Annotated in this window: 57 protein-coding genes (1 of these 57 running past the window's edge); 6 read left to right on the top strand and 51 right to left on the bottom strand. The window is 50.0% G+C overall.

Annotated elements, in window-relative coordinates; translation table 11 throughout:
* Positions 1–307 carry the beginning of a prolyl oligopeptidase family serine peptidase gene (locus JJU14_RS05020; RefSeq protein WP_228611494.1) on the bottom strand. The gene continues 2,174 nt to the left of window position 1, outside the view, so the window shows 307 of its 2,481 coding nt (coding positions 1–307); it begins with the start codon at positions 305–307; the stop codon falls past the left edge of the window.
* A 163-nt stretch (positions 308–470) separates the two neighbouring features.
* Complete coding sequence (locus tag JJU14_RS05015; protein WP_228611493.1) at positions 471–1,076, bottom strand: NAD(P)H-dependent oxidoreductase; 606 nt, start codon at positions 1,074–1,076, stop codon at positions 471–473.
* A gap of 236 nt (positions 1,077–1,312) precedes the next feature.
* Here JJU14_RS05015 and JJU14_RS05010 point away from each other — a divergent pair, with 236 nt between their 5' ends.
* A complete protein-coding gene (locus JJU14_RS05010) occupies positions 1,313–1,909 on the top strand; it encodes a sigma-70 family RNA polymerase sigma factor (protein WP_091341769.1) in 597 nt (198 codons plus the stop codon).
* The gene (locus JJU14_RS05005) at positions 1,893–2,576 is read left to right on the top strand and encodes a ChrR family anti-sigma-E factor (RefSeq protein ID WP_228611492.1); all 684 of its coding nucleotides are present in this window, start codon (positions 1,893–1,895) and stop codon (positions 2,574–2,576) included. The genes JJU14_RS05010 and JJU14_RS05005 overlap by 17 nt, the downstream gene beginning before the upstream one ends.
* Positions 2,577–2,620: 44 nt before the next feature.
* Here JJU14_RS05005 and JJU14_RS05000 read toward each other — a convergent pair whose 3' ends face one another.
* From JJU14_RS05000 to ccmA, 11 genes are all read right to left on the bottom strand, one after another.
* On the bottom strand, positions 2,621–4,870 hold the full coding sequence (locus JJU14_RS05000) for an aminotransferase class V-fold PLP-dependent enzyme (RefSeq protein ID WP_228611491.1): 2,250 nt from the start codon (positions 4,868–4,870) through the stop codon (positions 2,621–2,623).
* Positions 4,871–5,001: 131 nt separating this feature from the next.
* Entirely contained in the window at positions 5,002–5,751 is a 750-nt protein-coding gene (locus JJU14_RS04995) for a VacJ family lipoprotein (RefSeq protein WP_366914882.1), read from the bottom strand.
* A gap of 32 nt (positions 5,752–5,783) precedes the next feature.
* Entirely contained in the window at positions 5,784–6,989 is a 1,206-nt protein-coding gene (ccmI, locus tag JJU14_RS04990) for a c-type cytochrome biogenesis protein CcmI (protein ID WP_228611490.1), read from the bottom strand.
* The gene (locus JJU14_RS04985; protein WP_228611489.1) at positions 6,989–7,444 is read right to left on the bottom strand and encodes a cytochrome c-type biogenesis protein; all 456 of its coding nucleotides are present in this window, start codon (positions 7,442–7,444) and stop codon (positions 6,989–6,991) included. The genes ccmI and JJU14_RS04985 overlap by 1 nt, the downstream gene beginning before the upstream one ends.
* Positions 7,441–8,040, bottom strand: coding sequence for a redoxin family protein (locus JJU14_RS04980; protein ID WP_228611488.1), 600 nt, complete (start codon positions 8,038–8,040; stop codon positions 7,441–7,443). Before JJU14_RS04980 ends, JJU14_RS04985 begins: the two co-directional genes overlap by 4 nt.
* Positions 8,033–10,033 (bottom strand): heme lyase CcmF/NrfE family subunit, encoded by a 2,001-nt coding sequence (locus JJU14_RS04975; RefSeq protein ID WP_228611487.1) that lies wholly within the window; start codon positions 10,031–10,033, stop codon positions 8,033–8,035. Before JJU14_RS04975 ends, JJU14_RS04980 begins: the two co-directional genes overlap by 8 nt.
* On the bottom strand, positions 10,033–10,524 hold the full coding sequence (gene ccmE, locus JJU14_RS04970; protein ID WP_091341783.1) for a cytochrome c maturation protein CcmE: 492 nt from the start codon (positions 10,522–10,524) through the stop codon (positions 10,033–10,035). The genes JJU14_RS04975 and ccmE overlap by 1 nt, the downstream gene beginning before the upstream one ends.
* A complete protein-coding gene (gene ccmD, locus JJU14_RS04965) occupies positions 10,521–10,724 on the bottom strand; it encodes a heme exporter protein CcmD (RefSeq protein WP_228611486.1) in 204 nt (67 codons plus the stop codon). The genes ccmE and ccmD overlap by 4 nt, the downstream gene beginning before the upstream one ends.
* A complete protein-coding gene (locus JJU14_RS04960; protein ID WP_091341787.1) occupies positions 10,724–11,461 on the bottom strand; it encodes a heme ABC transporter permease in 738 nt (245 codons plus the stop codon). Before JJU14_RS04960 ends, ccmD begins: the two co-directional genes overlap by 1 nt.
* 1 nt (position 11,462) lies before the next feature.
* Positions 11,463–12,122: a heme exporter protein CcmB gene (ccmB, locus tag JJU14_RS04955; protein ID WP_228611485.1), complete on the bottom strand. Its 660-nt coding sequence runs from the start codon at positions 12,120–12,122 to the stop codon at positions 11,463–11,465.
* Positions 12,116–12,742 carry a cytochrome c biogenesis heme-transporting ATPase CcmA gene (gene ccmA / locus JJU14_RS04950; protein WP_228611484.1) on the bottom strand — a complete coding sequence of 209 codons (627 nt, stop codon included), beginning with the start codon at positions 12,740–12,742 and terminating at the stop codon, positions 12,116–12,118. The genes ccmB and ccmA overlap by 7 nt, the downstream gene beginning before the upstream one ends.
* Positions 12,743–12,842: 100 nt before the next feature.
* Here ccmA and JJU14_RS04945 point away from each other — a divergent pair, with 100 nt between their 5' ends.
* Positions 12,843–14,666: a flagellar hook-length control protein FliK gene (locus tag JJU14_RS04945; RefSeq protein ID WP_228611483.1), complete on the top strand. Its 1,824-nt coding sequence runs from the start codon at positions 12,843–12,845 to the stop codon at positions 14,664–14,666.
* Between the two features lie 7 nt (positions 14,667–14,673).
* Entirely contained in the window at positions 14,674–14,976 is a 303-nt protein-coding gene (locus tag JJU14_RS04940; RefSeq protein WP_228611482.1) for an EscU/YscU/HrcU family type III secretion system export apparatus switch protein, read from the top strand.
* Here JJU14_RS04940 and JJU14_RS04935 read toward each other — a convergent pair.
* The 38 genes from JJU14_RS04935 to JJU14_RS04750 all read right to left on the bottom strand — a co-directional run bounded on the left by JJU14_RS04935 (position 14,973) and on the right by JJU14_RS04750 (position 56,315).
* Positions 14,973–15,398: a DUF2802 domain-containing protein gene (locus JJU14_RS04935; RefSeq protein WP_228611481.1), complete on the bottom strand. Its 426-nt coding sequence runs from the start codon at positions 15,396–15,398 to the stop codon at positions 14,973–14,975. The genes JJU14_RS04940 and JJU14_RS04935 overlap by 4 nt on opposite strands.
* A 12-nt stretch (positions 15,399–15,410) precedes the next feature.
* A complete protein-coding gene (locus JJU14_RS04930) occupies positions 15,411–15,905 on the bottom strand; it encodes a chemotaxis protein CheW (RefSeq protein WP_228611480.1) in 495 nt (164 codons plus the stop codon).
* A gap of 41 nt (positions 15,906–15,946) precedes the next feature.
* The gene (locus JJU14_RS04925) at positions 15,947–16,693 is read right to left on the bottom strand and encodes a chemotaxis protein CheW (RefSeq protein WP_228611479.1); all 747 of its coding nucleotides are present in this window, start codon (positions 16,691–16,693) and stop codon (positions 15,947–15,949) included.
* Complete coding sequence (locus JJU14_RS04920; protein ID WP_228611478.1) at positions 16,686–17,474, bottom strand: AAA family ATPase; 789 nt, start codon at positions 17,472–17,474, stop codon at positions 16,686–16,688. Before JJU14_RS04920 ends, JJU14_RS04925 begins: the two co-directional genes overlap by 8 nt.
* Before the next feature lies 1 nt (position 17,475).
* Positions 17,476–18,462, bottom strand: a complete 987-nt coding sequence (locus tag JJU14_RS04915; RefSeq protein WP_228611477.1) for a flagellar motor protein MotB — start codon at positions 18,460–18,462, stop codon at positions 17,476–17,478.
* 8 nt (positions 18,463–18,470) lie between these two features.
* Positions 18,471–19,214: a flagellar motor protein gene (locus tag JJU14_RS04910; RefSeq protein ID WP_228611476.1), complete on the bottom strand. Its 744-nt coding sequence runs from the start codon at positions 19,212–19,214 to the stop codon at positions 18,471–18,473.
* Complete coding sequence (locus JJU14_RS04905; RefSeq protein WP_228611475.1) at positions 19,207–20,322, bottom strand: chemotaxis response regulator protein-glutamate methylesterase; 1,116 nt, start codon at positions 20,320–20,322, stop codon at positions 19,207–19,209. Before JJU14_RS04905 ends, JJU14_RS04910 begins: the two co-directional genes overlap by 8 nt.
* A 12-nt stretch (positions 20,323–20,334) precedes the next feature.
* On the bottom strand, positions 20,335–22,521 hold the full coding sequence (locus JJU14_RS04900; RefSeq protein ID WP_228611474.1) for a chemotaxis protein CheA: 2,187 nt from the start codon (positions 22,519–22,521) through the stop codon (positions 20,335–20,337).
* A gap of 13 nt (positions 22,522–22,534) precedes the next feature.
* Positions 22,535–23,296, bottom strand: coding sequence for a protein phosphatase CheZ (locus JJU14_RS04895; protein WP_091341810.1), 762 nt, complete (start codon positions 23,294–23,296; stop codon positions 22,535–22,537).
* A 26-nt stretch (positions 23,297–23,322) separates the two neighbouring features.
* Complete coding sequence (cheY, locus tag JJU14_RS04890; RefSeq protein ID WP_091341812.1) at positions 23,323–23,706, bottom strand: chemotaxis response regulator CheY; 384 nt, start codon at positions 23,704–23,706, stop codon at positions 23,323–23,325.
* Positions 23,707–23,756: 50 nt separating this feature from the next.
* Complete coding sequence (locus JJU14_RS04885) at positions 23,757–24,476, bottom strand: RNA polymerase sigma factor FliA (protein WP_228611473.1); 720 nt, start codon at positions 24,474–24,476, stop codon at positions 23,757–23,759.
* Positions 24,473–25,357: a MinD/ParA family protein gene (locus JJU14_RS04880; RefSeq protein WP_300976162.1), complete on the bottom strand. Its 885-nt coding sequence runs from the start codon at positions 25,355–25,357 to the stop codon at positions 24,473–24,475. The genes JJU14_RS04885 and JJU14_RS04880 overlap by 4 nt, the downstream gene beginning before the upstream one ends.
* Complete coding sequence (flhF, locus tag JJU14_RS04875; protein WP_228611471.1) at positions 25,350–26,756, bottom strand: flagellar biosynthesis protein FlhF; 1,407 nt, start codon at positions 26,754–26,756, stop codon at positions 25,350–25,352. The genes JJU14_RS04880 and flhF overlap by 8 nt, the downstream gene beginning before the upstream one ends.
* 10 nt (positions 26,757–26,766) lie before the next feature.
* Positions 26,767–28,869, bottom strand: a complete 2,103-nt coding sequence (gene flhA, locus JJU14_RS04870; protein ID WP_228611470.1) for a flagellar biosynthesis protein FlhA — start codon at positions 28,867–28,869, stop codon at positions 26,767–26,769.
* Positions 28,870–28,969: 100 nt separating this feature from the next.
* Positions 28,970–30,106: a flagellar biosynthesis protein FlhB gene (gene flhB, locus JJU14_RS04865; protein WP_228611469.1), complete on the bottom strand. Its 1,137-nt coding sequence runs from the start codon at positions 30,104–30,106 to the stop codon at positions 28,970–28,972.
* Positions 30,107–30,115: 9 nt separating this feature from the next.
* On the bottom strand, positions 30,116–30,889 hold the full coding sequence (gene fliR / locus JJU14_RS04860) for a flagellar biosynthetic protein FliR (RefSeq protein WP_228611468.1): 774 nt from the start codon (positions 30,887–30,889) through the stop codon (positions 30,116–30,118).
* 12 nt (positions 30,890–30,901) lie between these two features.
* On the bottom strand, positions 30,902–31,171 hold the full coding sequence (gene fliQ, locus JJU14_RS04855) for a flagellar biosynthesis protein FliQ (RefSeq protein WP_091341823.1): 270 nt from the start codon (positions 31,169–31,171) through the stop codon (positions 30,902–30,904).
* Between the two features lies 1 nt (position 31,172).
* Positions 31,173–31,919: a flagellar type III secretion system pore protein FliP gene (fliP, locus tag JJU14_RS04850; protein ID WP_228611467.1), complete on the bottom strand. Its 747-nt coding sequence runs from the start codon at positions 31,917–31,919 to the stop codon at positions 31,173–31,175.
* Between the two features lie 9 nt (positions 31,920–31,928).
* On the bottom strand, positions 31,929–32,498 hold the full coding sequence (gene fliO, locus JJU14_RS04845; protein WP_228611466.1) for a flagellar biosynthetic protein FliO: 570 nt from the start codon (positions 32,496–32,498) through the stop codon (positions 31,929–31,931).
* Positions 32,498–32,884, bottom strand: coding sequence for a flagellar motor switch protein FliN (fliN, locus tag JJU14_RS04840; protein WP_228611465.1), 387 nt, complete (start codon positions 32,882–32,884; stop codon positions 32,498–32,500). The genes fliO and fliN overlap by 1 nt, the downstream gene beginning before the upstream one ends.
* A 4-nt stretch (positions 32,885–32,888) precedes the next feature.
* Entirely contained in the window at positions 32,889–33,977 is a 1,089-nt protein-coding gene (gene fliM, locus JJU14_RS04835; RefSeq protein WP_091341830.1) for a flagellar motor switch protein FliM, read from the bottom strand.
* A 12-nt stretch (positions 33,978–33,989) separates the two neighbouring features.
* Entirely contained in the window at positions 33,990–34,508 is a 519-nt protein-coding gene (fliL, locus tag JJU14_RS04830; protein ID WP_228611464.1) for a flagellar basal body-associated protein FliL, read from the bottom strand.
* 83 nt (positions 34,509–34,591) lie between these two features.
* On the bottom strand, positions 34,592–36,433 hold the full coding sequence (locus JJU14_RS04825) for a flagellar hook-length control protein FliK (RefSeq protein ID WP_228611463.1): 1,842 nt from the start codon (positions 36,431–36,433) through the stop codon (positions 34,592–34,594).
* 92 nt (positions 36,434–36,525) lie between these two features.
* Positions 36,526–36,972: a flagellar export protein FliJ gene (fliJ, locus tag JJU14_RS04820; protein WP_228611462.1), complete on the bottom strand. Its 447-nt coding sequence runs from the start codon at positions 36,970–36,972 to the stop codon at positions 36,526–36,528.
* Between the two features lie 6 nt (positions 36,973–36,978).
* Positions 36,979–38,325 (bottom strand): flagellar protein export ATPase FliI, encoded by a 1,347-nt coding sequence (gene fliI / locus JJU14_RS04815; protein WP_228611461.1) that lies wholly within the window; start codon positions 38,323–38,325, stop codon positions 36,979–36,981.
* Complete coding sequence (fliH, locus tag JJU14_RS04810; RefSeq protein WP_228611460.1) at positions 38,322–39,158, bottom strand: flagellar assembly protein FliH; 837 nt, start codon at positions 39,156–39,158, stop codon at positions 38,322–38,324. The genes fliI and fliH overlap by 4 nt, the downstream gene beginning before the upstream one ends.
* A gap of 21 nt (positions 39,159–39,179) precedes the next feature.
* Positions 39,180–40,211: a flagellar motor switch protein FliG gene (fliG, locus tag JJU14_RS04805; protein ID WP_091341840.1), complete on the bottom strand. Its 1,032-nt coding sequence runs from the start codon at positions 40,209–40,211 to the stop codon at positions 39,180–39,182.
* The gene (fliF, locus tag JJU14_RS04800; RefSeq protein ID WP_228611459.1) at positions 40,204–41,904 is read right to left on the bottom strand and encodes a flagellar basal-body MS-ring/collar protein FliF; all 1,701 of its coding nucleotides are present in this window, start codon (positions 41,902–41,904) and stop codon (positions 40,204–40,206) included. The genes fliG and fliF overlap by 8 nt, the downstream gene beginning before the upstream one ends.
* Positions 41,905–41,921: 17 nt before the next feature.
* A complete protein-coding gene (fliE, locus tag JJU14_RS04795) occupies positions 41,922–42,278 on the bottom strand; it encodes a flagellar hook-basal body complex protein FliE (protein WP_228611458.1) in 357 nt (118 codons plus the stop codon).
* A gap of 111 nt (positions 42,279–42,389) precedes the next feature.
* A complete protein-coding gene (locus JJU14_RS04790) occupies positions 42,390–43,640 on the bottom strand; it encodes a DUF418 domain-containing protein (RefSeq protein ID WP_228611457.1) in 1,251 nt (416 codons plus the stop codon).
* Between the two features lie 571 nt (positions 43,641–44,211).
* Positions 44,212–45,192 carry an Abi family protein gene (locus tag JJU14_RS04785; protein WP_228611456.1) on the bottom strand — a complete coding sequence of 327 codons (981 nt, stop codon included), beginning with the start codon at positions 45,190–45,192 and terminating at the stop codon, positions 44,212–44,214.
* 39 nt (positions 45,193–45,231) lie between these two features.
* Entirely contained in the window at positions 45,232–48,363 is a 3,132-nt protein-coding gene (locus JJU14_RS04780) for a type I restriction endonuclease subunit R (protein WP_228611455.1), read from the bottom strand.
* 292 nt (positions 48,364–48,655) lie between these two features.
* Positions 48,656–49,153, bottom strand: a complete 498-nt coding sequence (locus tag JJU14_RS04775; RefSeq protein WP_228611454.1) for a hypothetical protein — start codon at positions 49,151–49,153, stop codon at positions 48,656–48,658.
* The gene (locus JJU14_RS04770; RefSeq protein ID WP_228611453.1) at positions 49,150–49,851 is read right to left on the bottom strand and encodes a DUF3800 domain-containing protein; all 702 of its coding nucleotides are present in this window, start codon (positions 49,849–49,851) and stop codon (positions 49,150–49,152) included. Before JJU14_RS04770 ends, JJU14_RS04775 begins: the two co-directional genes overlap by 4 nt.
* Positions 49,848–51,191, bottom strand: a complete 1,344-nt coding sequence (locus JJU14_RS04765) for an McrC family protein (RefSeq protein ID WP_228611452.1) — start codon at positions 51,189–51,191, stop codon at positions 49,848–49,850. The genes JJU14_RS04770 and JJU14_RS04765 overlap by 4 nt, the downstream gene beginning before the upstream one ends.
* Positions 51,191–53,467: an AAA family ATPase gene (locus JJU14_RS04760; protein ID WP_228611451.1), complete on the bottom strand. Its 2,277-nt coding sequence runs from the start codon at positions 53,465–53,467 to the stop codon at positions 51,191–51,193. The genes JJU14_RS04765 and JJU14_RS04760 overlap by 1 nt, the downstream gene beginning before the upstream one ends.
* A 24-nt stretch (positions 53,468–53,491) precedes the next feature.
* The gene (locus JJU14_RS04755; RefSeq protein ID WP_228611450.1) at positions 53,492–54,754 is read right to left on the bottom strand and encodes a restriction endonuclease subunit S; all 1,263 of its coding nucleotides are present in this window, start codon (positions 54,752–54,754) and stop codon (positions 53,492–53,494) included.
* Positions 54,744–56,315 carry a class I SAM-dependent DNA methyltransferase gene (locus JJU14_RS04750; protein ID WP_228611449.1) on the bottom strand — a complete coding sequence of 524 codons (1,572 nt, stop codon included), beginning with the start codon at positions 56,313–56,315 and terminating at the stop codon, positions 54,744–54,746. The genes JJU14_RS04755 and JJU14_RS04750 overlap by 11 nt, the downstream gene beginning before the upstream one ends.
* Positions 56,316–56,570: 255 nt before the next feature.
* Here JJU14_RS04750 and JJU14_RS04745 point away from each other — a divergent pair, with 255 nt between their 5' ends.
* Entirely contained in the window at positions 56,571–57,101 is a 531-nt protein-coding gene (locus JJU14_RS04745) for a hypothetical protein (RefSeq protein WP_228611448.1), read from the top strand.
* Positions 57,098–57,343 (top strand): hypothetical protein, encoded by a 246-nt coding sequence (locus tag JJU14_RS04740; RefSeq protein ID WP_228611447.1) that lies wholly within the window; start codon positions 57,098–57,100, stop codon positions 57,341–57,343. The genes JJU14_RS04745 and JJU14_RS04740 overlap by 4 nt, the downstream gene beginning before the upstream one ends.
* The last annotated feature ends 328 nt before the right edge of the window (positions 57,344–57,671 follow it).

Below are 57,671 nucleotides of genomic sequence, written 5' to 3'. Positions count from 1 at the left end.
GATTAGTTTCCGTCACTGAGCGCTTGTACCAGTCACGGATTTCACTGCCTTCACGCTTGCGCTGGTAGTAAATAAACTGACTGTCTGCAGACCAAAACTCATTTTCCGGCTGGCGACCCAACCAATCCGGATCGGCCATAATCTGCTCCATGGTTAGCCGGATGCTGGCATCAGTCGCATAAACTTGCTCCAGCTGAATGGTTTCAATTGGGTGAGTGAGCCGTTCGTTTTTGGCATGCACGGGAGAGGTGGCCATACAGGCACCTGCCAGAGCAGCCGCCAGTATCGAGGTTGTCAGTAGTTTCATAGTGGCACTTTTATGATTATGGGTATGGTTGTTGGAATACCACCATTTATACAAAGGCTAAGGTCAGGATGCAAGCAATGCGGGTTCAAGCGGGGTAGAAACAAGATTAGCGCCCAAGGGTAAGCTCTTTACCAGATGGGCGCTCATTCAATAGCAATGTTTATCAGGCAGCCAATTTACGACTCAGTTCACCGATACGCTGCTCGGCTTTATCCAGCGCAGCTTTAGCAGCCTCCTCGCCCATATTCAGACCTTCCGCGTAAATAAAGTACTGCTCACTCAGACCAATAAAGTTGAAGAACTGCTGTAAAAACGGTGTTTGGCTATCTGCATTTGTGCCCTGATAGATACCGCCACGGGTTGCGAAAACAACGACCGGTTTTTCGGACAGCAAACCAACAGGGCCTTGCTCAGTGTACTTAAAGGTAACACCAGCACGAGCAACCCGGTCAAACAAAGCTTTTAACTGGCTTGGCACACCAAAATTGTACATAGGTACGCCTAACACAATCGCATCGGCTTGTTTAATACGGGCAATCAGATCATCCGAATGACGAGCCAGGGCAGCCTGCTCCAAAGAACGATCGGCTTCCGGCGTCATCCAGGCAGCAATTTCATTCATTTCTAAATGAGGCAGCGGCTGACTGGCCAAATCAATCCGATCCAATTGGACGTCGGCAGGCAACTTAGCAAGAAATTGTTCAATAAGCTGGCTCGATTTACCCGCTTTACCGCTGATAGAGCTCTCAATCACTAAAACTGTTTTCATAATAGGTCTCCTACTGGTTGATGGGCCCATGATACATCAACAAAAAAGGATGAAAACCAGAAAATATCACAGTTATCTTTCGATAAAATGAAATGAATCAGTTTGGTCATTCCGCTCGTATAAGATGATGTTCTATCCACTGGCAACCTTTGCACAACTAGGAAAGACGAATGATGTTGAATTTAGCATCCACTCAGAGGCATGATGGGACCACAACTGTACAACGTGAGCCCGGAATGTCGACGAACGATGAAAATGCCCCAGAGATCCGTACCGGTCAATGGGAGGATGCACTGAGTTTTGTCGCAGTACATCAAGACAAAGCTGCTTACTCTGAACTGTTTAGCTATTTTGCTCCCCGTCTTAAAGCTTTTGGCATGAAGATGTTTGGCAATGAACAGCAAGCTTTAGAGATGGTGCAAGACACCATGCTGAATGTGTGGCGAAAAGCCCGGCTGTTTGATCCAAGCCGAGGTTGCGCCTCGACCTGGATTTTTACTATTGCACGTAATGTCCGCTTCGATATGTTACGCAAAAAGCAAAGCCGTAAAGACGATATCAGCGCCGACGACCTCTGGTACGACGGTAATTACCCTGAGCAGGAAGACTCAGGCAGTCATCAATGGGATACCGTTTTGATGACTGAAAAGTTGGCACCACACTTTGATCGCCTGCCCGAAGCTCAGCGTTTAGTGATGGTAAAAGTTTATTTAGAAGAAAAGTCGCATCAGGAAGTTTCGGATGAGCTGGCCATTCCGTTAGGTACGGTAAAATCACGAATTCGTCTGGCACTGGATCGTTTGAGAGAGGCACTCGATGACACACGCAGTTAAATATCATCCGGGCATTCCGTTACTGGAACAATACGTGGAAGGCACATTGGAAGCCGATGTTGCTCTGGCGGTATCCGCCCACATTGATTTGTGCCCACATTGCCAACAGCTTTGTCTGGATCTTTCAGCTGAACAAGGTTTGATGCTGGAAAAGTCAGCCCCAGCTGCTGAACTTAATGTAAGTGATATGGATGAGATGTTGGCCGAGATCCTGGCGCATACTCAACTGGATACTGGTCAGGTAAGCTCCCAGCCTGAAGGGCCGGTTCAGGTGCATCTAAAAGGCAAAACCTTTACGGTACCTCGTGCTTTAGCGCGGTTGGTGGAGCAGCAAACCAAATGGACCCAACTCGGCAGCATTGCAAATGCTAAGCTGCCAGCGGGTGACAAACGCCATGTGTCCTTGCTGTATATCGATAAAGATACCGCAATTCCGCAGCACACCCACAAGGGGCTGGAAATCACCCTGGTATTGAGTGGCCGTATTGTCGATGAACAGGGCAGTTATGGTGTTGGCGATATTTTGATCAATACGCCCGACGATACCCATACGCCGCGCACCTTGCCGGATGAAGACTGTTTGTGTCTGTCGGTATTAAGTGCGCCACTCCAATTTAACAAAGGCATTACCCGTTTACTTAATCCACTTCAGCACTTGTTTTACTAAATCAACACCCAACCTTTTAGGGCCAGCAACCACTGGCCCATTTTTCAACTAATAAGCGCCATACCACCTTTTAAATTGTACAACTGACCAAAACCCAATCGTGCTAATACCTGGCAGGCAACCAGGCTTCGATTGCCGGTGCGACACACCATCAGTAAAGGGGTATCCAGCTGCCAATCAGCATGGCTGAGCAAATGGCATAGCTTCGATAAAGGCACCTCCCGAACCATACAACCTGCTGGCAAGTAAGGAGCCAAAGCACCTGCGCTCTGCTCGTGCGGTTCGCGCACATCCACTACCTGCAGATTGGGTTGCAAGCGCATAAATTCCGTCAGTTGCTCAGGTGCAATGGTCGCCTTGGCATCGGTTGGCATGACTTCGACCAAACCACAAAAGTGTTGCTCCAGCGCTTGCAGTTGACAAGCCTGGGCATTGGTGACTTGCTGCCAGTCATCACTCGGTAGCTCATCTTGCAACAAAGATCGTAACAACGGCTGCTCATCGCAGGCAATTGACAGGGTGGTGAAAAAGCGCTGAGCGTAATCGTGACTGGATAGCAATAATGTATCCGGCTGAATATGCTGTTGCAGACGCTGCACACTGCGTTGCAAGGCTTTCGCATCGCCACCAGCCAAATCAGTTCGTCCTACCCCGCCAGGTAACAGCAAGTCGCCGACAAAAGCGGCTCTGAGCACATCCTGTTGATACAGCAGGTAACTGCTGGCACCGGGGCAATGGCCCGGTGTGTCCAGGCGTTGTAGGCAATACTGACCACATAACAGCTCATCCGTTTCTGTAGGCCACCCCAAAGCATCGGTGGGCTGGCGACAATCCAGTTGCAATAAGGTACACAGCTCAGTTCGGACCGAAGCATGGTCAGGATGCTGATGCGTATCCAACACCGCTTTTAGCTGTAACTGCTGGCCCTGTATCATCGCCTGCAAACGCCCCAGCAATGGGAGCGCGGCATCAATCACTACCGCTGCACGGGTTTCAGGGCAGACCAGCAGATAACTGCACAAACCTTCATGTTTTAATTGTGTCAGTCCCTTGGTATGCCACTCGAGCGTAGGAGTGGCGTCCGTCAGCACCAGACAATGCTTTTGCACAACAGCTGCCAACTCACGAATGCGCTGACAAGCCTGCAGGCACTCTACCGGGGTCATCGCCGGGCCAAAAGATAGCCTGATTGAACCTTGCGAGCGCCAGGCTTCCAGACCCATGGCATCCAATACGAAACTGCTGGGTACCTTCGAGCTGCAGGCAGAGCCTGAACTGACACGAATGCCGGCAGCATCAAACAAGTCCATAATGTCTTTGCTGTAAAAGCCGGGCACTGAGAAGTTAATCGTGGTAGGTACGCAATAAGGCGCATCGCTGTTAAGCACCAACTCTGGAAACACCTGGCGTAAAGCCGCCAGTAAATCGGCCCGGTATTGCCAAAGCTGTTCCACTGGCTGAAACACCGAGCCCTCTGTCTTTAACAGCTCACTGAAAATAGCATGCAAGGCTGCGACACCAGGCAGGTTTTCAGTACCAGAACGTAAACCGCTTTCCTGACCACCACCAACCACCAGCGGTTGGTAACTGGTACCAGCACGCAGATACAAAAAGCCAATACCTTTAGGAGCATAGAGCTTATGGCCGCTAAAAGGAGCATAGTCGATGCTGGTATCTTGTAAACTCAGCGTCATTTTCCCGAGCGCCTGCACACAATCGACCAACCAGGGAATATCAGCTCGCACGGCACGAATGCATTGCTCTAACGCTGTTAAATCCTGCTGCACTCCGGTTTCATTATTCGCCGCCATGGTGCAGATCACCGCGGCTTTGGGCAACTGCTGGCGAATAAAATCTAAATCCAGCAAACCGTTTTGATCCACCGGTATAGCACACAAGGTCGCATTGAGCCCAAGCAACTGATTCCAGTGCTGCAAACTTTGCGGAATGGCCTTGTGCTCGGTTGCGCCATACAGTAGTAAGGTATCCGGACCAGCGCGGCCCTCTGATTTGGCTTTGCTCAGCGCTGATAACACCGACGCCTGAATGCCTTCGGTTGCCCCAGAGGTGAAAATAATGTCGCCAGCACCGGCACCCACCAACTTACGTGCCAGTTGGCGGGTTGCTTCCAGCTCGACCTTGGCTTTGATGCCGGTGGCATGGGTGCTGCTTGGGTTACCAAAACATTGCATCATGTGATGTTGCACTGCCTCAGCCGCACAGGGCAGCACCGGCGTAGTGGCATTGTTATCCAGGTAAATCTCAGCACGGTTGGCAGACAAAAGTGGTTTCATAGCGGCTCAACATATAACAAAAAAGAATATGATATTCCTTTTAATGATACGTGGCTTTTACGCACTCGACAAGGCTTGCTGCAGTGATGACGAACAATAAAAAAGCGAGCTGTTTGGCTCGCTTTGTTAACTCAGAAGAACTCGTCCAGATAAGAGTCGTCGTACTCCTCTTGCTCTGGCGGATTGCCGTCGTAAATTTCGAACAAGCGATTTTGCAAATAGGCCTCACGAATGAAGGCATAGGGATCGAACGAGTCCTCCAACAAATGCTCCATCGACATGGCTTTTTCGCGTTGGGTCAGGCCGCTCAGTACATAACGGGTAATGGTCAAAGGCGTATTAAACAAACCAAGGGGTGAGTAGAGTGCATCCACCAAATCGCCACCGGTATCCCGGATGGTTGAAGGGCCCCGCGCTGGCACCATTAAGAAGGATCCTTCTCCTACGCCCCAGACAGCCAGTGTCTGACCAAAGTCTTCCCGTCGTTCGTTCAAACCAATTTTAGTCGCAACATCAAACAAGCCAAAAACGCCGATGGTACTATTGACTAAAAAGCGACCGGCACTAATCGCCATGCTGGCTGGTTTGGCTTGCAAGGTGGCATTGACGAAACTATCCGGTTCCCGCAAGTTGCTTAGAAAATTGTCCACCCCGCGTCGGGCCGGTGTTGGTACCACGGCCATGTAACCAACCGTGGCCGGACGCAACAAGTTGGGATCCAGGATCTCATAGTTCAGCTCCCACATGGCACGGTTAAAACTTTCTAAAGAGTCGCGTGGATCCCGCTCAGCGGCTTGCTCTTTGGGTGCACTCGCACAGGCCATCAAGCCAAAAGCCAGACAACACGCGGTAGCCAGCTTAAAAAAATGCTTTGTGTTCAAGATCCTTCCTCTGTATTTAATCCAATAAACCATTATTTAGCTTGCAGCCGCAGCGATACCTGAACTTTGCCATCACTAAACAATTGCGGCGCCGATACCACTTCAAAACTGCCTTGCCGATCATCCACAGAACCACTGGGTGAAAAGAGGGCTACCACTTCCACATCATCAATACTGGCTAAGGTCCAGCCTGGCTGCATTGCCATCTCTTCGGTCAGCATCAGCTGTAATTCACCGGCAGGTACCGGAATACGCTGCGCGGCTACAGGTAAGGCCGGACCATCCGGCTGGCGGACAAACACAAACACACTGGCATCCGGATACTGCTGACGCAAAGACGGATCTACATCCAAGGTTAACAGCACCTGACGCTCTTGACGTGCACTGACTTCATGTCCCAGCTCCTGCAGCTTTTGCAGTACTGCAGCATAACGCGGATCAGACGCAGGCAAACGATCCAGCAATAGCATCCAGGCTGCTGTGGCCTCCTCCAAATCGCCTTTCTCATAAGCGATGAAAGCGAGTAATGACAAGGCATCCAAATTGTCAGGATCATTCGTCAGTACCCGTGCCATAGCCCGCCCCGCTTTCGCCAGCTTGTCATCACCACCAACTACCAGCAAAGCCTGACTGTAACTGATCAGCAAAGAAGGACGCTCCGGGGTCATCAACAGCGCTTTTTCGAAGGCATCAATCGCATCGATCATCAGCCCCTGCGACATCCAGATGCGTCCAAGCAAAAACCAGGCGGCGGCATCATCCCCTTCCCTGGTCAGCTTAGTACGAATAGCTAAAGCAAAGTTGGTCAGCTCTTCATCATTCAAGGGTTCACCACGACCAAGCAAAGAACGCTCACCGTACTCGGGCAACTTTTGCTGCGCCAATTGCCAATTGGAAAGATCTCCGTAATGGCCATTCCAGCTGTAAATGCCAGCCACCATCACTATCAGGGCCACGGTTAAACCACCGTACCAACGCCAGCTGCTTTTGGAAGCTTTTAATTGCACCGCTTTGGCTTCCTGTTCCAAAAACTGCTGTTTCAGTTCATTGGCAGCACTGTCAAAATCCTGCTCTGCCAACTCACCGGCATCGCGCGCTGTCGCCAGCAAATCCATCCGCTCAGCAAATAATTGCGCTGGAGTTTGCTGCTCACCGGCTCTGGCACTGCGTGGCCAGGCCATAAATACCACACTCAGGGCCAGCATCAACACTGCCCCTAGTAGCAACTGCCACATCATTATTTTTTACTCCGATAAGCGTCGATAATGGCGTCGAGTTCCTGCTCCAACGCCGGATTGCTTGCCTTAGCTGTTTGCACTGTCTGACGACGTCGCAGCATGTACCACAGCATCAGCACCAGCAGCAGTATAGGCAACACCCACAATAACAGGGTAAGAGGGTTTAACGGTGGGCTGTAATGCACAAAGTTACCGTAGCGATCAACCATAAACTCTATGACTTCCTGTTTGCTGTGGCCCTGCTGCACCAGCTCATAGGTTTTGTTACGCATATCAATCGATACCACCGCATTGGAGTCGGCAATATTCTGGTTTTGGCACTGTGGACAACGCAGTTGCTGAACCAGCTCCTGATACAGCTGGCGCTTAGCATCATCCTCAAATGGCAGGATTTCCTGACCAGCCCACAGGGTTAGACTGCAAAGCAGCAGCAAGAGCGCAGATAAACGGCTCATGGCTGAGCTCCCTGATACGCCAGGCCAACCTGCTGCAACTGCTCAAAGGCGGGTTCAAATTTCTGCCGCCATACCCGCGGATTGATGTCACCAACATGGTGCATGCGAATTTTGCCGTTGGCATCCACCAGGAAGGTCTCAGGCGAGCCAGACACGCCTAAATCCAGCGACAAGCGGCGGTTTTCATCCAGAATATTGAACTGATAAGGATTGCCAAAGTACGCCAACTCGCGCTGAACATCGCGCTGCAATTGCCCCAGGCTGAAGTGATCACCAAAAGCCGGATCAACCGGCAACGGGTAATACAGACCAACCACTTTAACCCCCTGCTCTTTGAGCTCGGTCATAAAGCCCAATTGTGCCTTGCAAGTGGGGCACCAAACGCCCCACACGCTCAGCAAAAAAGGCTCGCCGGTGAGTAACTCACGATTCCAGCGCTGTTCTGGCTGCATCAAATCCGGCAAGTCAAATGCAGGCAATGGGCGGTTAAGCAGTGCCGAGTCTCTGGTCCAGGGATCCGAAAACAAGCCAGTAAATAGAAACACCGATACGCCCAAAAATATTGCCAGAGGCGCAAAAAACAGCCATTTACGCATGAGCCAGCTCCTTTGTAGCATCGCTCTGATCATCGCCTGAAGGCGCAGCAGCACGACGCAGTACTTTGCGCCGATAGCGCACATCCAGCAAAGACCAGGTTGCCCCTATCGCCATTAATAAACCACCCAGCCAGATCCAGCGAACAAAGGGTTTGACCTGCACCTTAAACGACCAGGCGTCCCCAGGCAGGGCTTCACCCAGAGAGACATAAAGATCACGGCTTAAACGAGCATGAATAGCTGCCTCGGTCATCACCGTGCGCTGAATGGTGTAAAAACGCTTTTCAGCATGTAAATTGGTAATGAAACGACCATCCCGCTCCACTTTCAGATCCGCGGCTTCCCCCCCAAAGTTAGGGCCATCCAGCTTGTACAGATCGAGCAAAGTAAATTCATAGCCGGATAATGTCACCGTATCTCCTACTTGCATCCGTACATCCCGCTCCACGCTGTACGTTGTGGTCATGGCAATGCCAATCACCATCACCGCGAAACCAATATGCGCTGTGGTCATGCCGTAATGACTGGCACTTAGCTTGCGAATACCAGCCAAGCCCTGACCAAATTGGCGAATACGTTGACCGACCTCACCCAAGGCCGACATTCCGACCCAGGCACCCAACAACAAACCAATCAGGGCAACATTGGCCTGTACCGATTGCGTTGCAGCCATCAGACCAACCGCCACGATCAAAGCCGCCACAGCGATCATCGCCAGCGGAGGGATCAGCGGTTGCCATTTTTGCTGTTTCCAGCGCACCCAAGGACCAAGACCCAGCAATAAACTAAATGGGATCGTCAGATAAAAGAACATCGCATCAAAGAAAGGTTCCCCGATGGAAATGGAACCAAGACCTAACTCCTGATGGAACAAGGGCAGTAAAGTACCCAGAAACACTACCAGGGTGGCTGTCAGCATAAAGACATTGTTGCCCCACAGCATGACTTCACGCGAAAACAATTGATAGCGGGCCTGACTACGTACCGAACGCATGCGAAGCCCGTACAGCAGTAAGGACCCACCAATCACAATCAGCAAAAACACCAGCAGGAACATACCGCGACTGGGATCGGTCGCAAACGAGTGCACTGACACCAGTACACCGGAACGCACCAAAAAGGCTCCCATCAAACTGAGCGAAAAGGTTGCCAGCGCCAGTAGTACGGTCCAGGATTTAAAGGTGCCACGTTTTTCCGTCACCGCCAGGGTATGGATCAGCGCTGTGCCTACCAACCAGGGCATAAAAGAGGCATTCTCTACCGGATCCCAGAACCACCAGCCGCCCCAACCAAGCTCTTTGTAAGCCCACCAGCTGCCAAGCATGATACCCAGCGTTAAGAACATCCAGGCCGCTAAAGTCCATGGGCGCGCCCAACGTGCCCAGGTACTATCAAACTTACCACTGAGTAGAGCAGCAATGGCAAAGGCAAAGGACACCGCAAAACCGACATAGCCCATGTACAACAACGGTGGGTGAATGATCATGCCAAAATCCTGCAACAGCGGATTCAGATCATTGCCCTCGACCGGGAAGTACGGCAGACTGCGCTCAAAAGCATTCGACATGAACAGGGAAAAAGCAATAAAGCCAACACCAATCCAGCCCATAATGCCGAGAATACGGCCCTGCATTAACAGCGGTAGTTGCTTGGAAAACAAGGCAACGGCAGCCGTCCACAGCGTTAAAATCCAAACCCAGAGTACCATCGAGCCTTCGTGCGAGCCCCAGGTTGCCGTCAGCTTGTAGTACCATGGCAAGACAGAGCTTGAGTTGGAAGCCACATTGATCACGGTAAAGTCATCGGTGTAAAAAGCGTAAGCCAAAGCCACAAAAGCAAGGCCGGCAAACAAAGCAGCCGCCAGTGCCAGCGGCTTGCCGAGCATCAGTGCACGTTCATTGCCCGTATAGCTTCCATACAGAGGGACAATGCCCAGTAACAACGACAGCGCAAAGGAAAAGGTTAACGCCAGTTGACCAAGTTCAGGGATCATCAATAACCCCCTGCCGACTCTGTCGCAGTTTGCTGCGATGGCGGCACATGCTGGATGCCTTTTAAGGCTTTAGCTACTTCAGGTGGCATGTATTCTTCATCGTGCTTAGCCAGCACCTCTGTGGCGCGAATTAACCGGTCCTCGACCAGGTGCCCCTGCGCCACTATGCCCTGCCCTTCACGAAATAAATCCGGCAAAATACCATTGTATTCGACGGTCACTGTTGGACCTGTATCGACCAAATCAAAGCGCACGAGCAAAGATTCAGGATCACGCACCACAGAGCCTTCCACGACCACACCGCCAATCCGTAAGCGCTGGCCGATTTCAGGCCGAATTTTATCCGCCCCTATGCCTTCCACCAGCTGAGTTGGGGTATAGAATAAGTTGATGTTTTGCTGCAGCGCATAAAGCATGGCACCAATCGAACCGGCTACCAAAGCCAGAATCGCTAGAATGGACCATAATCGTTTCTGTCGTCGTGCATTCATTGATGCTCTGCCTCCTGATACTGCTTAATGCGTTGTGCCCGCGCCAACTTCTGACGAAAGTTCTGATGAAAGGCTTTCACTTCCCAAAAGCAGTACACCACCAGACCAATCAGCAGGCCATAAGTCAGGCCATAAGCCAACCAAATGTAAAAGCCATAACCACCCATGGCCAGAAAATCACTGAAACTATCAAACTGCATTAATGTCCTCCCAGTGTTGCCCGTACCCAGGGCCTGTGCTGCTCATGTTCTAAAATAGCGGTTCGCAAGCGCAGACACACCAACGCCAGCATCAGCAGGTAGAAACCCAGTAAACTAATCAACAAGGGCCATAACATGCTGGGATGAACCGAGGGCGTATCAAACTTGGTGATACTGGCACCCTGATGCAGGGTATTCCACCACTCCACTGAAAAATGAATAATTGGGATATTGACGATGCCAATCACGGCCAGCAAGGACGCTACCTTACCTCCGGTTTGACGATCCGAGAAAGCACCATAGAGGGCGATCACCCCCAGATACAGAAACAACAAAATTAACTGCGACGTAAGCCGTGCATCCCACTCCCACCAGGTGCCCCACATGGGTTTGCCCCAAGCCATACCAGTAAGCAGTGAAATCGCGGTAAAAACGGCACCAATCGGCGCGATAGCCAGCACGGACCACTGCGCAACCTTCACCTGCCATACCAAGGCGATAAAGGCAGCAATGGCCATCATGGTATAGGTGCTCATCGATAGCAAAGCGGAAGGAACATGAATGTAGATAATGCGAACCGTATCAAATTGCTGGTAATCCTGCGGTGCAAACACTAAGCCCCATAGGTTGCCAAACAACAAAATACCAATGGCTGACAGCATCAACCAGGGGAACAAACGCCCGCAAAAATGGTAAAGAGTCTCAGGTTTTGCAAGTGGATGCAGCCATTTAAACATACTAACTCACATTTATCCGTAACGCACTGGCGACAGCCAGCGGCACCAAAGCCAACGCCAATAACAACATGGCGACCAGAATAGCAAGTTGTCCACTGTAAGGCAGCCCCATGCTGGCTGCCTCGATCGCCGCACTGGCAAAAATAAGCAGTGGGATATACAGCGGTAATATCAACAACGCCAATAAGATACCGCCTTTATCGGCAGACATCGTCAGAGCAGCACCCAGTACACTCAAAATACTCAGCAAAGGCGTGCCCAGTAGCAGGGTTAACATCATGGCGACAAAAGCCTTGGACTCGACACCAAGCAACATTGCCACCACCGGCGATATTAGCACCAAAGGCAAGCCGGTACTTAACCAGTTCGCGGCGGCTTTGGCCAGTACAAAAGCCATCAGACCCTGCCTGGACGCGACCAGCTGTTCAATCACACCGTTGCGGTAATCATCCCGGAACAAGCGTTCAGCCGCCAGCAAGACGCTCAGCAGCGCTGCAATCCAGACAATGCCAGGTGCCATTATACGTAACTGATTCGGTTCTGGTCCAACCCCTAATGGAAACAAGGTCAGCACAATAATAAAAAACAACAATGGATTCAGCCAATCAGCTTTTTGGCGTCCCAGCAGCACCAGCTCACGGCGTAAGAAAGTCACTACCATCGGTACGCCAGCTCCAGGGTTTTGAGGGTTGGGAAATCCTGGCTCAGTGCTTGATGGGTGGTCACGATAATAGCCCCTTCTGCGGCCAGATGCTGATGAAAGCGTTGCTGTAAGCGCTGAATTGCTTGTTGGTCCAAAGCAGTAAAGGGCTCGTCAAGGATCCAAAGTTGAGCCTGGGTTAACCAGAGCCTGGCCAGCGAGACCCTGCGTTGCTGACCTGCCGACAACATACGGCAAGGAATGTCTTCCAAACCAGCCAGGCCAAGCTGGCCTAATAAATCCATGCTGTCAGTAAAAGGCAGTTGATAAGCCGCACGCCAAAAAGCAATATTCTCCACCGCTGTTAGGTGCTCATGAATACCGCTCTGATGGCCGATATAGCATAAAGAAGCAGCATACTGCTCGGCCTGTAAAGCAAGGGGCTGTCCGCAAAACAGAATGTTCCCGTCATCCGGAGTGGACAAACCGGCCAACAGGCGCAACAATGAGCTTTTACCAGCGCCATTTTTACCCTGTATTTGCAGTAGCTGGCCGGGTGACAACTCAAGATCCAGCGCTTCGAACAGTACTCTGTCCTGGCGGATACAACTTAAGCCGCGGGCGCATAAGAAGTTGGTCACTGCATGGCCTCCTGGTAAAATTGCGCGGATCTTACCATATTCCTAATGGAATACGAACGCATCAGGCCAGTACAAGCATGGTAAAAATGATTAAAATAAGATGAACCCGATCAAACTTGAGCAATTGCTGCAACTAACGGCAACTGGGCGAACTACCAATGCGGCGGTTCCACTGAAAGCAGACAAGAGCTACAGCGGTGTCATCTTAACCGATCCAGTACAAGGTGCGCGCTTATTGCAGCTAACGACCAGTCAAGGGATTTTGCAGCTCCGTCTGCCCAAAAGTATTCAAACCAGCAATGGTACGCCGATGCAGGCCAGCTTTCAGCAACTACCGGACGGCCGGGTACAGGTGCAGCTGCAAGCCAAAGGTGAGGCGATGCAAAGCTTCCCACTCAATCAGCAACAAGCATTAACCTTAGCTTTAAACTGGGGGGCGAGCAGTAAAGTTGGCACACAGGGCATCACAACCAGTACCGCCACCCAACTTCCTGTCGAGTTAGTAACCAACTCGCAGCAAAGTCAGATCCGTTTACCACAAGGAACCCTGCTTCATCTGCCCGAGACCTTACACCGCACCATACAATCCCTGATAACACAGTTTCCTCAGGCCAGGCTTCAAGCCAGTATTAGTCTTGGCACCGGCCAGGAGCCTAGCCTGTTTATCGAAGTTAAACCAGGTAGCATCGCCAAGGTTGCGAACACAAACCTCAAAGAAAATACCGGCACCACAGCGACACCGCAGCGCTTGCAATACCAGCAACTCACCCTACCGACGCAACTGCAACAACAATTGTTGCAACGACTAGCTGACAGCGTACAGGGCCAAACAGTGCCAGCACGCCTACAACAGCAATACTTGCAAATGGGTGCACTGATGTTGCCTTTGCCGCAGGTACGATTGCCTTCTGGTAGCTATCAAATCAGCTTGCAGCAGGAGATGCAACACTGGCAATTGCACTTGCAAAGCAAGCAACAAGCCAGCCATAAAGTGACCGTATCGACGGAAGCTTTCAATCGGCCTATTCAATGGCAAGTCCCTACCGTTGCGTCAACCAGTGCCCAGCCAAGTACAACCAACCTCGCTGGCAATGAACTGAAAACATTGCTGGATCAGGGCTGGCGAGCATTACTGCCGTTATTGCCCGACAGCCCAGCTCGCCTGGCGAGTCTGCCAGAACTGCCACAGCCCTTGCAGCAAGTACTGCAACAATTGCGTCAGCAACTGCCTGGTGGCCAACAGGTTTTACAAACAGCACAGGTACAGCAACAGTTGCAAGCCGTCTTGCAGTTCAATCCTTTGCAGATGCCAAGGCAACTGGCAGGCAGTGCTGCAGGCACCCTGGCAATCGCCATTCAGCTGTTGCTCGGCAGGCTCAGTCAGCAAGCACCAACAGCAAATCAGAGTCCACTTGCTCAACGACTGATCCCACTACTGCAACAACTGGATGCACAAAGTGCCAGCCAGTTGCTGCGTCAACTGGCCAGCCACAGTGGTGCCATGCAACAAAGCCAGCTGGCCAGTGCCGAATTGCAGCAACAGCAGCCCAGCCAGTTTCTGCTGCAACTACCGATCCAGCTGGAGCAGCAAAGCAGCCAACTTCAGGTAAAAATAGAACAGCGGGAGGAATCGGCTGAGTCTGCTGGTGACAACAACGCAAAAGTCTGGCAACTGACCATGCATTTTGATTTGCTGGAGCTAGGTAAATTAATGGCAAAAGCCCGGCTGCAGGAAAACCGTCTGAATCTGCAGATTTACAGTGAGCAAAGTAAGGCGCAGACACTGGCTGAGCAATTTTTGCCTCTGTTGACCGAGCGCTTGACCGCTCAGGGAATAGAGGTTGAACAGGCACAGTGCCAGCTTGGGGTAGTACCAGGCACTTTGTTTACCAGGCAAAGTAGTTTAATTAAGGTTCAGGCTTGAGGGCCTTATGATGAAAAAGACAAAGTCAGCTACCGCGCTTAAATACGATGGAAAATCCGCTCCGAAAGTGGTTGCCAAAGGTCATGGTGAACTGGCGGAAGATATCCTTAGCATTGCCAAAGAACATGGCATTCTGGTGCATGAAGATGAAGAGCTCAGCAAGCTGTTAACTGGTCTTGAACTTGGCGACAGTATACCGACTGAGTTGTATCTGATTATTGCTGAGTTGATTGCCTTTTCGTATGTACTACAAGGCAAATTTCCCGAGAACTGGCACAATATTCATCAACGTATTGATTTAAAAACCTAAGATTTTTGCTGGTGTAAATTAAACAGCAGCTCAGCTTCCGCCCTTGGCAACTCACACTCGCGCATTATCTCTTCCAAATCCGCACCTAACTGCACCATTTTCATGGCCCGGCTGTAGATTTTTGACTCGGGTTCAATCAACTGCACCGCCTGCAGTTGCTCCGCTTGTTCTGTCAGCAATTGCTGCTGACTTTGCAGTTGAGACTCAAGCTCAAGCACACGCTGACCAACACCGATCACACCTGAGCGAAGCTCTGCCAGCTCCGCCCTGAGAAGGCGAAGCTCTTGCTGATTTTCGTCGGTACTGTCTTGCTGCAACAAGCGCTGATCTGAGCTGGCATGCTGCTCAGAGCTGTGTTGCAGACTACGCCACAGCAACCAGGCAACCAGTAGGCTTAATGCACACAGCCACCCAATCAGCATGCTGCTATCCTATTACAGAGCGCTGATTTCATCCCACTCTTCATCCGTCAGCAGTTTGTTTAAATCCACCAAAATCAGCAACTCGCCATCCCTATTGGTAACGCCCTGAATAAACTTAGCACTTTCATCATTACCAACATTAGGTGCCGTATCAATTTCAGAAGCTTTCAAATAGACCACCTCTGCCACGCTATCGACCAGAATGCCTATCACCTGCTTATCCGCTTCAATAATCACAATACGTGTGTTATCAGTCACTTCAGCGCCGTTCAAACCAAAACGCGTTCGCGTATCAATGACCGTGACGACATTACCACGCAGATTGATGATGCCCATCACGTAATCCGGAGAGCCAGGTACAGGCGCAATTTCGGTATAGCGCAATACTTCTTGCACCTGCATCACATTGATGCCATAAGTCTCATCTTGCAACTTAAAGGTGACCCATTGCAGGACCTCATCACCTTTGTCACTGTTTTTTGCGCTCTGATTCGCTACATTGCTCATTCCAGCTCCTCATCAACGGCTACCAGGCCGTTGTATTTAGCTTAGTGCTCACTGCTCTGACCTTGCTTTAGCATGTTAATCAAAGCATCCACATCCAGTAAAGCACACATGTGTTGTTTTATCAGCCCGGCAAGCCAAGGCCTTTTTCCTGTTGACTCTCGCCACTTTACCTCATCCTGCGATAAAGTCACTGTGTTGACCAATTTATCACAAGCCAAGCCCCAAGCTGTATTACTTAACATTATAACATACTGATACTGATGCGATTCGGCTTGCTGCCGATCAAATTTTTCTGGCATCACCCAAAGACCAGTATCCACCACATTGATTTTCTGTTCCCGCTGCAACATCACACCTTTAAACCAGGCTGGCTTGCCAGGCATGGTGTTGATCGCCGTTAATTTATGGATCCCACCTAATTCCTTTAATGGCAGCGCGACGGTAAGGCCTGCCACACTGAAAAACAATGCCTGAAAGTCACCTTTGCGATAGGCCTTCTCCGAGCTAACACTATCCGCTGTAAACCCAGGTCGTGATTTGCGGCTGACGACAGTTTGTTCTAATTCAGTACTATCCAGTTTTGGCGGCACCAGTGGCTTCGTTTCTTTAGCAACGACAGGAGCAGGCTCTGCTGCAACCTTGGTGGTAGTTACTTTCGCCAATAAAGACTCAAGCTTCTTCTTAACCTCTGGCTCTTCCCGGACAACCGCAGGCTGAATTTCATCATCGGTCAGTAAGGCGCTCAGATAATGCTGCATCACCTTCTGACTGCTGTATCGATCAGACATGGCCGCTCTCCGCAGGCAACTGCAGAAGATAACTTAGTAAAGTATTGTAGGCAAAGACACCTCGCGAGCGCGGAGCAAACACAGGCGGCGGTGTTTGCGCCAGACTGGCGTCACGAAACTTGGTATCGACCGGCACAACAGCAGACCAGACTTTATCCTGGTACTTGGCTTTTAGTTCCTTATAGGCTTCAAGCGATGCTTTGGTTCGCTTATCGTACATGGTTGGAATAATGGTAAAGCTATAATCTTTTTGCTGCGACTGACGCATCAAGCCCATGGTAGCAATCATCCGCTCCAGACCTTTTATCGCCAAGAACTCCGTTTGCACCGGGATTAACACCCGATCACTTGCAGCTAAAGCATTCACCATCAAGACGCCCATCACCGGCGGACAATCCAGCAGGATATAATCGTAATCTTTACTTAACTTACTTAAGCCCTTTTTTAAGATTAAACCCATGCCGTTTTTATTGCCCAGGGAGCGATCAAGCGTTGCCAGTGCCATCGATGAAGGTAAAATATCCAAATTATCTACACCACTGGGACAGAGCGATTGCAAAATCTCTTCCCGGCTGATGTCTTTACCTCGCATAAAAATATCGTAAACACTGACCTCAAGCTCTTCGGCATCAATGCCAAAATAGTAGGTCATGGAAGCATGTGGATCGATATCAACCAACAATACCCGCTGGCCGCGCTCAGCCAACAAGGCTCCCAAGGTCACGGTGGTCGTGGTTTTACCAACACCACCTTTCTGATTTGCTATAGTCCAAACAACCACATTAAGGTTCCTGCTGTTGCGGCGATGCCGGAGGTGGCTCTTCGTCGCGGGTAGTGATGCGGATGCCGCCACCAGGCAAGCGAATCACCCGAATACTGCCATCCTCCTGCGTAATATTCTCCAGTTGCTGAATGACCTCAGCCGGTATTTCAGGCGGCGCTTCAAGCATATCGATAGCAGCATCGTCTGCGCGATAACCATACTTTGAAATCGCAATCACTACCCGACGGTTTTCAGCCCGACCGTCCGCAGTGGTATTATCCGCCGTCGGATAAAACTCACCATAGCCTTCAATCGCCATGCGTTGCGGTGCAACGGCCAAAGCCTCTAACAATCTCAATACGGATGTCGCACGGGCAACAGATAATTCCCAATTGGAGGCGAAAAGCTCATTGTTAATCGGTACATTATCAGTATAGCCACGAACACGGATAAAGTTGTTGATGGGCACAATTATACCAGCGATTTCATCCAGTACGGCCTGCGCCGATAAAGTAGCAGTGGCGCTGCCACTGGGAAACAATAAACCACTATTCAGTTCAATAGTCAGCCAGTTCTCATCCTGTTCTACCTTGGCCAAACCTTGCTCCATCAGATGCGCAAGAGCTTCATTTAATTCGGCTTCAAGCGAACTCAGTGGCGAACCCAGTAAGCGCTCGGTCACTTCGGATAAATCCGTTGCATCCGCCACCAAATCAGGGCCTTTCGCCGGCTCCAACGAAGCACCAAACAAATCAAAATCGCTTTGTGGGCCAGGCTCCAGCAACACAGACGTCCCTTCCACCCCTGTGCCAGAACGGTCGGGGCGCTCAAAAATTTTGGTGAGCGTATCCGATAAAGCGCGGTACTCTTCGTCCTTGACGATGGACATGGCGTAAAGCACCACAAAGAGTGCGAACATCAATGTCATGTAATCAGCATAGGAAACCAACCAGCGATCCAGCTCTTCGCCTTCAACTTTCTGATGCTTGTTCTTATGCCGGTACATGCTACTTGCTACCCTGCACGATAGGCGTTGAGTTTGCGTTCAATGGTGCGCGGGTTTTCACCATGCGCAATGGAAATCAGCCCTTCAATAATCATTTCATGATGCAAGGTATGCTGATGCACCAGATTCTTCAGCTTATTACCAACCGGGATAAAAATCAGGTTCGCAAAACCTACACCATAAATTGTAGCCACAAAGGCCGTCGCAATCCCAAGGCCAAGCATTTCAGGATCAGTAATATTCGCCATAGCCTGAATCAAGCCAAGCACTGCACCAACAATACCAATGGTTGGGCTGTAACCTCCCATGGCCTCAAAAATTTTGGCTCCCCGCAGGAGTCGCTCGCGTTCCAGTGTCAGTTCAGCGTCCAGCGTATCCTGCAAAACCTTTGGATCCACACCATCCACTAACAAATTTAAGCCTCGATGAACGAAGGGATCATCTTCTTCCAATGCTGTGTTTTCCAACGCCAGAAATCCACTGGCTCTGGCCGCATTGCTCCACTCAATCATTCGATCAACCATGCTGTTGGTCGGCAAGCTATGCCCCCGAACCACCCATGGCAGTATCTGCAAGCCCAGCTTGAACTGAGCGAAGGGAGTTTGCACCATAACAGCACCTAGCGTGCCACCAACCACAATAATAAAAGCTGGCAGATGCAATAAGGTTAAAATCGACCCCCCTTCCAGAGCAAAGCCACCTACTACACCGACGATGGCGACAAAAAAACCAATCAGCGCAAGTTTATCCATGCATCACTTCAGCTATAAGTTTGCTGGCTGTATCTGCCAAGCTGACTTCGACATCCATTAATCCGGCAGCCGCAACAGCCTGAGGCATACCATAGACGACACAGCTGGCCTCATCCTGAGCCCAAATACGAGAACCATATTGTTTTAATAAACGGGCGCCTTCACGTCCATCCGAGCCCATACCGGTTAAAATAACAGCTAACACCTGCTCTCTGTACACTCTGGCAGCGCTGCCGAAAGTTATGTCAACACTGGGTTTAAAGGTAATGCGTGGCGAATCATCCTCTTTAATTCGAAGCCTCGCCTGATCAGCCTTACCTTCTATCAGCATTTGTTTTCCGCCGGGTGCCAAATACGCCACACCAGGCTTGAGTACATCATTGTCTTCGGCTTCTTTGACAGAAATTTTAGCCAACCCATTCAAACGGGATGCAAAAGCACCGGTAAATGCAGCTGGCATATGCTGAATTAACACGATCGGAAGAGGGAAGTTAGCAGGTAATGCAGTAATAATTTTTTGCAAAGCAACCGGGCCACCGGTCGAAGTCCCTATCGCCAGTAATTTATAGTCCTTGCCACTGGCTTTGAAAGACGCTGAAGTTGCAGGCCGGCTTACCGGCGGAGTTTCTTTCAAGCGCTCTGCTAATTTAGGCCGTTCAAAGCCACTTCGAGTTAAAGCCGGACGTGAAGTCGCCACAGGACGACCCGGTAAACGGCGGGCAACGGCTTTTACCCGCTGACGAAGCAATGCAATCGCATCGTCTTTATCTCTGGCTATGTCTTCAAACTTTTTTGGTAAAAAGTCTACTGCACCAGCATCCAATGCATCCAATGTGGCTTTCGCACCTTCGTGAGTTAGCGAAGAAAACATCAGAATTGGGATCCGCTGTTGCTTCATAATTTCACGAACAGCGGTGATACCATCCATCACCGGCATTTCGATGTCCATGGTGATGACATCAGGCTTGAGCGCTATCGCCTTTTCAACTGCTTGCTGGCCATTATTTGCGGTATCAATAACGTCCAGCTCAGCATCGGCGTTTAGGATTTCGGTTAAGCGGCGACGAAAAAAGCTGGAATCATCTACCACCAGAACTTTTATGGCCATTGAATACTCGCTTTAGCTTGCAGTTTTAGCAAATCGCTCAAGTTTTATTTTCGACTTTCTGGCGTAATGTTTTAGTAAGCTTGGCACATCCAAAATAAGTGCAATGCCACCATCGGACGTAATCGTTGCACCAGCCATGCCAGGTGTACCTTGCAACAAGTTATCCAGCGGCTTAATCACAACTTCTTCCTGACCTATCAGAGAGTCGACTACAAAGCCTATTTTTTGCGTACCTAATTGCAAAATTACAACATGCCCTTGCTCACGCCGCACTGTTTTGCTGGAACCTTTCACCAGCCAATGTTCGAGATAAAACAATGGAATGGCTTTATCGCGTACAATGATTGTCAGCTGGCCATCGACATTATTGGTTTTTGCCAGGTCCAGCTGGACTATTTCATCAATGGTACCCAATGGTAAAGCAAAGGTTTGCTTACCAACGACCACCATCAGTGTTGGTAGGATCGCCAGCGTTAGCGGTACTTTAATTTCCAGTAAGGTGCCTTTACCGAGCTGGGAGTTGATATGGACACTGCCATTGAGCTGGGTGATTTTGGTTTTCACCACATCCATGCCTACACCGCGGCCAGAAATATCTGAGATTTGCTCTTTAGTCGAGAAGCCAGGTGCAAAGATAAGATTGAACGCCTCGGTATCGGACATGCGGGCAGCCGCATCAACATCCAGAATACCGCGCTTGATAGCAATGCCTTTTAATTTTTCTGGGTCCATCCCTGCGCCATCATCCTCGATGGTCAGCAAAATATGATCACCGGCTTGCTCCGCCGCCAGTTTGACTTTCCCTGTGCGATCTTTGCCTGCAGCCTGGCGCACATCAGGCATCTCAATGCCATGATCCACCGAATTACGCACCAAATGCACCAACGGATCCGCTAAGGCCTCTACCAGATTTTTATCCAGATCAGTCTCTTCGCCTTCAAGTTCCAACGTAATATCTTTCTTTAATGACCGAGCCAGATCGCGAACGACCCGTGGGAAGCGGCCAAACACCTTTTTGATGGGTTGCATCCGGGTTTTCATCACTGCACCCTGGATATCGGCCGTGACCACATCGAGGTTGGCGATGGCCTTACCCATCTCCTCATCTTTGGTGCTGGTCGCCAGGCTCACCAAGCGGTTGCGAACCAATACCAACTCGCCCACCATATTCATAATTTCATCAAGACGCTTGGTATCCACCCGCACCGTGGTTTCAGGCTGTGCTGCTGGAGGCGCTGCAGGAGCAGCAGCTGCAGCTGCAGGTTTCGTTGCAGCAGGAGCTACGGCGCTTGAGGCTGGAACCGTTGCAGCTTGTTCAGGTACCTTAGGAGCTGGCTTGCGTTCAACCGGTGCACTTGCTTGTGCTGCTGGCTGAGGCGATTTACCTTTGCCATGCAATTCATCCAACAAAGACTCAAATTCATCGTCGGTGATTTCATCGCCTTTTGACTGGGAAGCGGCAGCAGCAAGCTTAGTTGCCGCGGGCGCAGTGGCGGCAGGTTTGGAGGCAGCAGGTGTTTCTGCTTCCGCCTTGAAGCTGCCTTTGCCATGCAGTTGATCTAAAATAGCTTCGAACTCTTCATCGGTCATATCACCTTGCAAGTCCGGGTCAACCACAGGCTGGCTTGGTGCGCTGCTTTGGCCAGGCGCTTTACCGCCGTGCAGCTCATCGAGCAAGCGTTCGAATTCATCTTCATCAATTTCATCAATACTACCAGAAGCATCAGCCGCAGATGCAACTGGCTCTGGCTCTGAAGCAGGTGCGGGTGGAGTCGCAACAGGGGCAACCGCTGGCGCACTGCTGCCGTCATCCGGCTCACTAAGCCGATGCAAGGCATCAAGCAACGCAGGATCGGCCGGAGTCAAAGGTTGCCGGTTTTGCACCTCCACAAACATCGCATTCACAGTATCTAACGACTGCAGAATAACATCCATGAGTTCGGGTGTGACCTGACGCTTGCCAGTACGCAGAATGTCAAAGACGTTTTCTGCACCGTGGCAGGCATCCACTAACTCGGTCAGTGATAGGAAACCAGCACCACCTTTGACAGTATGAAAACCTCTGAAGATTGCATTAAGCAAATTAGAGTCTTCAGGGTTGTTTTCCAACTCAACCAGTTGCTCTTGCAACAGCTCCAGGATTTCCCCGGCTTCCACCAGAAAGTCCTGTAGAATGTCTTCATCCATATCAAAGCTCATGCTTGGCCACCTCTTAAAACCCTAAACTCGACAAAAGATCATCCACGTCATCCTGCCCGGTAACCACATCATCACGACCTTCGGCATCGATGATTGGGCCTTCGGCTTCTGCAGCCGCTTTCGGTTTCTTCACTTTTGGTGGTTTGGATGTGTCTGGCAGTAAATCCGGGTTGCTTTCTCCAAAGGCAGTCAGCAAGCCAATCAGACTATCTTCAACTTCACGGACCAACTCAATAACCCGCCGCAGAATTTGCCCGGTTAGATCCTGATAGTCCTGTGCCATCAGCACTTCAGTTAATAAGCTATTTAATGTGCCAGCATCAGCATTGGCCTGATCAAGAAAGCCATTCAGATTGTGACACAAAGATTTAAACTCACCGACTTTCAAATCACGAGTCATTAAACGCTGCCAGTCCGGTAAAATACTTTGCAGGTTTTGACCCAACTGGTCGGCTATGGGCAAACAGGACTCTACCGCATCCATGGTTTTATTGGCAGCCTGTTCGGTCATGTCAATCACGTGATTCAAACGCTTTTTAGCATCTGGAATATCTTCTTCCAGTAAGTTATTGAGCGATGGATCCAGTTGGAAGTTCTTCAGCGAATCATGCAGTTGACGAGTCAGCTTCCCGACTTCAGAAAAAAGCTCTGCGGAGCCTGGTACGGCAATCTGCTGTACCAGTTGATTAGCCGCTTCATTTTCACCCATCTCAAGTAACTGAACCAGCTCTTTGGCCTGCTCCAATGAAATGGATGGTGCTGTGAGTGCGGACATTGCATTACTCCCTTGTCTGCGTCAGATTATCCAATCCTTTCAAACACTTTGGATAATTTTTCCTGCAAGGTTGCTGCAGTAAATGGCTTGACAATATAGCCATTTACACCGGCCTGAGCCGCGGCAATGATTTGTTCTTTCTTGGCTTCTGCAGTTACCATCAGCACTGGAATGTGCTTTAACTTATCATCGGCACGTATTGCCCGAAGTAAGTCAATGCCCTGCATGCCAGGCATGTTCCAGTCGGTCACCACGAAGTCGAAATCACCGCTTTGCAGCATTGGTAATGCCGTGCTGCCGTCATCTGCTTCAGAAACATTGGTAAAACCAAGATCTCTAAGTAAGTTTTTAATAATTCGACGCATAGTGGAGAAATCATCTACCACCAGAATTTTCATGTTCTTATCCAAAATCCCCTCCGCTGAGAAAATCGTTATCGGACATGTTCAATAACTTTTGATTACAACCAATCCTGCATTCTGGACTTTAAACGAACCAGCGCCTGACTATGGATTTGACTGACCCGGGACTCACTGACATTCAGTACGGCTCCGATCTCTTTCAAGTTTAGCTCATCATTGTAATACAGTGATAGTACTAATGCTTCCCGCTCGGGCAAATTGCTGATGGTCTCCATCAGACTGCGTTGAAACGCTGCATTCGCCTGCGTTTCATACAGCTGATCGGTTTCCCGCTCATCGGCTGTTGCCAGTACATCGTCCGAAACGCCCAAATCCTCAATCCCCAGGATCCGGCCGCAACTAACATCACTCAGCATATGATGGTACTCATCTAAGGATATATCAAGTTTTTCAGCAACTTCTATATCTTTAACATCTCGGCCAAGCTCTGCTTCCAATTCCGCAATGGTCTCAGCGATTAAGCGCGCATTACGATGAACCGAGCGTGGTGTCCAGTCCCCGCGGCGCATTTCGTCCAACATAGCACCTCGAATACGGATACCTGCAAAGGTTTCAAAACTGGCCCCTTTGCTACCATCAAAATTTTTCGCAGCTTCCATCAAGCCAATCATGCCGGACTGGATCAAGTCATCGACTTGTACACTAGCCGGCAGCCGTGCAAGCAAGTGGTAAGCAATACGTTTCACCAGGGGGGCATGGCGCTCAATCAGTTGGTTTAATTGATCCGCCGCACCATAAGCAGACAATTTTGCATTCACGCTAAACCTCGCTGGGCTTTATCGGGTTGCTGTACCAATTGCTCGAGAAAAAACTCAAGATGACCAGAGGCACCCGCTGGGGCTGGCCATTTAACCACTTTCATGGCCAGAGACTTCACCGCCAGACTGGCTCCGGTTTTTGGGAAGGCTTCCACAAAAGCTCGCTGCTTTCGTGCGGCCTTACGGACATTTTCGTCATAAGGAATGGTAGCCACTAACTCCAGGTTGACATCCAAAAAGCGATCGGTAACCCGGGTAAGTTTGGCAAAGAGTTCCTGACCTTCGCGCAAACTACGTACCATATTGGCGATGATTTTAAAGCGTTGTACCTCGTGGTCGCGACTGAGTATTTTCATCAGGGCATAGGCATCGGTGATGGAGGAAGGTTCATCGCATACCACCACCAGCACATCCTGTGACGCCCTGGAGAAGCTCATCACCATATCAGATATACCCGCAGCCGTATCAATCAGCAGGATATCAACCCGGGTTTTCATTTCACTGAAGGCACGAATTAAGCCCGCATGCTCTGCCGGGCTTAATTCCGTCATATTCTGCGAGCCTGATGTAGCAGGAATGATTTTAATGCCAGCTGGACCTTCGATCAGAATATCATCCAGCTCTGCTTCACCGGAGAGCACATGCGACAAATTCTTGTGCACCCGAAGTCCCAGCATGACATCACAATTGGCTAAGCCTAAATCGGCATCCAACACCATAACGCGCTTGCCCAGCTGTGCCATGGCAATAGCAAGATTGAGTGAGACATTGGTCTTGCCAACGCCGCCTTTACCACCGGTAATTGCGATAACTTTGACCATGTTCGTTTTCATTGTCCTCAGACCTGCGGCCTGATCGTCGATGTGCTCATGACTATGCATAGGCCCCTTCCGCTCGGCTGCCAATGGAAGATTCCCATTGATAAGCCGTACTACTGTATGCGATGCGTAACTTTTCAGCTTGCGCTACGATGTCATCGGCCCGGGCAATGCGAATATCCTCAGGTACGCGTTGACCATTGGTCAAATAGCATACCGGCAAGGCATTTTGTAGCGCAGCATTAATGACTTCACCTAAGCTTAAGCATTCATCAAGTTTAGTAAAAATACAACCTGATAAAGGAATTCGTTTGAAGTGCTCAACGCTTTCTTGCATCACCCTAGCCTGTGCTGTAGCAGACAATACCAAATAGCTCTTTATTTTTACAAGAGAATCCTGCACCAGAGCAGCAAGTTTTTCAGCCAGACGCAGATCGCGCTGACTCATTCCAGCCGTATCAATCAATACCAGGCTCCGATTGGCGAATTGTTTCAGCAGTAAAGCCAACTCTTCACTGTCTTTGGCTTGACGCACCGGACAACCAATAATACGGCCAAATGTCGACAACTGATCCAGAGCGCCAATCCGAAAAGTATCGGTGGTAATTAAAGCTACCTGGTCCGGGCCGTGCTTACGAGCATACTGCGCGGCCAACTTAGCCACAGTGGTGGTTTTTCCAACCCCGGTCGGACCGACCAGAGCCACCACACCTCCTTGACGCATAATATCATTATTACCGGTATTAAGCTGGCCAGCTAGCAGTTCCAGGGCAGTTTCCCAGGCTTGGCTTTCGGAAATATCTTCTGGCATAAAACACGCCAGTTGATCGGCCATCGCCGACGATAACCCCATTTGTTTCATCTGCTCAATCACCAGAGCCCTCACCGGCTCAGTTCGGGCCAGCTCTTGCCACATCAAACCGGAAACCTGGTGCTGTAGCAACTGCCGCATCGACAACATCTCATTTCGCATGGCTGCAAACTCGGACTGCAATTGCTGCTGTTGCTTTTCCTGGAACTGACTGAGCTCCTGCATGCTGACAGAGTGCTGAGCGCCATTGTTTTGACGCTCAGTCCGGTTTTCCTGCCGCACTGTCTTGCCTGCAGGCGCAGCTTTCACCGAGTCTCCCTGACCACCCTGCTTGCTCATCTGCCGAGCCAACAGGGCCCTCAGTGAGTCAGCCTCATCATCTACCGGTGGTTCAGCGCGCATTTTTTGCTGCAGGGCACTTTGACGAGCCGCCAGCGCAGAGACAGTAGCACTGTTGGTATCCATTGCTTTTTTAGGCGCTGCAGGCGCGGCAACCGCTGCAGGCTGGGCATCCGGGTCGATAGCCGCGACAATTTCTACCCCACCAGCCACTTTTTTATTCGACATGATAATGGCGTCTGGACCCAGGAACTCTTTGACCTCATCCAGCGCAGCGCGCATATCTTTGGCAACAAAGCGTTTAATTTTCATCGGCTATCTCCTAATTGGCCTGGCCTACCACACTGACAATACGAATTTGCTTGTCATCTGGAATTTCCTGATAGGACAGAACTCGTAACCCTGGAATGGTGTATTTCACAAATCGTGCCATCACTGAGCGTAAAATACTTGACGTTAGTAAAATGGCGGACTCACCATTCAATTCCTGATTCTGACTGGCATCCTGCAAAGATTGCTGGATGCGCTCAGCCAGCCCCGGTTCAATGCCACCGCCGTCATTGCCAGCAGCCTGCATGGATTGATGCAGCATCTGCTCCAGCTCTGGCGCAAAGGTGATAACCGGCAGCTCTTGCTGGCTCCCCGCAATTTCCTGCACAATCAGCCGGCGCAGAGCAATGCGGCAAGCCGCCGTCAATACATCGACATCCTGACTTTTGGCTCCATACTCCACCAAGGTTTGTACCAGGGTTTTCATATCGCGAATTGGCACCCCTTCATTCAGCAGGTTTTGCAGTACTTTTACTACGGTCGTCAGAGGCAGGGTTTCTGGTACCAAGCCTTCAACCAGCTTAGGAGAGGTCCGGGCCAGCATATCCAGTAAGTTCTGCACTTCCTCGTGCCCCAGCAAGCTGGCTGCATTGTTGGTCAGAATTTGGCTAAGATGGGTGGCGACCACGGTGGCAGCATCCACCACGGTATAGCCCAGAGTTTGCGCATGTTCGCGCTGATCTTTGGCAATCCATACCGCCTCCAGGCCAAAGGCCGGATCCCGGGTAGCAATGCCTTTGACGGTGCCAAACACCTGGCCAGGATTGATGGCCAGTTCATGATCATGCCGCAGTTCGGATTCGCCAGTGGTGACCCCCATCAAAGACACCCGGTAACTGTTCGGCTCCAAGTCCAGGTTGTCGCGAATATGTACAGCGGGGATCAGAAAGCCCAGTTCTTGTGATAGCTTTTTCCGTACGCCTTTAATACGGGTCAGCAGCTCTCCACCCTGTGACTTATCGACTAAGGGGATCAAGCGGTAGCCCACTTCCAACCCAATAGTATCAACAGGTTGAACGTCATCCCAGCCAATTTCTTTAATGGTTTGCGTTTCCTGTCGGCTATCTGGCTCTGGTCCCCGGGTCACCAGCTCAGCTACTTTTTGCTGCTCTTTGCGCTGCATGAAATAGGCAATACCACCAATGATGAGTGCCAATGAAATAAATGAAAAGTGTGGCATACCTGGCACAATACCCATCAGTAACAGTACGCCAGCCGCTATAAAAAGTACCCGGATATTGGCCAGCTGGCCGGTAAACTGTTTGCCCATATCTTCGGAGCGATTTTGACGGGTAATGATGATGGCAGTACCAATGGATAACAGCAGTGCCGGGATTTGCGCGACCAGGCCATCACCAATGGTGAGTAAGGTGTAAACCTCTACTGCTTGGCCAAAACTCAGGCCATGCTGAATCATACCGATAAAAAGACCACCGACCAGGTTAATGACCAGGATCACAATGCCAGCAATGGCATCGCCTTTTACAAACTTACTGGCACCATCCATCGAACCATAGAAATCAGCTTCCTGAGTCACTTCATCTCGCCGAGCGCTGGCTTCTTCCTGCGTCAGTAGACCTGCATTCAAATCGGCATCTATCGCCATTTGTTTACCGGGCATCGCGTCCAGGGTAAAGCGGGCGGTTACTTCAGCGATACGGCCGGCACCTTTGGTGATTACCACAAAGTTGATGATAATCAGGATCAAAAACACCACTAAACCAACGGCGTAGTTGCCACCAATGACCACTGAGCCAAAAGCCTCAATCACTTTACCGGCCGCATCGCCCCCCTCGTGACCATCCAACAATACCACCCGGGTACTTGCCACGTTCAGGGCCAGCCGCATGATAGTGGCCACCAGCAATACGGTTGGGAAAATGCCAAAATCCAGTGGTCTCAAGGTGTAAATGGTCACCAATAATACGACCAGAGCGAGCGCAATATTGAATGAAAACAACACATCCAGCAAAAAAGGCGGTAAAGGCAGCACCACCATCGACAGAGCAGCCATAATCAAAAATGGCGTGCCCAAACCTTTGAGGTGGGTCAGCTTGGTGCGATCGAATCGATTGAAATAACTGGCTAACTGCATGCTTGTTCCAACAAAATTTTGGCGCTAGCAGGACAAAAGCAAAAATTGCTCCAACTTGTCGGGAAGTGATGAATCCTATGGGTAATTGCCTTGAAAACAGTTAATCGTAATAGTAATCGCTGGGGATCGGCAGCTCTTTGTTTAATTTTTGTGGCCGTTTGCCACGTCCCTTCACAAATAGGTTCAACTGATAGACATAGGCCAACACTTGAGCTACGGCGGAAAAAAGGGCATCTGGGATCGGCCGATCCAACTCAGTGGTGTAATAGATAGCACGAGCCAGAGCTGGTGATTCCACCAAAGGCACTTTGTGTTCTTTGGCAATTTTACGAATTTGCATGGCAATCATATCGATGCCTTTGGCGACCACCACAGGGGCCCGATCCCGACCTTGCTTGTAACGCAGTGCTACCGAGTAGTGGGTTGGGTTGGTTACAATCACATCGGCTTTAGGCACCTCCTGCATCATCCGCTTCATCGACATCTGCATCTGGGTGCGACGAATACGCGCTTTGACTTTCGGGTCCCCTTCCATGTTTTTGTGTTCGTCTTTTACCTCCTGCAGTGTCATCATCAGCTCTTTGTTGTGCTTCCAGGCTTGATAGGGCGCATCAACTAAGGCAATAATAATCACACTGCAGCACAAACCAAAAAACATCCAACCTAGGATCCAAAGTGCATCCTCGATGTTGTTTGGCGCACTCATCACAGACAACATCATAATGTCACGGAAAAACAGACGAAGCAGGCCAATTGCCATGCCCATTACCACCAACACTTTCAACACACTTTTACCCAGCTCCACCAGCGCCTGCAGGCCAAACATGCGTTGAAACCCTTTAATTGGGCTCATTTTGCTGGCCTTAGGGCCTGCCGCTTCCCAGCTAAAATTAAAGCCTCCCAGCATGCAGTTGCCGATAAAAGCGGCTACCAGCACAAAAGCAAAAATAATGACCATGGGTGGCAGCAGTAGCAGCATAATCTCCCCCCAGGCGGAAAACATCGACTGGGTATCAAACACATCTTTTGGTTGCAAGCTGAACATACGCTTGCCAATCGTCAGTATCCGCCCCGCAAGCATGGGTCCAAATAACAACAAAGCAGTAGCACTGCTGATCAACACAAAAGCAGTGCCTAAATCTTTGGAGCGGGCGATTTGACCTTTCTTGCGCGCGTCTTGAATCTTTTTGGGGGTGGGCTGTTCGGTCTTTTCACCGCCACTGGAACTTTCAGCCATAGTTGCTCCTTAACAGCCGATGACGCGGCAGGTGTAATCCAGTGTCATCTGCCACTGAATGCCGTAATGAATCAGGAAGGTATCCAGCGTTAACCAAAGGATCAGTAAACCGGATAACATAGTAATGGGAAAGCCGATGGCAAAGATATTCAGCTGAGGCGCCGCCCGGGTCATGATGCCAAATGACAGGTTCACCACCAACATGGCAATGATCGGTGCCAATGTGATCGATAAAGCCGTGGCAAACATCCAGCCTGAAAACTCAATAATCGCCCATATTTGCAGCACCGACCACCAGGCATCGACAATCGGCAGCGTATCGAAACTCATTACCAGCATCTGAATGGTGATCAGGTGGCCATCAAAAATAAAGAACAGCAGGGTCGCGAGGATCAGATAAAACTGACCTATCGCCGGCACGCTGATGCCACTGGCTGGGTCCACCATCGACGCAAAAGCCAGGCCACTTTGGGTCGCCAGCACCTGGCCGGCAACGATGAAAGTATTAATAAAAATCAGCGTCATAAAGCCAATAGCAAAGCCTATCGTGACCTGCTGCATCACTTGCAGCACCATGCGAAACGACATCAACTCCGGGTTTGGTACCGGCGGGATCACTGGCATAATCATGAACGTTAACGAGACAATCAGCAGTACACGAATGCGCATCGGTACGTTACGGGTACCTAAACCAGCCATAATCATAAACACACCGCTCACCCTGGCCATGGGCAGCAAAAAATCTGCCAGAGTTTGCATGATAAGGTTCAGGTGAAATTCCATAACCGCCCTCGCTCAACCAACCACGGATGGAATACTAAGGATTAAGCCTTCGGTAAAGTCCATGATCACTCGGGTGAGCCAGTGGCCACCAAAAATCAATGCCAGTATGGTGACAATCAAACGCGGTAAAAAGCTCAAGGTTTGTTCGTTGATCGAGGTGGCTGCCTGAAAAACCGCCACAATCAAACCAACAAACAAGGACGGCAAAATAATGGCACTGACCAGTAAAATCACAATGTAAAGTGCATCACGCAGCACATCAACGAAGACTTCTGGGCTCATGCTAAGTCCCCAATCCAAAGCTGGTGGCCATGGTTCCCATCACCAGGATCCAACCATCGACCAGCACAAACATCATCAATTTAAAAGGCAACGAAATGATCATCGGCGACAACATCATCATACCCATGGCCATCAAAACACTGGCCACCACCAAGTCGATGATTAAAAATGGAATAAACAACATAAAACCAATTTGAAAGGCCGTTTTCAGTTCACTGGTAATAAAAGCCGGAATGATCACCGTGATCGGCAAGTCCATCAGATTATCCACCTCCTCGACACCAGCGATGCTGGCAAAAGTATCCAAATCGCGCAGCCTGGTCTGATGCAGCATGAACTCTTTGATAGGTACGATAGCCAACTCTACGGCTTCTAATGAGGTTTTTTCTTCAGCAAGGTAAGGCTGTAAGGCTTGCTGGTTAATTTCATTAAAGACAGGCGCCATAATGAAAAAAGTGAGGAACAAAGCAATGCCAATCAGTACTTGGTTGGAGGGCGACTGCTGCAGACCGATGGCCTGCCTTAGTATGGCCAGCACCACAATGATGCGGGTAAAGCTGGTCATCATGATCACCATAGCTGGAATAAAGCTCAGGGCAGTCATGATGGCCAGAACTTGCAGCGTTACACTGTATTCTTGAGAGCCGTCTGGGTTGGTGGTGACGCTGATGGCTTGCAAGGTGCCAACCTCAGCGAAAACTGCAGGGCTAAGACCACATGCCAGTAGCACCAGAATAAGTCGCAACATAGTTCATTTTTACTTTTTCAACCACGATTGCAACTGACTATGAAATTCTGATGCCAACTTTTCTTCCGGCAAGGGTTCGTCGAGCTCAAACAGGAAATTTATCTGCTGGGAGGTCACCCCAAGAACTCGCTGTTTCCCTTGTATTTCAATCACTAGCAGCCTTTCTTTAGGCCCAAGGGGAATGGTGCTAATAACCTTCATATGTTGACTGCCGGGGATCCGCAGTGTCAATTTTTTGAAAGCCCACCCAAGCATTAACACCATAAGGATGACGAATGCCAGAGAAATGACGATTTTGCCAAGCGATAATCCTGAGCTAGAACCAGCTCGGCTCAACGTCTGATCACCACCGGCTCTGTCCTGACCAAAGCGGTACGGCGAACTGGTCGCTTCTGTCGCTGATACTGGCTTAATGTCTTCAAGCACAAGCTCCTGCTGAGGCTGTTCAGCAGTGACAGCCTCAAGCTGCGCAGCGACTACCTCAACCTCAGTGTCAGATGTCGGCTCCGGTTCAACCGCCAACAGTACACCACTGAGCAGCAGGCAAAACCAAAGTGTATGGACAAAAATGAACCGCATTAACGCAACTTCTTGATACGTTCAATCTGGCTGATCACATCGGTCAACCGAATACCAAACTTGTCGTTGACTACCACCACCTCACCATGCGCAATTAAGGTGCCGTTGACCAAAACATCCAACGGCTCGCCAGCTACCCGCTCCAACTCGACCACAGAGCCCTGATTTAATTGCAGCAGATTACGAATGCTGATTTTGGAACGTCCCACTTCCATCGAGATGGTGACAGGAATATCCAAAATAGTATCGAGTTTTAGCTTATCCTCGCCGGCTGGCGGTGCATCTTCTTTTAACTCATCCAGCTCCACTGCAGTAGCGCCATCAGTTCCTTCGGCCTCTGCCATGGCAGCAGCCCAATCATCCATGGTTTCTTTATCATCAGCCATTTGTTTAATCCTCTTTGCGCGCCGCCAAATTCAGATCGGCTTCCAGTTCGGAAATATCGGCGTCACTATCCAGCCTGCGGCCGCCTTTGGTAAAGACATGCAATTCAGACTTGACCGACTCCGGTCGTTTAATTTTCTCGATAATTTTCAGCGCTACATTGTCACGGGAGCGACCCAACTTCGCACGATACGTCGGCAGATCTTCGATCAGCACGGTAATATGATCCGGTAACTCAACCGGAATAATATCACCCGCTTTGAGCTCCATCACTTCTTTTAGTGTGAGATCCACATCCAGCATCTTGGTAGTCAGATCCACTTCAACATCCATGATCTCATCGCGCATGGCCTTACTCCAGCGCAGATCCGTATCTTCCTTATCACTTTGTACACCCGCGTCCAGTAATTCCCGGATAGGCTCCAGCATCGAATAAGGCAGGGCAACATGGAAATCACCACCGCCTCCATCCAACTCGATATGAAAAGAGCTGATCACCACCACTTCAGTCGGGCTGACAATGTTGGCCATGGCCGGGTTGACTTCCGAGTCCAGGTACTCAAAGGACACATCCATCACCGGCGCCCAGGCTTCTTTGTAATCCTCAAAAATCAACTTAAGCAGCATCTGAATAATACGACGCTCGGTCGGCGTAAATTCCCGGCCTTCAATTTTTGCATGATAGCGGCCATCGCCACCAAAGAAATTATCCACCAGAATAAAAACCAGCCGGGCCTCCATGGTAATCAGACCAGTACCTTTGAGTGGACGGAAACGCACCATATTCAAGCTGGTTGGCACAAAGAGGGTATGGACGTACTCACCAAACTTAATCATCTGCACGCCATTGATCGACACCTCTGCCGAACGACGCATCATATTGAACAAGCTAATACGCATATGACGGGCAAAGCGTTCGTTCACCAACTCCAGGGTTGGCATGCGACCACGTACGATCCTGTCCTGAGAGGAGAAGTCGTATTCGGTTGCAGACCGACCGGGGCCATCACCACCGTCGTCGATTTCTTCTTCTTCAATGTCATCAACGCCGTGTAATAAGGCATCAATTTCATCTTGTGACAATAAGTCCGTCACGGCGCTACCCTTTTATTGCATCACAAAACCGGTGAAAAGGACTTCTTCCACCACCACTGTCCCGGTGACTTTCAACAGCTCTTGCTGTAAATCGCTCAAAGCTTTATTGCGTAAACTCTCTTTACCGGCCGCTGTTACTAAATCATCGGCATTGGCACTGCTAAACGTTTGCAGCAAAGTGCCTTCAATCAGCGGAATGTGTCGCTTAGCCAACGTATCGTTGTTGCTGCCGCGCACCAACAGTTGCACCCTAATTTGTACCAAACGATCCCGGGTACTGCCCGGTACATTAAAAATAAAGGGCCTGGGCAAAGGCACGTAATAGGCTGTCCCCGTTGGTGCTGCAGGTGTCCCATCCGCACTGGTGACTGCCCCGGGGCCGCCTGCTGATGGCATACTATCGTCCGATGAAAAAAAGAACAGCACAGCAACCACAGCGATAAGCAAAATAGCAACCGATGCTCCTATCATGATTAGCAGCTTCTTTTTGCCACTCCCTTCCGCTATTTTCAGTTCATTATCATCCGCCATGCCAGACCTCATTCTTGCTCAGTTGTTTGCTATTGTGAACGCTGGTTGGCTGGATCGCAATTAGCGGCCATGCAAAAACCTGGCTAGGCATAATAATCCACCAAGCGATTAGAGGGCTTAGCGACCGGGAGACGTTGTTCTTGCATCAGATCCTCTTCATCATCCATCTTGCCATTGCCATTGCCACCTGCATTCTGCTGCTGACCGGATTGTTGTTGCGACACTTGCCCATCCGTCAACTCAATACCCTGCTCACCCAGCATATCGCGCAGCTTTGGTAATTGTTCTTCCAAAATTTCTTTGGCATGGGCTTGTTGCACTAAAAACTGCACGCTGGCCTGATCCTGCTGCATACTGACTCGGATGTGCATGCTACCGAGTTCCGCTGGGTCCAGCTTGATCTCAGCGCTATGTACCGAGTTACGCACCATCATCACTAGGCGCTCTCGCAGCTGACCTGTCGCATCCGCTGTCAGAAGGTTCAAAGGCTGTTTCAATAACTCACTGACACTAGACGTTGCGCTGGTAGTCTGGACCGAGGCACTGCCCTGGCTTTGTACCATTTGCGCTGTGCTGGCAGCTGTTGCCTGCGATGAGGTGTTTTGCCCGGTTTGCCCCTGGCTGTTAGCAAACTGACTGCTATTTTGAGCACGCTGCTGGCTATGCTCAATAGCCGCATGCTCTTGTGTCATGGTCGCATCGAACCGACCACCACCTGCCTGCTCATTCTCCGCCTGAGCTTGCTGCATAGCACTGAAAGCAGTACTAGCAGTACTTTGCTCTTTTTGCTCGCCTGACTTTTGCTGCCCTGATTGAGTATCAGGCTGCACTGCACTGCCCCTGGCTTCAGCCCGGGCTTGCACTGCCCCTGCCAGCGTCTGTTGCTGATTGCCTGCATCGGCGAGTGGTACCTTGGTCAGCACAGGCGAAGCAGCCAATTCTATCGAGTCTTGCAACAACTGTTGTTGGTTGGCATCCGTCTCATCTTCGACAGGATCGGGCATGCTCACTGGACCGCCATCGACTCTGAATTCTTTAGGTTTTGCTAATTGCAAAGCTGCCTCACCCGCCCATTGTTTTGTTATATCAGCTGACAGCACTTTCTCAGACGGCTCAACCTCAGTATCCAGCACATCGTCTGTCGCGACATCTTGGCTGGCTGTTTTACGCACTTGCGCTTCAGTGCTCTGCCCAACGGCCTGAACCAGTGAAGCCTTTGGAGCATCTGCTTTGTTGTCATTGCCAACGGCTGCTTTGTCTGTCGCCAATTCACGAGCTTGAACAGCCACAAGCTGCTTATCCGTTACCGTTTTGCTGTTAGCTTTCGTGGCAGAATCAGTCACCTCCTGTGAGCTCTCATCTTCAGCCGCTGTCTCGCTTTTGTTCGACGCTTTGCTGACGTCTTCTTTGACATTCAGGCGAAAACTCGCTTTATCCAGGTCTGACTCGCTTGCCATCGTTGCTTTCGCGGATGCAGTAAGCAGCGCTGAAGACCCATACTGGTTTGTGCGCTCTTCCTTATCCTCCGAATCCTCCGAGGCTTCGACCAAAAGCGCTCGCCCTTGCTTGGCCGATGCGGCTGTCACTGTAATACTGGCGCTTTCTTGCTGGCCGGCCCGAATGATGGCAAGCCAGGCTCTGGCAGCATCTTTATCATCGGCAGAACTTTGCTCATCCGTGATGATAGCCTGCAATGATTCAGGGTTTACCGGCTCTGGCAACATGCTTTCCTGCACCGAGGAAGCGGCAGCTTTTTGCCGTTCCGTCATAACAACTGGCTGCTCGCCAGCCTCAGCCAATTGGGCTGCAAAAGGCAGGGTTTCAGAGTTCAACGGTGCTTCTGCATCATCGGTCTTAGCCGCAGTGCCGGCACCAAGCTGCAAGGGGCTGCCCGTCATTAAGAACATCTGTAATGCATCCGCCATGCGTCTTCTCCTCACAGCTCAGATTGATTGGGATCGTTCAAGTCTGATTAGGTTATTCAAAATCCAGGCCAGAATGTTCAGGAAAAGATGATTTAATGGGGTTGCTGCCGACGGACAAACTGCTGCATAGCCACCTCATCCTGCAACAATTGCTCCGTACGGGCTGCTTTTTTCATGGCTTGCTGCTTTTGTTGCTCTAGCAAGTACTCCAGTGCCTTGCGTTTTTTTTGCATCGCCAACCATTGCTGACGACGCTGTTCCATTACGGCCTGCGCTTGTTGAATTTGCTGGGCTTGTTGCTGCAAAGCTAAATCCAGCTTAGCGATAAAGCTGACAAATTGATTGTACTGTCGGCTTTGCAAGCCGAGGCTGCCTTGTTGTTGGCTTTGTTGGATGTAATCCGTTCGATAATCGGCCAAGCCCTGATATTTTTGCTCTGCTTGGCGGGTAAATTGCAGCGCCTGCACAAAGTTGGCTTGCAGCTTCTCTTCTCGCTCAAGCTGTACTTTTACTAGTAACTCCAACTGCTTATTTGCCATAATGGCCTACCCTGTTGCTTTGGCTTGCGCCGGAAGTGGCAATAAGTTAGTCAGCGCCAGCAAACTCTCATCATAAGCCACCACGTCTTTCATACCCTGTTGCAAAAAGCGGTTGATCGCAGGCATTAAAGCCACTGCTTTGTCCAGCAAAGGATCACTGCCTTTGACGTAAGCGCCGATGGCGATTAAATCCTTACTTTGACGGTAACTGGCATAGAGTTGTTTTAATTGCCGTGCCATCAGTTGATGTTCCATGCTGGTGACTGCCGGCATCACCCGGCTAATCGACTGCTCAATATCAATGGCTGGAAAGTGGCCGCTATCAGCCAACTGGCGTGACAGCACAATATGTCCGTCCAAAATCGCCCGGGAAGCATCGGCGATGGGATCCTGCAAATCATCGCCCTCAGACAACACCGTATAAAAACCGGTAATGGAGCCTTTGCCAGCGGCACCGTTGCCAGCCCGCTCCACCAAGGCAGGCAATTTGGCAAACACCGATGGTGGATAACCTTTGGTAGCCGGCGGCTCCCCAACCGCCAATGCAATTTCACGCTGAGCCTGGGCATAACGGGTAATGGAGTCAATCAGCAGCAATACATCCAGGCCCTGATCGCGAAAATATTCCGCAATTTGTACGGCCGTTTCGCAGCCTTTTAGCCGCATCACTGGCGACACATCGGCTGGCGACGCCACCACCACGGCGCGCTCGCGACCTTCTTCACCTAATATATCATCAATGAACTCTTTGACCTCACGGCCCCGTTCACCAACCAAACCAACCACAATCACATCTGCACTGGTACCTCGTGTCATCATGCCAAGCAACACGCTTTTACCGACACCACTCCCAGCAAATAGCCCCATCCGCTGGCCTTTGCCTACCGTCAACGCGCTGTTGATCGCGCGCACACCAACATCCAGCGGAGTTCGTATGGGTTGACGCTGCAGTGGATTAATGGGAACTTTGCGGTTGCGGGCAAATTCAGTGGCAACGATAGGTCCTTTGCCATCCAACGGCTTACCAGCTCCGTCTACCACCCGGCCGAGCAACCCCATGCACAATGGCACGCCCTGTTCGTGCAATACAGGGGTCACTTTAGCACCAGGCACCACCCCGGAAATATCATCTTTTGGCATCAGAAAAATTCGGTCGCCCGCAAAACCCACTACTTCGGCCAGAATAATGCCCTGCGCCGTTTCCACTTCGCAACTTTGACCAATGCCTGCACTGCAACCGGTTGCCTCCAGTGTCAGGCCAACAACTCGTACCAATTGGCCAGATACTGAGGGCCTGCTTGGTCGAATGTAGTGCTGTTGCTTGCGGATCCTATCAGCCAAGGATAAGCTCATTCGGGTGCTTCCTCCGCCTGATCATTCGTTGGAACTTCTTGCTGAATGAAATGAGCCAAAGCGCTAGCAAGTCGTTGTTCCATGCTACGGTCAACCGTAGATTGTTCGGTTTCAAGTCGGCAACCACCACGACTTAATGTCGGCTCTGCCAGCAGCTGCCAAGCTCGTTCACTCAACTGTTCAGCACTGTAATGCTGCTGAATAATAACCAAATCATCTGGATGCAACTTAATCTGTACTTTGCCATGACGCAGCGGCAACGCATCAATCGCCTGCTGCAGTGCTTTGAGGATCACTTGTTGATTGGTTTGTACTTCGGTTTGCAATACGGCTTTGGCCATTGCAAGTGCTAGCGCCAACAACTCTTGCTCGACTTGATTATCCAGCTGTTTCAACGGCTGCTGCAATTGATCCAAGAGCTGCTCAAGAGCCAAGAATTGCTGCTCACTTTGCTGCTGGCCTTCTTCAAAACCAAGCTTTTTGCCTTCGGCCAGACCTTGCTTAACGCCATCTTCCTGACCTTGCTGGCGTCCTTCTTCGTAACCTTTGGCAAAACCATCCTCTTTGCCTTCTGAGAAGCCCGCTTCATAGGCTTGCTGGCGCAACGCTTCCATTTGTTCAGCCGTCAGCGGTTTGATACTAAGATCATCCTCATCCTGCTGCACAATGTCATCGGATTTTTTGGGTTCAGGTCTGGTTTTATTCAGCGCATTGGTTTTTTCGTTCTTACGCATGTCATCGGTAAGATCAGGGCTCGACCATTCCTTCAGCTGCTCCAAAGTATTGGCATCTGGAGAGAATGGTCGCTTATAGCGAAACTGATCAGAACTCATAGCAGGTCCCGCAGAACAGAATTACAGGAAGTCATCACCACCACCACCGCCAAGCATAATTTCACCAGCATCCGCCAGTCGCCGCGCAGTGGCCAGGATTTCTTTTTGTGCCGCTTCTACATCACTGACGCGGACTGGGCCCATCGCCTCCAGATCATCGCGCAGTAGTTCAGCCGCCCGCTTCGACATATTGCCAAAGATTTTCTCTTTCAGTGCATCATCCGCACCTTTTAAGGCCTTCATCAAAATATCTTGCTCTACTTCACGCAACAGTGTTTGAATGCCTCGATCTTCAACATCAATCAGGTTTTCAAAAACAAACATCAGATCCTGGATTTGCTGCGCCATTTCCTCGTCATTTTCACGGATGGAATCCAGCAACTGACCTTCAATGTTGGTATCCAGATAGTTAAGAATGTCGGCCGCAGCTTTCAAGCCACCCATTTTAGCCGTTTGCGCACCAGCTTGACCGGCAAATTGTTTCTCCATAATCTCATTCAATTCCTGCAAGGCTGCTGGTTGCACTTCTTCTAAATTGGCAATCCGCATGGTCAAGTCCAGCCGGACTTTTTCAGAGAACTGCGACAAAATTTCTGCTGACTGCTCCGGAGCCAGGTAAGACAACACGATGGTCTGTATCTGCGGGTGCTCATTACGGATGATATTGGCTACTTGCTTGGAGTCCATCCACTTTAGAGAGTCCAGACCTTTGGCACTGCCACCTAATACAATCTGATCGATCAAGTTGGCCGCTTTTTCTTCACCCAAGGCTGCGGTTAGAGCTCGCTTGATAAACTCTTCGCTCTGGAAGCCAATGGTGCTGAAATTCTGGATTTGCTCAATAAAAAGCCGGTGCACCGCTGAAATCTTGGCCTGATTCAGATCGGTCATCTGCGCCATGGCCGTACCCACCTTTTGCACCTGCTTAGGTTCCAGGTGCTTTAGGATCTGGGCTGCATCTTCCTCTGATAAACTTAACAGCAGAATTGCAGCCTTTTCAACGCCATCGAGCTTACCAACATCAAAGCTTGGCTTTTCAATATTCTCAGTCATCTTCTTCCAGCCAGTTTCTGACCACCAGGGCCGATAGTTCCGGTTCATTCGCTACCAGAGCACGCACTGCTTTTAGCAAATCTTCATCGCCATGCAAGTCTGGCAGCATCAAGGTGCCATCTTCAGCAAAACCAACCGCTGTTTCATCAAAGCTGGATTTCAGCATATCGATGGTGTCATCGCCTAAATCCAAGCCGGAGCCTAGTGCATCCTCATCATACGCATCTTTGGTATCTTCAGGATAGATCAGTTTCTTCAACATAGGCCGCACTACCGACAAAATCAGCACAATGATCACCAGGCCAGCAATCAGCAAGCGGGTCAGACGAATAAACCACTCTTCCTGATAGAAGTAGACCGTAGGCTCAGCCTCCAGCTCGGTACGGGTAAAAGGCACCGAAACCACCTCAATGCTATCACCGCGCTGCACATCGTAACCAATGCTGCCTTGCAACAAGCGACGGATGTTGTGCAATTCAGCCTGGGTTCTTGGTTGAGGTGCCATCTCCCCTTGTTCATTCGGCGCTAATTTGTAATCTACAGCCACAGACACACTGACCCTTCGCACGACTCCCGATTGCTGCGAGCTATGGCTGATGGTGGTATCGAGCTCAAAATTACGGGTGGTCTCCCGATGATTACGACCTGGCACAATAGGTGTTGCCCCACCGCCAGTTGCTTCTTCCGGAATAGCCGAAGGCATGGGTGGCTGATTGGATAAAGCCCCGGGGATACCACCACTTAAACCGCCCACGCTGCTTTCTTCAATACTCATTTCACTGCGAATGGCTGGTAAATCAGGATTAAAGCGCTGCTGGGTTTGCTCCAGGGTGGTGAAATCCATCACCACATCAACTTGCGCTGTGTAGTTACCCACGCCCAATACCGGCATCAGGATACTGTCAATTCGTTGACGATACTCATCTTCCCGCGCTCGCTCCAGCTCGTATTCACGCCGCTTTCTGGCAGAAGCCATATCCTGCGAGCCACTATTTAACAAGCGGCCGTTCTGATCCGTCACCGTCACTCTGGACGGGTCCAGGTTCTGTACAGCCGAAGCCACAATATCGACAATGGCATCAACTTCACTGTCACGAATAACCCGGCCACCACGGGCAGTAATCAGCACTGTGGCAGACGGTAAACGTTCACGACGGGCAAATACATTTTCAGGTGGGATTGCTAACAGCACCCTGGCTCTGGCTACACTTTGTAGCTCTTCAATAGTCCGTGCCAACTGCTGCTCGCGGCTGTGCTTTAAGCGTTCAGACTCAAGGCGCTGGCTTACGCCAAAGCCACTGTCTTGCATCAGGATTTCGGTACCGCTGGTTGGCTCCTGCGCCAAGCCTGCCCGGGTCATACCAAGCCGAATACTTTGAAATTGGTCTTCAGGAACATAGATAACATTGCCATCCAACCGGTATTTCACTCGCTGACTATCCAGATGGTCCAGGGTTTGTATTAGTTCTTCAGTGGCAAAGGTACCCAGTGGCCGCATTTCCGGCTGGCGGGCCCATAAAATAATCAGCAGTGCTATCGCCAAACAGATCGTCAGTGCAATGATCATGGTCACCTGACGCAGCAGATCGGTACCACCCAGGTTGTTCAGAAAGCCGGATTTCTGCTCTTGTTGATCACTGGAGTTAAAGTCGTCGCCGCTTAACGCCAGTTCAGTGGATTGATTCTCAGCCACAACTTACCCCTTAGCTCTTACACCGGCATCGTCATAATTTCTTTGTAGGCTTCCACTACTTTATTACGCACTTGTACAGTGGCTTCAAAAGCAATGGACGATTTGGATGCCGCTATCATGGCTTCAGCGATGGTGACACCAGGCACACCTAGCTCAACATCGGTAGCCAAGCCTCGGGCATGCATTTGCAAACCATTGACGTTATCGAGCGCGCCTTTGAGCATGGCGCCAAAATCACTCTGGCTATGGCTGACACCAGACACACCATGAGGCTCCAGACGTTGCACTGCTAAGGACTGCTGCGGCCCACGTGCTTGCTGTGCCATGGCTTGCATCTGATTGTACAGCGACACTCCAGGACCTTTGATTTGCATGGCGATACCCTCTGTCAAAAAATTGTTCTTCACAGAGATGTAGCACAGAGCGTGCCATGTTTTAGTTGTTTTAAATCAATATATTAGATATTACCTGCTCGATTATACCGGTCAGTTCCGCAGCGGCTGGCGGTTGCCATAGGTCAATGTACGCCATAACCATTCCATAGGTCCGCTACGATAACGCTGCAACCACCAGTGACTAAACCAAAGCTGAAAACCATAAAGTAGCAGCGCCATCAGGGTAGTGGCTGCCCGACCAAAGTCGCCGTAGAGACCCAGACCATAGCCATAAAACAGCAGGGTAAAGACCAGCGAGTGCAGTAAATAGTTGGAAAGTGCCATTCTGCCTGCTGGTGCAAGCACCCGAATCAAGCGGCTTTTATAAAGGTACAGATGAACCAGTGTCGCCAGATAAGCCAGGCAAAGTGCCAGGTTTGACAGGTTCTGACAGGTCATCAAAAACGCATTGCGAATGCTTGGTGATATTACCTCCACGTCAGTGCCATAGATGCCCCAGATCAGTGTTAATGGTAGTCCAATGCCGTAACCCAACCACATCAGTCGCCAGAAAAAGCTTTTGTGTTGCTGCAAATCGGTAAAAACACCCGACCGGCCAAAAGCAGCGCCCAGTAAAAAGATCCCCAGAATCATCGGTACAAACAGCAGCAGCGCAGGACTGATGTACATCGCTTGAAACTCATAGAGCCGCCACTGCACCAACTGCCAATAACCACCGCTGGCATAAAGCTGGTGTCCCCGGGCGATATCAGCCAGCAATTTTTCTTTATCTGCAGCAAAGCCAGCCTCCAGCTTGGCCGCCTCCTCAGGAACCTGCATCGCCATTTCAATAGCCAAACTTCCCAACCAAATCAGCAGAATAGGCGTAAGCAGCAAGACACCAGCCCAAATACAAAGCCGCTTGACCGAAGCATGAACAAAAAACAGCAACAAAAACCCAACCAGGGCATAAAAATGCAGAATATCACCACTCCAGATAAACAGCAGATGCACCACACCAATCGCCAGCAGCACCCACAAACGCCGACGGAATAAGGCATATGCAGGCCCGCCTTTTTGTCTGGCCCGGTCAATAAAGACAATAAAGCCCAAACCAAACAGCAAGGAAAAAAGCGTATAAAACTTACCCTGCACAAAAGTAAACGACAGCCAGGCAACCGCATAATCCAACCCGCTTTGCTCAGAGTTAAACCCAAGCATCAGCGCTTGTATTGGCCGCTGAAAATACTCCATGTTCATCATCAGGATGCCAAAAAGCGCAAAGCCACGGATTGCATCCAGGATAACCATACGTTCAGCCGGTGCAACCGGGCCGGATAAAGCAGTTGTCGGAGTTGTCATTTGGAAGAACCTACCAATGCAGGGCCCTGCAGGCCAAGTGGAAGATGCATTGAAGATAGCTGAGTTTTGTTAGAAGTAAATATCAGCAGGGTTCGAACCAAGACCGCCCCTGCTCCGCAGTCAAACAAAAAGCCCCCAGCTTGCGCTGGGGGCTTTTTGTTTGAATATGGCGAGGGAGTCGCTCGAATAGGGATATTAACGCTCTGATTTAAATTGATATTTAAATATTTGAAATCAGAAGAACCCCCAAATAAACCCCCTGATCTATCGCTTTTGCCTGCTTTGCGCAGATTGCTCCATCACTTTACGCTGGGCAGTGTTGGCTTGCTGCAGTACGGATAAAAACACCTTTCGCTTTTGATCTTCAGTTGCATTTAGAAAAAAATCAGAGATAGACTCGAATTTCCGTTCTGTCGCTACTGTGTTTTCTTCATCTGTATTGTTCATGATCAACCTAGCTATGCTGCTTTCGATTAAATCAACTAATTATTGACTTCAAACCGCTGTGCAACTAAAGTAGTTACTAACACGACCCCGGCCTCTTAGTTGCTTGCAACTTACGCTGGGGTTCTTATTTTGAGTCCCACCAATCCAACCAGTTCGCTGCAACACCAACACTATTCAAAGATAGCTTTTTATCAGAGTATTGTTCTGGAAAGGACAATAAATGCCGCTGTAATCTCGCGTTCCACTCCGTATTCGGGCAAATGCACTGTATAAACTGGCGTGTTATAGCTAACAACAGAAAAGGCTTACTCAATAAGTCTTCGTTTCTTCGAAATGATGCGTACCATGGTGCGTCATCAGCAACAGGTATGCTTGGTTTTGTTGTTATATTACGATTCCACAACCGGCTATGATGCGCTACTAAGTTTCGCAAATAACTCAGAGCGAAAATCCAACTTTTAAACACCTGCCAATCTGCCACACAATATTTCTCTGCGATGGTTTGCTGATCTTTCATTTTCATCATGCTGATTAACTGCGATAAAGCACCAAAATCGAATACCTCCACCGCAACCCAAATTGGCAATTCAGGCCCATGCTTAACCAAGTAATGGCGGACAAAATCTTCTTTAGAGCGGCTTACTAAGCCTTGATATTTATCCAACCAAAACTCCCAAGCTGTTTTATTGCTGCCTTTCATCGGCTTGCGCACAAAGCTCGGGTGAAATTGCTTAACATCAACATGCGAAAAGGTTCCATGCTTTCCAAGCAAATAAGCAATATCAACACGCAATGACACTTCAATCCGCTCTAAAGCATCAATAAGCAACAGGCGTAACTGTTTATCAAATAAATACAGATTAACCGCATCAATAAACTGAGTGTTCCTAACAAAATCGTTCTGCGCTTTGACCTCAACTAAACCTGTTTCAGGGCATTGCTCTGGTCTAAAATGGCGAAATGGATACCAATATGCACTTAAACGGTAGTAGCCTAGCCGCTGCAAATAATCTAAGGCTGCAGCATCATTAGTAACTACCATACCTCGCTGCTTAAGTTGTTCAAGTTGTTGCTGAAAACTAAGCCATGGACGGTTATAAGCCATTTATTATCACCCTAACTATGCATTCCAATAACACCATCCTTAAACCCACTCTTCCCCCAAAGCCTCTGCCTGCTGCAGCACCAGCTGCACGGCGTCGTCGGCCATATCCGGTGGGTATTTGTATTTGCGCAAGATGCGCTTCACCATCAGCCGCAGGCTGGCGCGAACGCTTTCGCGTTTGGACCAATCGATGCTGATGTTCTTGCGCAAGTTGTCGGTGAGCTCATGGGCGATTTTCTTTAAGGTTTCATCACCCAGCTCAAGCACGGCGGCCTGGTTGTTGACCAAGGCATCGTAAAACTTTACTTCATCTTCGGTCAGGCCCAGGTCATCACCGCGTTTGGCGGCCTCTTTAAACTTCTTGGCCATCTCCACCAGCTCTTCCATCACCTGAGCGGTTTCAATGCTGCGGTTTTGATAGCGTGTCACCACATTGCCCAGCATTTCAGAGAATTTCTTTTGCTGGATCACGTTGCTGGCAAAGCGGGTTTTGATCTCCCCTTCCAGCAAACGCTCCAACAACTCAACCGCCAGGTTCTTCCCGGGCAGGTTGCGCACTTCGTTCAAGAAATCATCATCCAGCAGCCCGATGTTCGGCTTTTCCAAACCGACGGCATCAAAAATATCCACCACCTCATCCGATACCACCGCCTGACCAATGATCTGGCGAATGGCATGCTCTTTTTCTTCGTCACTGCGTTTCTTAGCGCTGATGTCACGCTTGGTCAGCATCACCTTGATGGCCTGAAAAAATGCGACTTCTTCCCGCACGGCTTTGGCTTCATCCAGGGTGCAGCACAGGCTAAAGGCTTTGCTCATGGCCAGGGCGTTATCGGCAAAGCGCTTTTTACCGTCTTTAATACCCAAAATATGGTTGCATGCACCCGCCATGAGCTTATGGCTGCTTTTGGCAAAGTCGCTGTAATCAAAACCATGCAGCATAGCGCGCAGTACATCGAGCTTTTCTTCTAGTACCGACCACGCCTCTGCCGCATCCACGGTAGGCTTACCACGGCCCTTACTGGCGGTGTATTCCTTAAGCGCTGCTTTGAGTTCATTGGCGATGCCGATGTAATCGACCACCAAGCCGCCTTGCTTGTCTTTAAACACCCGGTTCACCCGGGCGATGGCCTGCATCAGGTTGTGGCCTTTCATCGGCTTATCGACGTACAGCGTATGCACGCAGGGCGCATCAAAACCGGTTAGCCACATGTCACGCACAATCACCAGCTGCAGCGGATCAGCCGGGTCTTTAAAGCGTTTTTCTAAGCGCTTCTTCACTTGCTTCGGGTGAATGTGCGGCCGCAGCAATGCCTTGTCGCTGGCCGAGCCGGTCATGATCACTTTGATACCGCCCTTTTCCGGGTCGTCATCGTGCCATTCAGGTCGCAGTGCTATGATCTCATTGTACAGGTGCACACAGATCTCACGGCTCATCGCCACCACCATGGCCTTGCCCTGTTGCGCTTTGTTTCGCTCGTCAAAGTGCGCCACTAAATCCTGCGCTACCTGTTTAATGCGCGGCTCGGCACCGACAATACGCTCCAATGCCGCCCATTTACTTTTCAATTTCGACTGCTGCGATTCCTCTTCATCTTCTGCCAGCTCGTCGACTTCCTCATCGATCTGTGGCAATTGATCCTGCTTTAAGCTCAGCTTGGCCAGGCGCGATTCGTAGTAAATGGCCACAGTGGCGCCATCTTCTTTGGCTTGTTGCATGTCGTAGATGTGAATGTAATCGCCAAACACGGCCCGGGTATCCCGGTCTTCACTGGATACCGGCGTGCCGGTAAAAGCAACAAAGGTGGCATTGGGCAAGGCATCACGCAGATGCTGGGCATAGCCCACCTGAAACACGTTGTAGTTACCACGCTCTTCGGCCGCCAGATCTGGCTTGATGCGCTCTTTGAGCTTGGCCTCAAAACCATACTGGGTGCGGTGCGCTTCATCGGCAATCACCACGATGTTGTGTCGGGTAGAAAGCACCGGGAACTTGTCTTCATCTGCGCCTGGGGCAAACTTTTGAATGGTGGCAAACACAATGCCGCCTGAAGGTCGGTTGGTTAGCTTTTCGCGTAAGTCCTGGCGGGTATCCACCTGCACCGGTTGTTCACGCAGTAAATCTTGCGCCAGCGAAAACACGCCAAACAACTGACCATCGAGATCGTTGCGATCAGTGATCACCACAATGGTTGGGTTTTCCATCGCAGCTTCACGCATTACCCGGGCGGCAAAGCAGGTCATGGTAATGCTTTTACCGCTGCCCTGGGTATGCCACACCACACCACCCTTGCCTTTTTGGCTAGCTGCTACTTCCGGCCGCGATGCGTCAACCACTTGCTGAATGGCTGCGCGCACTGCATGAAACTGATGGTAACCGGCGATCTTTTTAACCAACGTGCCGTCGTCTTCAAACAACACGAAAAAGCGCAGGTAATCGAGCAAATAGGCCGGGGTAAAGACACCACGCACCATGGTTTCCAGCTCACTGAACTCCCCTAACGGATCCAGCGTGACGCCATCGATGGTGCGCCACTGCATAAAGCGCTCGGCACTGGCTGATAAAGAGCCCATGCGCGCTTCCGAGCCGTCGCTGATCACCAGTATTTCGTTGTAATGAAACAGATCCGGGATTTGTTCTTTGTAGGTTTGGATCTGATCAAAGGCTTTCCAGATGTCGGCCTGCACATCGGCCGGGTTTTTCAGCTCGATCAGCACCAGCGGCAGGCCATTGACGAACAGAATAATGTCCGGCCGGCGCGAATGCTTGGGGCCTTTCACGGTGAACTGATTTACCGCAAGGAACTCGTTGCGGCCAGGTTGGTTTTCCCAATCCATCAAGCGCACAAAGTCGCCACGGGTTTCGCCGTCTTTTTGGTACTGCACCGGCACACCCGAAAGCAGCAGGTTATGAAAACGCCGGTTAGCCGATAACAGTGCCGGTATGCCCAGCTCTTTTAACTGCGCCAGGGCATCGTCCTGGGCAACCAAAGGAATTGTGGGGTTTAAGCGGGCAATGGCCGCCTTTAAGCGCTCAAGCAGCAAAGGCTGCATGTAATTCGCACGCTCGGCAGCAGGGCCATCCGGGGCGATGTCATAGCCATTAACCGGCGTATAGCCCACTTCGTTTAGCCACTCCAGTACTTCCTGTTCTAACTGGTCTTCTGTCATGCCTCGTCCCTAAATCAGCCTGCGTGCTGTAACCTTTCTTTGATACCCTGTTGCAGCTGCGAAATCAAGTTTTTGGCGGCACTTTCTGCTTCTAAATCAAAGGGGAAATTCATGTAGTTATCTCATTGCCAGACCTTCAACAGTAGCTTAAACCACCAACAAAACTTATCACTTAACTGATTTTTGCCCATTGACAAAATAGCTGTGATCACGTAATGTTTACAACAGTCTCATCTACCATGTGTAGAAGGAGCATCAGAAGCCCTTACGTAGCAATACGTCGGGGCTTCAGTCATTTTTGGGCTTGCCAAAATGCATCGCGCTCTTTTGCGAAGGTTTTCTTGCGATGTGGTTTTAAGCAATAAGCGGTTTTGAGCAAATAAAACTTAGGGCCCTCTTTGGTGATCCGCTTGGCTAATACCACGGCAAAATCATACTGCTCAGCCCACAGCACGACATGCGTATCCCGACCGCGCCTGTTCTCCCACCATGAAAACCCAGGATCACCAGCATTGGTAATCAACCAGCTTACCCAGCGAATTCTGGCACAACGGTCAAAATCGGGTATCCGATCCTCTTCGTTTTTGTTGTCTTTGCTGGGTGCTTCGGAAATTAAATGCCAGAAACTAAAGCCTTTGCCACGAGTATCCGGCCGATACTGCGCCCTTACAGGTACGCCGTGAAACTGCAGCCCTGCATGGACAACCGTGTCCAGATAAATCTGGTACAGCTCATCCTCATAAGCTTGCCAGTTACCAGTGAAATGATAGAGCTCTGGTGGTTGGCTCACTGCTGCGGTCTCCAGACAAAGAGATTAAACTTCTCAGCCCTGACCAATGAGCTTTGCAGTAAATTCATGCCTGAACACTGCCGAATGCGCTGTATAACAGCGGTTTTTGCCGGGCTTTCTAACAACCCCCGATGTAAATAGCCTAAAGCGCCTATGAATAAATCGGCTAGTTGCAACAGCAGCACATCATGCGAGTGCACCAGCTCAATAGAGGCAATAACGTTACGGTCAAAATCATAATTCGCATTGCATAACACCTGATGTAACTTAGCGACCTTCGCCTGCCCCTGCGTATCTTTAATATCCAGAAATATGCGGTAGCGCTCTTCCGGGCTTATCATTCGGTTAAGCAGGTGATACCACATTTTGTAGTAAAACTGATCATGATTTTGACCAAAGCGGTCGTGCTGTAAGCTGGTCTTATCCGGCACCACCAAACCACGGAAGTGCAGCAAATCTTGCGCAAAAAACCAATCAATCAGCGCCAGATAAAAATCTAATTTGCCGGGTGATACCTTTACCCATTTAATTTCAAAGCCAGACGCTAAGCCATGCTGTTTTTTTAATGCTTTTAATTCTCTCGCCAGCATCTGCCGATGACTTGCCGGGCACCATACTGCGCCCAATACCATGGATTTGGCTTCATCGTTTTCCAAGTGGCAGGATTCATCGCAATACACATGATACAACTCGCTCATGTCTCCACCTCTGCTAAGGCGGCTACCGCCTCTGATAAATTAAGCTGTTCTTTGAAAGCGTTTTGCAAGTTTGAAATCAAGTTTTTGGCAGCATCTTCTGCTTCTAAATCAAAGGGAAGTACCCATAGTGTCAGCTTATCGTTAAAGCGAAAATCAGCCAGTTGCGCAGCTGCAGGAAACTTTTGCCAGGCCGGATAAACCAGTACCAAGGTCCCCTCACCGCCCAGGTAATACTGGCCATAGGCAAACAGCTGGTAAAAGTCTTGCTGGCTAAGGCCATACTTGTTTTCCCGACTCGCTGCATCAAGCAGTTTCCACTTAGTATCGATGATCCAGCACTTAGCACCCAGCAGCAGCTGCAAGTCTGGTTTTAGCTGGAAAAAATCTTTTCCCTGATGCGTACAGAGATGCTTGCTGGCAAGTTGGGTATTCACTTCGCCATTGATACCCGGTATGCACTTAGCTGCTGAATCTAGCGCAGTGGCAACATAGCTTTCAAATAAGCGCTCCATTGGGAACAACATGCTAATGCCCTGCCATTGCCCCTGCACGGCGAGCGGCACATGCTGGCTTAGCACAAACTCACACCAGGGCTTTATCGACTGGTAATGCGCCATTAAGCGATCGCTTTGCCAGGCAGTAAAATCGGCTTGAATATCCGTTGATGCTGGCAGCTCTTGCAAGATGCTTTGCAACTCGTGCGCTAAACGCCAGTTGTCGTTATCCTGGGTGGTTTTGCACACCCGCAACAATGCAGCTTTAAGCAAGCGGTTTTCAGGCCGGTTGGCGGTAAAAATATCATGGCGAATATTGAAGATATGCTCGCGCCCAGCCGGCTGGCGCAGCTGCTTTACCACATCTAGCTGGCCACGTAAAAAACGCTGTGGCTCTTCTACCCGTTGATAGTCAAAGCGCAGGCCACGCTTAACTAAGCTATCCAACTCAGTTAAAAACTGTGCCATCAGCCACTCGGGCAAAGGCGCATCAAAGCGTTCTATATCGGTATGCTCGGTTTCGCGCTGCTTTAGCTGCAGGGCATTTAAAATAAGCTTACGCAGCAGCTTACGGGCGCTTTGTTTGCAGTCGCTCTCAACCCGGTGCTTAGGCAGTATTTCAATCACCTGGCCGCAGGGCGATTCCAACACGCCAACATAGTTATCCAATCGCAGCCACTGCTGATCATCCAGCTCAAGCAGCTGCAAGCCATTGGCCTTAAATTGTTGGCCCAGCTTTACCAGCCAGCTAAAAGCCGACGGCGAAATATGCGCTGCATCCAGCGTGCTTTGCGCCAGCGGCGCTGTGGTTAATCGCGCGTACTCGCGTACCACCACGGCTGGCATTACTGCAGTTGCTCCGCAGTTGTGTGAGAAGCTTGGTAAATGCGCAGGTAGGCTTCAACGTGCATTAGCGCATTGTGATTCAAGCGCCAGCAATCACGTGCTTTAAATTGTTGCACACCGGGGAATAACTGCTGTGCATCCATGCTCATGTCTTTTACGACAAAGGCCAGATCATCAGGCTTTGTCTGATCCGCCAATACCCAGCGGACCCGCTGCCAATCTTCAAAGAAGTATTCTTGCAGCAGTGGCAGTATGTTTTGCGCAAATATGTCGGCCAACAATGGCAAACTTGGGTTATCCAACAGCGGCATAAAGTAGGCATGGCCAATGCAGTGGTCACGGTCCAGCAGCGCGGTAATGCGCTGATTCATTACACTTAGCATCTGACCAATATTAATACCCTCAACTACTAAGTCATCTAATAATTCAGGCTTCGGTGGCATTTCGATAAAGGTAAAACGGCGGCGCAGAGCTAAATCTAAGCCGGCCAGCGAGCGGTCGGCGGTGTTCATGGTGCCAATAATGTAGAGGTTGCTTGGTACTTTGAACCGCGTTTTCGAATAGGGTAAAACGACTTCAAGCTCTTCACTTGCACCGGCACGTTTACTAGGCTCAATCAAAGTGATTAGCTCACCAAAGATCCGCGAAATGTTGCCTCGATTAATTTCATCAATAATAATGACCCGGGCATTGTTAATATTTTCGCCTTGAATGTCATGACTCGCAATATCCGCTCGTGGTGCAAGTAAGCGCAGCAATTTGTCATTATCTAAACTAGGTTTTTTTAGCTCGTATAAGGTCATTTGGCTAAACTGACCATTCAATAATTCCGAATGCGGGAGTGACGGGGTAAATTGACGCAACCACTTCACTTTTCTGCGTTGAGCATAACCGTCGTCATAATCCGGATGCGCTTGGTACTCATAGTCACCCGTTATTTCTGCAATGGCGCGAAACTTGAAGTTTCCATCACTCACAACCACCAAGTCACCAGGTTTCATTTTGGTGATGAAGGTGGTAACACTGGTCAGGTTGTAATCGTTATTGCCAGTTAAGCTGATGCCATTCTGCTCATAACAAGCTTGAATGTCAGACCTGGTTTTGCAACCGGTAAAGTCGACATTGCTACCGTAACCCAGCAAGATATAGTCGCTTTCAATGCACTCGTCATAAATACCTGCATCACTGCCCAGGGTATTGCCAAGCGACATTTTCCAAACCCTGCGACCGGATAAATCAACCGGCGCTTCAGCTTGCTTAGTGACCTTTACCTCAGCCAATTCACACAGGCTTTTAAATACGCCATCAACCACCTGATACTGGATCTGCTTTGTCGCTTCGTCCGCTTCAGCTCGAATACCTTCAACAAAGTCTTCATAACTAAAGCTCTGGTGAAATGTCACAAACTGAATGTGGTTATCATTATGCAGCCTGTCAAACCTGGCTTTTAATGTCTGACGAGCACTTTGCCTGTCGGCCAGCGTTTGGGCATTTTGCAGCGCTAGATCGAACTCAGTTACCGCATCAGGCATTAAAATAGCGAGTGCAGCCCGGATTGTCTCATACGTTTTCCCAGTACCTGGGGGGCCATATAAAATCTGGTTTAAGGGCACTGACTTTAACCTATTTTCGTTTTCATCTTCGATTTCTGAGCTATCAAAGTCACCAATAGATTTCCCTTCGATGGAGTCAGCCTCTTGCCAAAGTTCAAAACCATACTCCAATGCCGATTTACTACCCCGGCTGGCAAGTAGTTTGGTGTAAGCAATCGCATGAGTATAATTAGGTTGGCCTTCCATGAATGGTTTGAATTTACTGAGTTTATAAATAGGTATTACGCATGGACAGGTATCATCCTGATAGATGAAAGCTATCTTCCACTTTAGCGCAGACTCAAAATCAAGCGCTTCAATTCTTGCCACATCACCTGCCTGGACCGCATCAATAACCGCAAGGATGTTCTTCTTTATGGTTGTGAAGGCTTCTTTTGCTGAACTGCCATACTTGCTTTTCCATGAGTATCGCTCATCCGAGCTAATAAAGTCTCGCTGTCCTTTCGGCTCAGCCTTTCGCTCATAAATGCCAAACTTTGAAGAATCACCGCCTTTGATTGAGCCTAGGTATTTGCCTACACCAAACTCTAACCAATAGACCAAAGAATCCTTGTCACCAACTGATGTGTAATCTGTCAGTTTCATTGATTTCAGTCGGTCAATTGGCCATGCTTGTTTAAATTGCTCTAAAAATTGTTGGCGTTCTTGAGCGGTGATACTCATAGGTCTGAATTCCTTTCCAAAAATTTAAGCTGTTTCAGCCAAAGCTGCTTCCGCCTCTGGCAAGCGCAACTGGCCGGAGATGAGGCGGGGAAGTAAGGTGTCACGAAGATTGGCTAGCGTTTCTGCCTGTTTGTTATTTTCATGCATTTTGCGATGAAGGGCCATGGCGGTTGCTTCGAAACAGCCTATCAGCTCTACAGGTGGTAACAAATATGGAAGGCCGTGGATATGATTACGATTTAAAGAAGGAACAGCAGAACCAGCATTGAATGATAAAGTGTCTAATCGCTTCAACACTTCTAATGCGTAACAGGGCGTTGCACGTTTGAACTCTTTAATCCATAAAGTTGTATTCAGCGGCCAAAAGTCCTCTATCGTGAAAAATACCTTTCCTAGAACACCAGATCTTCCAGTTACAACACCTGGCCCTTTCACCATTGATATATTGTGTGTGCCATTAGGTCCGCTTGCAGCAATTAATGGATACGCGCCTTCTTTTCGCTCAGAAGCTGGCAAATCAAAACCACGTTGAAGCACAAACAAATCCTGCATAGTGCCAACCTCCCACCCCTCCGGTATTAACCCCTGCGGGGATTCAACCAGACGAGAGGGGAATAGCGCTTGTATCTCGGCTGGCAGGTTGGGGGCTTGGGTGCCGGCGTTGGCGTGCACCGGGTCAAAATCGACAAACCAGGATTTAAACAGCGCCTGGGCGATGGCTTCTAAGGTGGCATTGGTTTCGCGCAGAAGGGCTATGCGGTCGTCTAGAGAAGTAAGAATTTTACCAATTTCAACTTGAACAAATTTAGGTGGTAACCGAAATTCAAAATCACAAATTCTTCCTGGGGAAGTGTGTTTAACCGTAGAACCTGTGGCAGTAGATACAACCCAGTGGCGGTATTCACTAGATCTCAGTAGATAATGTAAAAACTCTAACACAATCGGCGCATTTGGTTTAATTTGAACCAACCCAACGCGCTGATTATGAAGCCAAACAGTATTAGGAGTATTTGGAACGATTGCACCAAACCCAAGAGTATCGGCAGCTTTACTTAAGTCAGTCATCGTAACGATTAAATCACCATGCTTCAGAACGTACTCTTCCTCGTACGGCCCTGAGTAATATTTACCCTTTCCCGCTTGAAAACCTCCACCAATTGCAAAGTTCCCCGGAGTAGTCAACTGTAGCTCTGTGGGCTCATCACAGAAAAACTCACCTTTAAAAGCAAATCCATGCTTGATCTTAATCAGCTCTGAAAGCTTAATTAACGGCCACTCAGAACTCATACCCCAGCCCTCCTAACTTCTGGCGGATTAACTGGTCCAGCTCTGCGCCTTTCGCCATTTGCTCGCCAAGCTTTTCGGTCAGCATAGTCATCTTATCGGCAAAGGCGTCGTCGCAATCCTCTACTGCTTCGGCGCCAACATAACGGCCTGGGGTAAGCACATGGCCATGCTCGGATATTTCGCTTAACGACACGCTGCGGCAGAAGCCGGGGATGTCCTCATAGCCTTGCTCAAAGCCTTCAACACCGGTCATATCTTCGCCACGCCAGGCTTTGGCGGTATTGCCAATGCGATCGATGGCGGCTTGGTCCAGCTCGCTCTGCACCCGGCTGATCATCTTGCCGAGTTTACGGGCATCAATAAACAGCACTTCGCCTTTACGCTGCTGCTTTTGCTTGGTTAAAAACCATAAACAGGCGGGGATTTGGGTGTTAAAAAACAGCTGGCCCGGTAATGCCACCATTACCTCAACCACATCGGCATCGACCATGGCGCGGCGAATATCGCCCTCGCTGTTCTGGCTGGAAGACATAGAGCCATTGGCCAGTACAATGCCAGCGCGGCCAGTCGGTTTTAGGTGGTACAGCATATGCTGCAACCAGGCGTAGTTGGCATTGCCCTGTGGTGGCGTGCCATACACCCAGCGCGGGTCCCCTTCCAAACTGCCGTGCCACCAGTCGCTGATATTAAACGGCGGGTTGGCCAGAATGTAATCGGCCCGCAAATCGCTGTGCTGGTTTTTGGTAAAGGTATCACCCGGCTCTTTGCCTAAGTCGTAATCGATGCCGCGAATGGCCAGGTTCATCGCGGCCAGTCGCCAGGTCGTCGGGTTGGATTCCTGGCCGTAAATGGAGACATCGCCCAGCTTGCCGCCATGGGCTTCAATAAACTTTTCCGATTGCACAAACATGCCGCCACTGCCGCAGCAGGGGTCGTACACCTTGCCCTGGTGTGGGTCCAATACCGCCACCAGCGTATTGACTATGGACTGCGGCGTATAGAACTGGCCGCCCTTTTTGCCCTCGGCACTGGCAAACTGGCCTAAAAAGTACTCGTACACCTGGCCTAAAATATCGCGCGCTTTGTTTTGGTCTACGCCAAAACCGATGGTGGAAATCAGATCCACCAGCTCACCCAACTTGCCATCCGGCAGCGGTGCCCGGGCGTAGCGCTTGTCCAAAATGCCTTTTAAGCTCGGGTTTTCCAGCTCTATCGCGGCTAACGCATCGTCAATGCGCTTGCCGATGTCGGCCTGCTTGGCATTGGCGCGCAGCGCTTCCCAACGCGCCCCTTCCGGCACCCAAAACACGTTGACCATTTTAAAGTAATCGCGATCTTCCAGCTCAGCCTGCATATCTTCTTCGCTGGCATCGGCAAAATACAGTTCATCGCTGGGATCTTGCAAGCGGGTTAGCAGCTCGGCGCGGCGTGCAGCAAAGGAATCGGAGATAAATTTCAGGAAAATCAGACCAAGGACCAGGTGTTTGTACTCGGCCGCATCGACGTTGGCACGCAATTTATCGGCAGTGGCCCAGAGGGTTTTCTTGATGTCTTGTAGCATGGTTGGGTATGTCCTTATGTCGTGCATCGCGCACGCGCTTTTTATAAGCCTGGCAAGGGTGCCAGTGAACTGCAGGTAATTTAACGTATTTAGAAACAGAGGGCTAGTTGAAGCCATGAAAACTGCCCATGGTGATGTAAGAGCTACTGTTTGCTCACACTTCAGCATCTTGCTTAAGCGCACCACACAGCTTTTCCTTGCCTCGAAATCTCATCTAATGTATCATTTTTTTAACTTTAAATGCATGGATGAAACATGAAACAAGCAAGCCACCAACAGGCAGACCAAACTTATGCGCAGTTAAGAGAACAAAGTCGAATAGCAGTTGCTGAGGAGTTGCCACTACGGTATCAAGAATCAGTAACCTTTGATGATATAACTGGCCGGGCAATGGCACAGTTATCGCGTTGGCAAACACACCCAGATCGCAGAGTGATGTGGTCTTGGCAGCAGTGGGCCACGCGCTATGCTGCACTTTACCCCAAGCGGTTTGAACTAACCATATGGTTTCATAGCTTGCTGTGCAGTGTATCACTAGGCAGGCCAACCTGGGGGGCGGGTAAGTTACGGTTAGATATGATTGAATCTTCACCGGAAAGAACACCTCTAAGTGGAAACACGACAAACTTAACTGTCGCAGCAGCTCAAGCTTACGCTCGTATCATTGGAGCAACTCAAATCAGAATTATGAATCCAATTAACAGTAAAGTGCGCTCGCATTATGAGTCCCTTGGCTTTATCTATGTTGGCGGTAAAAATGATTACTGTATTAAGGATTTAACATGAAAAAATCTAACGACAGGCCGGAACCCGGTACGCCAGAATTTGATAAGTGGCTGCGTGAAAAGGTACGTCAGAGTTTTAAGGAGATGGAGAATGCTCCTGAACTGGATCTGTTAGGTATATCATCGGGTAGTTTGGAAAGCTTAACCAGTACCGATGCTGAAGCCTTTCCTGATGAACCGGAGGAATATATGCCTCATGAGCGGGTGAAAATTATTGTCGATAACACCAAGAAAAAGAAATGAACGGCATGGAGCAGCGGATGTGTTGCATCCGCCCTGCTCCGCAGTCAAACAAAAAGCCCCTGGCTTTCGCTGGGTTTGGTGTAGCCGATAGACCGGGAGGGATTATTCCGGGCGTCCTGCCCTCCACCCCTTCGGGGCCGCACTAAGGTGCGTTCCAATTCGTTCCTGACGAATTGGTCGAACCCAGGGTTCTCATCAAATCCGCCCTGCTCCGCATTAAAACAAAAGGCCCACGCTTTGCTGGTATGAACTGGATTTGGTGTAGCTCAAAGTCCGGGAGGGATTATTCCGGGCGTCCTGCCCTCCACCCCTTCGGGGCCGCACTAAG

Source organism: Alkalimonas sp. (genome assembly GCF_020831925.1).
Taxonomy (GTDB): domain Bacteria; phylum Pseudomonadota; class Gammaproteobacteria; order Enterobacterales; family Alteromonadaceae; genus Alkalimonas.
This window is presented reverse-complemented; position numbering and strand designations above follow the sequence as displayed.

Excerpts from the sequence above, each read along its gene's own strand:
- JJU14_RS05015 (WP_228611493.1), bottom strand. The coding sequence starts at position 1,076 with ATGAAAACAGTTTTAGTGATTGAGAGCTCTATCAGCGGTAAAGCGGGT.
- JJU14_RS05010 (WP_091341769.1), top strand. The coding sequence starts at position 1,313 with ATGTCGACGAACGATGAAAATGCCCCAGAGATCCGTACCGGTCAATGG.
- JJU14_RS05005 (WP_228611492.1), top strand. The coding sequence starts at position 1,893 with ATGACACACGCAGTTAAATATCATCCGGGCATTCCGTTACTGGAACAA.
- JJU14_RS05000 (WP_228611491.1), bottom strand. The coding sequence starts at position 4,870 with ATGAAACCACTTTTGTCTGCCAACCGTGCTGAGATTTACCTGGATAAC.
- ccmI (WP_228611490.1), bottom strand. The coding sequence starts at position 6,989 with ATGATGTGGCAGTTGCTACTAGGGGCAGTGTTGATGCTGGCCCTGAGT.
- JJU14_RS04985 (WP_228611489.1), bottom strand. The coding sequence starts at position 7,444 with ATGAGCCGTTTATCTGCGCTCTTGCTGCTGCTTTGCAGTCTAACCCTG.
- JJU14_RS04980 (WP_228611488.1), bottom strand. The coding sequence starts at position 8,040 with ATGCGTAAATGGCTGTTTTTTGCGCCTCTGGCAATATTTTTGGGCGTA.
- JJU14_RS04975 (WP_228611487.1), bottom strand. The coding sequence starts at position 10,033 with ATGATCCCTGAACTTGGTCAACTGGCGTTAACCTTTTCCTTTGCGCTG.
- ccmE (WP_091341783.1), bottom strand. The coding sequence starts at position 10,524 with ATGAATGCACGACGACAGAAACGATTATGGTCCATTCTAGCGATTCTG.
- ccmD (WP_228611486.1), bottom strand. The coding sequence starts at position 10,724 with ATGCAGTTTGATAGTTTCAGTGATTTTCTGGCCATGGGTGGTTATGGC.
- JJU14_RS04960 (WP_091341787.1), bottom strand. The coding sequence starts at position 11,461 with ATGTTTAAATGGCTGCATCCACTTGCAAAACCTGAGACTCTTTACCAT.
- ccmB (WP_228611485.1), bottom strand. The coding sequence starts at position 12,122 with ATGGTAGTGACTTTCTTACGCCGTGAGCTGGTGCTGCTGGGACGCCAA.
- JJU14_RS04945 (WP_228611483.1), top strand. The coding sequence starts at position 12,843 with ATGAACCCGATCAAACTTGAGCAATTGCTGCAACTAACGGCAACTGGG.
- JJU14_RS04940 (WP_228611482.1), top strand. The coding sequence starts at position 14,674 with ATGATGAAAAAGACAAAGTCAGCTACCGCGCTTAAATACGATGGAAAA.
- JJU14_RS04935 (WP_228611481.1), bottom strand. The coding sequence starts at position 15,398 with ATGCTGATTGGGTGGCTGTGTGCATTAAGCCTACTGGTTGCCTGGTTG.
- JJU14_RS04930 (WP_228611480.1), bottom strand. The coding sequence starts at position 15,905 with ATGAGCAATGTAGCGAATCAGAGCGCAAAAAACAGTGACAAAGGTGAT.
- JJU14_RS04925 (WP_228611479.1), bottom strand. The coding sequence starts at position 16,693 with ATGTCTGATCGATACAGCAGTCAGAAGGTGATGCAGCATTATCTGAGC.
- JJU14_RS04915 (WP_228611477.1), bottom strand. The coding sequence starts at position 18,462 with ATGTACCGGCATAAGAACAAGCATCAGAAAGTTGAAGGCGAAGAGCTG.
- JJU14_RS04910 (WP_228611476.1), bottom strand. The coding sequence starts at position 19,214 with ATGGATAAACTTGCGCTGATTGGTTTTTTTGTCGCCATCGTCGGTGTA.
- JJU14_RS04905 (WP_228611475.1), bottom strand. The coding sequence starts at position 20,322 with ATGGCCATAAAAGTTCTGGTGGTAGATGATTCCAGCTTTTTTCGTCGC.
- JJU14_RS04900 (WP_228611474.1), bottom strand. The coding sequence starts at position 22,521 with ATGAGCTTTGATATGGATGAAGACATTCTACAGGACTTTCTGGTGGAA.
- JJU14_RS04895 (WP_091341810.1), bottom strand. The coding sequence starts at position 23,296 with ATGTCCGCACTCACAGCACCATCCATTTCATTGGAGCAGGCCAAAGAG.
- JJU14_RS04880 (WP_300976162.1), bottom strand. The coding sequence starts at position 25,357 with ATGCATAGTCATGAGCACATCGACGATCAGGCCGCAGGTCTGAGGACA.
- flhF (WP_228611471.1), bottom strand. The coding sequence starts at position 26,756 with ATGAAAATTAAACGCTTTGTTGCCAAAGATATGCGCGCTGCGCTGGAT.
- flhA (WP_228611470.1), bottom strand. The coding sequence starts at position 28,869 with ATGCAGTTAGCCAGTTATTTCAATCGATTCGATCGCACCAAGCTGACC.
- flhB (WP_228611469.1), bottom strand. The coding sequence starts at position 30,106 with ATGGCTGAAAGTTCCAGTGGCGGTGAAAAGACCGAACAGCCCACCCCC.
- fliR (WP_228611468.1), bottom strand. The coding sequence starts at position 30,889 with ATGGAATTTCACCTGAACCTTATCATGCAAACTCTGGCAGATTTTTTG.
- fliQ (WP_091341823.1), bottom strand. The coding sequence starts at position 31,171 with ATGAGCCCAGAAGTCTTCGTTGATGTGCTGCGTGATGCACTTTACATT.
- fliP (WP_228611467.1), bottom strand. The coding sequence starts at position 31,919 with ATGTTGCGACTTATTCTGGTGCTACTGGCATGTGGTCTTAGCCCTGCA.
- fliO (WP_228611466.1), bottom strand. The coding sequence starts at position 32,498 with ATGCGGTTCATTTTTGTCCATACACTTTGGTTTTGCCTGCTGCTCAGT.
- fliN (WP_228611465.1), bottom strand. The coding sequence starts at position 32,884 with ATGGCTGATGATAAAGAAACCATGGATGATTGGGCTGCTGCCATGGCA.
- fliL (WP_228611464.1), bottom strand. The coding sequence starts at position 34,508 with ATGGCGGATGATAATGAACTGAAAATAGCGGAAGGGAGTGGCAAAAAG.
- JJU14_RS04825 (WP_228611463.1), bottom strand. The coding sequence starts at position 36,433 with ATGGCGGATGCATTACAGATGTTCTTAATGACGGGCAGCCCCTTGCAG.
- fliJ (WP_228611462.1), bottom strand. The coding sequence starts at position 36,972 with ATGGCAAATAAGCAGTTGGAGTTACTAGTAAAAGTACAGCTTGAGCGA.
- fliI (WP_228611461.1), bottom strand. The coding sequence starts at position 38,325 with ATGAGCTTATCCTTGGCTGATAGGATCCGCAAGCAACAGCACTACATT.
- fliH (WP_228611460.1), bottom strand. The coding sequence starts at position 39,158 with ATGAGTTCTGATCAGTTTCGCTATAAGCGACCATTCTCTCCAGATGCC.
- fliG (WP_091341840.1), bottom strand. The coding sequence starts at position 40,211 with ATGACTGAGAATATTGAAAAGCCAAGCTTTGATGTTGGTAAGCTCGAT.
- fliE (WP_228611458.1), bottom strand. The coding sequence starts at position 42,278 with ATGCAAATCAAAGGTCCTGGAGTGTCGCTGTACAATCAGATGCAAGCC.
- JJU14_RS04790 (WP_228611457.1), bottom strand. The coding sequence starts at position 43,640 with ATGACAACTCCGACAACTGCTTTATCCGGCCCGGTTGCACCGGCTGAA.
- JJU14_RS04785 (WP_228611456.1), bottom strand. The coding sequence starts at position 45,192 with ATGGCTTATAACCGTCCATGGCTTAGTTTTCAGCAACAACTTGAACAA.
- JJU14_RS04780 (WP_228611455.1), bottom strand. The coding sequence starts at position 48,363 with ATGACAGAAGACCAGTTAGAACAGGAAGTACTGGAGTGGCTAAACGAA.
- JJU14_RS04770 (WP_228611453.1), bottom strand. The coding sequence starts at position 49,851 with ATGAGCGAGTTGTATCATGTGTATTGCGATGAATCCTGCCACTTGGAA.
- JJU14_RS04765 (WP_228611452.1), bottom strand. The coding sequence starts at position 51,191 with ATGCCAGCCGTGGTGGTACGCGAGTACGCGCGATTAACCACAGCGCCG.
- JJU14_RS04760 (WP_228611451.1), bottom strand. The coding sequence starts at position 53,467 with ATGAGTATCACCGCTCAAGAACGCCAACAATTTTTAGAGCAATTTAAA.
- JJU14_RS04755 (WP_228611450.1), bottom strand. The coding sequence starts at position 54,754 with ATGAGTTCTGAGTGGCCGTTAATTAAGCTTTCAGAGCTGATTAAGATC.
- JJU14_RS04750 (WP_228611449.1), bottom strand. The coding sequence starts at position 56,315 with ATGCTACAAGACATCAAGAAAACCCTCTGGGCCACTGCCGATAAATTG.
- JJU14_RS04745 (WP_228611448.1), top strand. The coding sequence starts at position 56,571 with ATGAAACAAGCAAGCCACCAACAGGCAGACCAAACTTATGCGCAGTTA.
- JJU14_RS04740 (WP_228611447.1), top strand. The coding sequence starts at position 57,098 with ATGAAAAAATCTAACGACAGGCCGGAACCCGGTACGCCAGAATTTGAT.